This is a genomic window from Kitasatospora sp. NPDC048296, assembly GCF_043201815.1.
Taxonomy (GTDB): domain Bacteria; phylum Actinomycetota; class Actinomycetes; order Streptomycetales; family Streptomycetaceae; genus Kitasatospora.
Map to the genome: position 1 here is coordinate 189,839 of NZ_JBICZB010000005.1, position 45,585 is coordinate 235,423.

Here is a 45,585-nt window from a genome sequence, read left to right on the forward strand (position 1 = left end):
GGGGGGGGGTGGGGGCGGGGGGGGGGGGGGGTGTGGGGGGGGGGGGGGGGGGCGCCGCCGGCCGGGGGGGGGGGGGGGGGGGGCGCCCCCCCGGGGGGGGGGCCCCCCCCGCCCCCCCCCGGCTCGTCCTCCCAGGCGGTCCACACGTCGCCCAGCCGCAGGCCGAGGGCGAACCGGGCTTCCCAGCGGTCGCCCGTGACCTCCCATGGCGGCAGCGCGGTCCCGGACTCCTCCGGGGCGTGTTCGTCCCGAACGACGTCGCGGAAGATCCGCAGGTCCTGCCGGTGGTTGCGCATCAGCATGAACGCGGAGTGCGGGCTGAAGCGCCCCTGGGCTCGGTCGCGCTCGACGGTGAGCTTGAGCAGCCCCCAGCAGAGCATGGGGTTGTCCCAGGGGGTGAGGACGATGCCGCCGGGCCGGGTCTGCTCGATCCACGCCCAGGGCACGCGGCGGACGGAGCAGGTGGAGATGACCCGGTCGTACGGGTGACGGCGGGGCCAGCCCAGGGAGCCGTCTCCGCAGATGAGGTCCACGTCCAGGCCCGCCGCGTTCAGGGAGGCCCACGCCTGCTCGGAGGCCTCGGAGTCGATCTCGATCGAGGTGACGCGTTTGGGGCCGAGGTGGTGGGCGAGGAGGGCCGCGTTCCAGCCGGTGCCGGTGCCGATCTCCAGGACGTTCATGCCGGGCCGGGCGTCAAGGTCGCGGAGCATGCGGACGACGATCGAGGGGGCCGAAGCGGAGGAGGACGGCCAGGCATCGGCCGGGTCGGCCGATGCCTGGCCGTCGTTGACCTGGGTGACGATGGGCGCGTCCGCGTAGGCCGCCTCGAACCACCGCTGGTGGTCGGTCGAGAGGTCGTACGGTTCGTAGCCGCCCCGGTCGTCCTCCAGCCAGATCCGCTCGGGGAGGAAGCGATGGCGCGGGACCGCCTTGATCGCCTCTTGCCACTCGCGGGGGACCGGGCCGTCGAGCGCTTCGCCGACGGCCCGGAGCAGGCCGCGCACGGCGGCCTGCTCCGGTCGATGCACGGGTTCCGTCACTTCTCGTTCTCGCCCTTCTTGTGCTTCGGCTCGGGCGCCGGCCGCGCTCCGTCGGGGGACGGCTTGCTCGTGCCGGGGTCCTTCTTGCCGCCGTGCTTTCCGCCGCTGGGCTTGTCGCTTCCCCAACCCATAGGGTCCTCCTTGCTCGTCGTGTGGGGTGCTCGGGACGTGGTGCGGTTTCTGCCGCCTCTACCGGTCCGGCGGCCGAGGCGTGGGCGGCCTCGGCGGCTTCGGCCGGGGCGGTTTCGGTTCGGGCCTGGACATGGCGGTGCTCCTTTCGCGGTGTGGGAGAAGCGAGTTGGTGATCCCGCCCGCGCCGCCGGCCCGGCGGCGCGGGCGGGAGTTCAGTGGGCGCGGTTGATCAGCACCAGGGCTGCGACGACGACGTGCAGCCCGGCAGCGGCGGATACCCCGTAGGCAGCCCAGATACGAGCGGGATCAGGGATCGATGGCGGCGGTGCGTCGTCGGAGTCGTAACTCTCCTCCGGCGGTTGCCGGTTCACCGGGGGATCGGCGCGGGCGTCGCGAGGTCGGCGTGGACGACCTTCCCGAACGGGAGGAGCGTGACGCCCCAGCGGCCGTGAGTGAGACGGTGGACCATCGCCAGCCCCCGGCCGGACGTGGCGTCGCGCCCGGCCTGGATCATCACGGGCATCGACCGGGAACCGTCACCGACGAGGATGCGGACGATCCGGTCGGTCGGACGGCGGACGCCGACGAGCATGCGGGTTTGGCAGCCGGTCTTGAAGGAGTTGGTGGTCAACTCGCTGACGATCACGGCGGCGTCGTCCACCAAGTCGTCCAGCTCCCACTCGTGCAGCTTCGCCGCGACGAACCGGCGGGCAGCGGCCACCGATTCCGGTAGGTAGGGCAACAGCAGATCTGCTGCCGTCCATACCGGCGTCGAGTCGGTGTCGGGATTCGCGCGACTCTCCATTGAAGCGTGCTGCATGGGAACGTCCCGGACGTCGGCCTCGAACACGACCATCTCCTCTATATGAGGTATTGCCATGCACTCATGTACATGAGTGACGAATAGAAGAGTGCCCGACTCCTGTACATGAGTCAACCCGTCGCGAGAGGAACCTCGCGACGGGTTGAGGAAGTTGATCGTCAGTCAGTCATGTGCGGGGAAGCGATAGTCGAGAACGAACTGATCGGCGGCCATGACGGTGTCGCATACCTCCACCACGCGGCCATCCGTGGCGATGGCCTCGCGAACGAGATGGATCACTGGCGCACCCGGGCTCAGGGTGAGCGCTTTGGTCTCGGGCTTGGTTGCGAGCCTGGCCCGCACGGACTCGGTGAACTCGGCGAGGGAGTGGCCGTGCTCTTCGAGGCGGGCGTAGATGCCGCCGCCACCGGGGTTCTCGGCGAAGACCTCAGGGATGTCCTTGGCCACATCCCACGGCAGATATGACGTGGCCTCCTCGGTGGGTACCCCATCTCGGAAGTACCGGCGTTTGCGGGCCAGCACCTGGGTGCCGGCGGGAAGGCCCAAGCGATCGGCGATCTCAGGAGGCGCTGCGGTGGGGCCCACGAACAGCACGGTCACGGATGGGACGCCGCCGGAGGTCTCCGCCTCTGCGAGGTACGCGGCCTTGCCGGCTTTGCGGTGGGCGCGGCGGAACCGGTCCGCAGACTTCCGCTGTACCGGTGGGCGCGAGCGGACGAATGATCCTCGACCGTGGTGCGTCTCGATGAGCTGAGTCGTTCGGAGTTCGGCGATGGCCTTGCGAACCGTCCCGGATGCGACTCCGTACCGCTGCATGAGCTCGGCCTCGCTGGGCACGGTCGCACCGGGAGCGAGAGCGCCCGACTTGATCTGTGCGGCGATGTCAGCCGTGATCTGTAGGTACTTCGCTGTGGCCGACGAGGCCACCTCACCACTCGCCATAGTCCTTCAGGGCTCCTATCCTCCTGCACATGAGTAACAGGGCCGGGAAGTCCCAGTCAACGCCGCTCCACTCGGTGTCCGTCGCGGGGGTGGTGGTGCGCGATGACGGCAGGGTGCTGGCGATTCGCCGGGCTGACAACGGGACTTGGGAACCTCCGGGTGGCGTCCTGGAACTGGACGAACCCATCGAGGACGGCGTTCGCCGCGAGGTCTACGAGGAGACCGGGATCAAGGTCGGCGTGGAGCGGCTGACCGGCGTCTACAAGAACGTGAGCCGAGGGATCGTCGCCCTCGTCTTTCGCTGTCGACCGGAGAGCGGGGCGGAGCGGCTCTCGGACGAGTCGGTCGAAGTCGACTGGCTCACGCCGGCCGGGGTCTCCGACCGCATGGCCGAGGTCTATGCCGTACGCGTCCTGGACGCGCTTCGGGGCGACACGGCACCAAGTGTCCGGACCCACGATGGCCGACAGCTGCTGTGACAACACGGCGAAGGCCCCCATCGTGGTGGGATGGGGGCCTTCGTGGTACGTCGGGCTTGTGCTTAGACGGTGGCAGGCTGCGGGGTCTGTGCGGGCAACTGCTCGGGGGTCTCCGCAGCCTCGCGAGTGCGGAGGGCGAGGGGGATGCGCAGGGCGGCGATCCAGGTGAGCGTGGCGCCGAGCATGTGGAGGCCGACCATCAGCTCGGGGGCGTCCGTGAAGTACTGGATGAAGCCGAGGACGCCCTGCAGCAGCAGCACCGCGAGCAGTTCCTTGGTGCGGGACTTGGCCGCCTGCGGGGCCTTGATCGCGGCGAAAACGAAGATCATCGCGATGGTCAGGCCGACCGAGATGAACGCGAAGTCGGCGTGGAACTGGGCCAACCTGTCGTAGTCGATCGGGATGCGCGGGACGATCTTGTTGTCCTGCGGGGTGCCCGGGTGGTGCCCGGCGCCGGTGACCAGGGTGCCGGCCGCGACGAGCAGGCCGACGACGGTGACCAGGACGTAGGAGAGCTGGTGGATGGGGCGGGCCACCGACAACTTCGGCGCGCCGTCGCCCTCCTTCGACCGCTCCCACATCAGCAGGGCGACCCAGACCAGCGCCATCGCGGCGATCATGTGCAGCGCGACGGTGTACGGGTTGAGTCCGGTCAGCACGGTGATGCCGCCGAGCACGGCGTTGCTCATCACCAGCCAGAACTGCGCCCAGCCGAGCTTGGTCAGGCCGCGCCGCCAAGGCCGGTGGCAGCGGGCGGCCAGGATCGCCCAGCCGACGGCGGCGCTCAGCACGTAGGTGAGCATCCGGTTGGTGAACTCGATGACGCCGTGGAAGCCCATCTCGGGGGTGGGCGTGAGGCTGTCGCCGGTACAGCGGGGCCAAGTAGTACAGCCGAGGCCGGAGGCGGTGAGCCGGACGGCGCCGCCGGTGACGACGATCACCACGCTCATCACCAGCGCGGCGAACGCGGCGCGCCGGACCATCGCGGCGGAGGGCTGCCAGCGGTCGGCGAGCAGGGAGAAGGGGGTACGCACGGCATTAATCGTAGGCGGCCTTATGGGCGATCTTGGGGCGGGGCGCGGGGTGCGCGGCCGGAGCGCAAAGTGGACTGTTCGGGCAAGGCGGTCATTGGTCTTGATCAATCACCCGTCTGGTCGAAAGAGTGTGGATTGGTCCATATCTTTTCGGGCCGCTCCCACTCCTTCCGCAAACGGCGGCGGCGACCTGGCGCACACCGGCTCCGGCCAGGTCTTGCTGCTGGCGATCGGCGGTGCGGTGGTGCTCGCCGCCGGTGGCGGGATCGTGCTGGCCGCCCGGCGCAAGGCAGCCAAGAAGGCCTGAGGGATCGAGAATCACTACTGACTGAAGCGGCGCCCCCGGCGATTGAACCTGATCGCCGGGGGCGCCGTTCTGTCCGGAAGGTGACGAAGTTCATTCAAGTTCGCCGAATCCGCGTTCTGCGAGGTGGCGGCTGTGATGGGCTGGTCAAGCACATCCGGGAACGGACGGACAGACGAAATCCGGTCGTACGGCGGGGTGTGGTGAGGTGCGGGAGTGCCGATAGAGTCCCCCGGACACGTCGTGGCGGGCCTCCGCGAACCACCCACAACATGCCTGCTGCGCAAGACCGTTCGGAGGGGAACAGGGTAATGGCGCGACAGCAGCGGCACATTCGGATGGGCGCGGCGGCACTCGCCGGCACGGCGGCGGCCGGAATTCTCCTGCCGATGGCGCTGGCCACCAACGCCTCGGCGCACGTACCGACTTGGTCGGTGACCTGCGACAAGGTCGTAATCGACCTGATCAAATACAGCCCCAAGCCTGACGTGAAGAACACCGTCAGCCTCACCATCGGTGACGAGAAGGTCCTGGACGCCAAGGAGTTCCCCGACCAGTTCCACGGCAACTTCCCGGTGAAGGACCACGACGCCCCGCTCACGGCGCACCTGGTGGTCAAGACCACGGAGACCCCGGCCGAGAAGGGCTGGAGCATCGACGAGACCAAGACCATCGCGCCGTGCCACACGCCGACCCCTACTCCGACCCCGACTCCGACCCCCACCAAGACCCCCACCCCCACCCCCACCCCGACGCCGACCGACACCCCGTCGGCGACGCCCACCCCGAGCAAGACCCCGTCGGCCACCCCCACCCCGAGCAGGACCCCGGCCGCCCCGGCGCCCGCCACCAGCGCCCCGGCGCTCGCCCAGACCGGTAGCAGCGATGCCACGCCGATGATCGCGGCGGTCGGCGGCGGTGTGCTGCTGGTCGGCGGCGCGCTCGTGCTGCTCGCCCGCAAGCGCCGCGGCGGCAGCCAGGGCTGACGCATCGCCGGCTGAAAGTGCCAACGCCCCCCGGCCTCAAGTGACCGGGGGGCGTTGTGCGTTGGCTGGCGCGGGCTATTCCCAGCGGAAGAACCGGGCGGCCGCGGCCAGGCCGAGGACGGCCCAGCCGGCCAGGATGCCGAGGTCCGACCAGGGCACCCCGGCGCCGTGCTGCAGCACCGACCGCAGGCCGTCCGAGAGCGCCGAGATCGGCAGCAGCTCCAGCACCGACCGCACGGCCCCGGGGAACTTGCTGAGCGGCACGATCACCCCGCCCGCCAGTAGCAGCAGGATGAACACCAGGTTGGCGCCGGCCAGCGTGGCCTCGGCCTTCAGGGTGCCGGCCATCAGCAGGCCGAGCCCGGAGAAGGCGGCGGTGCCGAGGACCAGCAGCGCGGCGACGGCCAGTGGGTTGCCCTGCGGGGACCAGCCGAGCGCCAGCGCGATCACCGACAGCAGGGCGACCTGCAGCACCTCGGTGACCAGCACGCATCCGGTCTTGGCGGTGAGCAGCGTCCAGCGCGGCAGCGGGCTGGCGCCGAGCCGCTTGAGCACGCCGTAGCGACGCTCGAAGCCGGTGGCGATGGCCTGCCCGGTGAAGGCGGTGGACATCACGGCGAGCGCGAGCAGGCCGGGTGCCAGGAAGTCGACCCGCTTGCCGGGGCCCTCCACCGCGACGATGTCGACGGCGGAGAACAGCACCAGCAGCACGGTCGGGATGACCACGGTGAGCAGCAGCTGCTCGCCGTTGCGCAGCAGCATCCTGGTCTCGAAGACGGTCTGCGCGAGCAGCATCCGGCCGACGGGCGCGGCGCCGGGCTTGGGGGAGTAGTCCGTGGTCGTCACGAGCGGAGCTCCCGTCCGGTCAGGTCGAGGAAGACGTCTTCGAGGCTGCGGCGCTGCACGGACAGCCGCTCGGGCAGGACGCCGGAGGCCGCGCACCAGCCGGTGACGGTGGCGACCAGCGCCGGGTCCACCGGCGCCTCGACGCGGTAGCTGCCGGGGGCGGTCTCGACGGCGGTGGCGCCCGCGGGCAGCTCCTTGAGCAGCGGGTCGAGGTCGAGTCCGGGCGGGCCGTCGAAGCGCAGGGCGTTCTCGGCGCCGCCGCGGCACAGCTCCTCGGTGGTGCCGTCGGCGATCACCTTGCCGCGGTCGACGATGGCGACGCGGTCGGCGAGCTGCTCGGCCTCGTCCATGTGGTGGGTGGTGACCACCACGGTGACGCCGTCCCGGCGCAGGTCGCGGATCAGCTCCCAGGTGGCGCGGCGGGCCTGCGGGTCGAGGCCGGCGGTGGGCTCGTCCAGGAAGACCAGTTCGGGGCGGCCGACCACGGCCATCGCCAGGGCGAGCCGCTGCTGCTGGCCGCCGGAGAGCCGGCGGTAGGTGGTGCGGCCGCAGGAGCCGAGGCCGAGGCGCTCGACCAGGGCGTCCACGTCCAGCGGGTGGGCGTGCAGCTTGGCGGTGTGCCGCAGCATCTCGACGGCGCGGGCGCCCGCGTACACGCCGCCGGACTGCAGCATGACGCCGATCCGGGGGCGCAGCTGGGCGTTCTGGCCGACCGGGTCGAGGCCGAGGACGCGGACGGTGCCGGCGTCGGGGCGGCGGTAGCCCTCGCAGGTCTCGATGGTGGTGGTCTTGCCGGCGCCGTTGGGGCCGAGGACGGCGGTGATCGCGCCGGTCGCGATGGTGAGGTCGAGACCGTCCACGGCCGACTTGTCGCCGTAGCGCTTGACCAGCCCGGCGATCTGGACCGCGGGTTCGGAGTGCATACCGGCGAGTGTAAGAGGGGTTGACACGCAGGCCGGACACCACCCTTGGTGATCGCTTACGCAGGTCAGGTAAGCCTTACCTGCGTGATAGATGACACCAGTGAGGCCTGGATCACGGCTTGTCCCGGCGCGAGTAATTACGCAACACTGGTGTTGTGAAAAACATGCGCGAGCACGCCACGCAGCCGGAGGCCGAGTCGGCCCCCGACTGTGACGTGCCCGTGACGGCGGCCGAGGTGCTGCTGGAGGGCCATCGCGCCACCCGTGACCGGGTCGCCCGCTCGATCCTGGACCACGGCCCCTCCTCCGCCGCCGACCTGGCGAACCGGCTCGGCCTCACCGCCGCGGCCGTCCGCCGTCACCTCGACGGGCTGGCCGCCACCGGCCTGGTCGAGTCCCGCGAACAGCGGGTCTACGGCAGCCGGGGCCGCGGCCGTCCGGCCAAGGTCTTCGCCCTCACCGACGCCGGCCGGGACGCCTTCTACCAGGCCTACGACCAGCTCGCGGCCGACGCGCTGCGCTGGATCTCGGACGCGGTCGGCGGCGGCAAGGCGGGCGAGGAGGCGGTCGCCGCCTTCGCCCGCGCCCGGTTCGGCAAGCAGGGCGAGAAGTACCAGGAGACCCTGGCCCGGGCCGAGGCGCAGGAGCGCCCCGAGGCCCTTGCCCAGGCGCTGAGCGCGGACGGGTACGCTGCCACGGTGCGGCGTGTCCCTCCGGCCGTGGCCAAGGCCCCGGCGGGCGCCCAGCTCTGCCAGCACCACTGCCCGGTCGCGCACATCGCCGAGCAGTTCCCGCAGCTCTGCGAGGCGGAGACCGAGGTCTTCTCCCAGCTTCTGGGCACTCATGTGCAACGGCTGGCCACCATCGCCCACGGCGACGGGGTCTGCACCACCTATGTGCCGGCACCCGGTGCCGCATCGTCGCCTGCCCAGCCCCCGGCGGGCCGCGGCTCCGATGCAGCGCCGACTGCCGGTACGTCCACCGAAGATTCAGCGTCCGCGCGTTAGGAAGCTCGCATGACTGACACCGTTTCGCACCCCGAGCTCGAGGGCCTGGGCAATTACGAGTACGGCTGGGCCGACCCGGACACCGCCGGTGCCGCGGCGAAGCGCGGGCTCAGCGAGGACGTCGTCCGCGACATCTCCGCGAAGAAGAACGAGTCCGAGTGGATGCTGAACCTGCGTCTCAAGGGCCTGAAGCTCTTCGGTAAGAAGCCCATGCCGACCTGGGGCTCCGACCTCTCCGGCATCGACTTCGACAACATCAAGTACTTCGTCCGCTCCACCGAGAAGCAGGCCGAGTCCTGGGAGGACCTGCCCGCGGACATCAAGGCCACCTACGACAAGCTCGGCATCCCGGAGGCGGAGAAGCAGCGCCTGGTCGCCGGTGTCGCCGCCCAGTACGAGTCCGAGGTCGTCTACCACCAGATCCGCGAGGACCTGGAGGAGCAGGGCGTCATCTTCCTGGACACCGACACCGCGCTGCGCGAGCACCCGGAGCTGTTCAAGGAGTACTTCGGCACCGTCATCCCGGCCGGCGACAACAAGTTCGCCGCGCTGAACACGGCCGTGTGGTCCGGCGGCTCGTTCATCTACGTGCCGAAGGGCGTGCACGTCGACATCCCGCTGCAGGCCTACTTCCGGATCAACACCGAGAACATGGGCCAGTTCGAGCGGACGCTGATCATCGTCGACGAGGACGCCTACGTCCACTACGTCGAGGGCTGCACCGCGCCGATCTACTCCTCCGACTCGCTGCACTCGGCGGTCGTGGAGATCATCGTCAAGAAGGGCGGCCGCTGCCGCTACACGACCATCCAGAACTGGTCGAACAACGTCTACAACCTGGTCACCAAGCGCGCTGTGGCGTACGAGGGCGCGACCATGGAGTGGGTCGACGGCAACATCGGCTCCAAGGTCACCATGAAGTACCCGGCCGTCTACCTGATGGGTGAGCACGCCAAGGGCGAGACCCTGTCGATCGCCTTCGCGGGCGAGGGCCAGCACCAGGACGCCGGCGCCAAGATGGTCCACATGGCGCCGAACACCTCCTCGCACATCGTCTCCAAGTCGGTGGCGCGCGGCGGCGGCCGGACCTCCTACCGCGGTCTGATCGAGATCGGCGAGGGCTCGCACGGCGCCAAGTCCAACGTGCTGTGCGACGCGCTGCTGGTCGACACCATCTCCCGCTCGGACACCTACCCGTACGTGGACGTCCGCGAGGACGACGTGTCCATGGGCCACGAGGCGACCGTCTCCAAGGTCAGCGAGGACCAGCTGTTCTACCTGATGAGCCGCGGTCTGACCGAGACCGAGGCCATGGCGATGATCGTCCGCGGCTTCGTCGAGCCGATCGCGCGTGAGCTGCCGATGGAGTACGCGCTGGAGCTCAACCGGCTGATCGAGCTGCAGATGGAGGGCGCTGTCGGCTGACGTCCAGCCGCACGCGACCCCGTCCGACTTTTGAGGAAGAGAGCACAACGAACAGCCATGGCTGAGGTTCAGAACACCACCGGCTCCACCACCGCCGGTTCGATCGAGGTCGGTACCGCCGGCGCGGGCGCGCAGCTCGCCGGCCCCGGCACCGGCCGGACCGGGGTCCAGCAGCCGATCGACGCGCGCGTCGCGGTCAAGCCCTCGTACGACGTGAACGACTTCCCGGTGCCGCACGGCCGCGAGGAGGACTGGCGGTTCACCCCGCTGCACCGCCTCGGCGGGCTGCACGACGGGACCGCCGCCTCCGCAGAGCGCGGCGAGGACAAGGTCGAGTTCACGCTGCCGGACGGCGTCACCGCCGAGACCGTCGGCCGGGACGACGCCCGCCTGGGCAAGGCTGGCAAGCCGGTCGACCGGGTCGCCGCGCAGGCCTTCAGCGCCTTCGAGCAGGCGCTCGTCGTCACCGTCCCCAAGGACGCGGTGCTGACCGAGCCGGTCAAGATCGACGTGCGCGCCGAGGGCGGGGTGCGCTTCGCCCACGTGGTGATCGACGTCAAGCCGTTCGCCGAGGCCGTCGTGGTGCTCAACCACGCGGGCACCGGCACCCGGGCCGCCAACGTCGAGCTGCTGGTCGGCGACGGTGCCAAGCTCACCTTCGTCTCCGTCCAGGACTGGGACCGGGACACCGTGCACGTCGCGCAGCACAACGCGCTGGTCGGCCGGGACGCCTCGTTCAAGTCCGTCGTCGTCACCTTCGGCGGCGACGTGGTGCGCCTGCACCCGCGGGTCAACTACGCGGGCCCCGGCGGCGAGGCCGAGCTGTTCGGCCTGTACTTCGCCGACGCCGGCCAGCACCTGGAGCACCGCCTGGTCATCGACCACGACACGCCGCACTGCCGGTCGAACGTGGCGTACAAGGGCGCGCTGCAGGGCCAGGACGCCCACGCGGTCTGGGTCGGCGACGTGCTGATCCGCGCCGCCGCGCTCGGCACCGACACCTACGAGCTCAACCGGAACCTGGTGCTCACCGACGGTGCCCGGGTCGACTCGATCCCGAACCTGGAGATCGAGACCGGCGAGATCGTCGGCGCCGGCCACGCCTCGGCGACCGGCCGCTTCGACGACGAGCAGCTGTTCTACCTGATGGCGCGCGGCATCCCGGCCGACGAGGCCCGCCGCCTGGTGGTCCGCGGCTTCTTCGCCGAGCTGCTGCAGCAGATCGGCGTGGCCGAGGTGCAGGACCAGCTCATGGAGAAGATCGAGGCCGAGCTGGAAGCGGCGGTCTGACCACGATGACCTTCCTCCGTGCCTGTGCGCTGAGCGACCTCCAGGAGGACGTGCCCAAGCGCGTGGACCTCAACGGCGTGCCGGTCTCGGTCGTCCGCACCGACGAGGGGGTGTTCGCGATCAACGACACCTGCTCGCACGCGAACGTCTCGCTCTCCGAGGGCGAGGTCGAGGACTGCATGATCGAGTGCTGGCTGCACGGCTCCAGCTTCGACCTGCGCACCGGCAAGCCCTCCGGCCTGCCCGCCACCAAGCCGGTCGCTGTCTACCCCGTAAAGATCGAAGGGGACGATGTGCTCGTCTCCGTCAACCAGGAGTCCTGAGTACACATGGCAACCCTTGAAATCCGCGACCTGCACGTCTCCGTCGAGGCCGAGAACGGCCCGCGCGAGATCCTGAAGGGCGTCGACCTGACCGTGAAGCAGGGCGAGACCCACGCCATCATGGGTCCGAACGGCTCCGGCAAGTCCACCCTGGCCTACTCGCTGGCCGGCCACCCCAAGTACACCGTCACCGGCGGCTCGGTGCTGCTGGACGGCGAGGACGTCCTGGAGATGTCCGTCGACGAGCGTGCCAAGGCCGGCGTGTTCCTGGCCATGCAGTACCCGGTCGAGGTCCCCGGCGTCTCGGTCAGCAACTTCCTGCGCACCGCCGCCACCGCCGTGCGCGGCGAGGCCCCGAAGCTGCGGCTGTGGGTGAAGGAGGTCAAGGAGGCGATGGCCGCCCTCCAGATGGACCCGGCCTTCGCCGAGCGCAACGTCAACGAGGGCTTCTCCGGCGGTGAGAAGAAGCGCCACGAGATCCTCCAGCTGGAGCTGCTCAAGCCGAAGATCGCGATCCTCGACGAGACCGACTCCGGCCTGGACGTCGACGCGCTGCGGATCGTCTCCGAGGGCATCAACCGGGTCCGCTCGACCGGCGAGGTCGGCACCCTGCTGGTGACCCACTACACCCGCATCCTGCGGTACATCAAGCCCGACTACGTCCACGTCTTCGCGGGCGGCCGCATCGTCGAGTCCGGCGGCGCCGAGCTGGCCGACAAGCTGGAGAACGAGGGCTACGAGGCGTATGTGAAGGGCGGCGCATCCGAGTGACGCATCCGTTGACCGGTCTGCTCGACACCGACGCGATCCGCAAGGACTTCCCGGTCCTGCAGCGCGTGCTGCACGATGAGAAGCCGCTGGTCTACCTGGACAACGCGGCGACCTCGCAGAAGCCGCGCCAGGTGCTGGAGGCCCTGACCGCCTACTACGAGCGGCACAACGCCAACGTCCACCGCGGCGTGCACGTGCTCGCCGAGGAGGCCACGGCGCTGTACGAGGGCGCCCGCGACAAGGTCGCGGCGTTCATCAACGCGCCGAGCCGCAACGAGGTGATCTTCACCAAGAACGCCTCGGAGTCGCTCAACCTCGTGGCCAACATGCTCGGTTGGGCCGACGAGCCGTACAAGGTGGACGCCGACTCCGAGATCGTGATCACGGAGATGGAGCACCACTCCAACATCGTCCCGTGGCAGCTGCTCTCGCAGCGCACCGGTGCGAAGCTCAAGTGGTTCGGGCTGACCGACGAGGGCCGGCTCGACCTGTCGAACATCGACGAGCTGATCACCGAGAAGACCAAGGTGGTCTCCTTCACCCTGGTCTCCAACCTGCTGGGCACGATCAACCCGGTCGAGACGATCGTCCGCAAGGCCCAGTCGGTCGGCGCGCTGGTCGTCATCGACGCCTCGCAGGCCGCACCGCACATGGTGCTGGACGTGCAGGCGCTGGAGGCCGACTTCGTCGCCTTCACCGGCCACAAGATGCTGGCCCCGACCGGCATCGGCGTGCTGTGGGGCCGCCAGGAGCTGCTGGAGGACCTCCCGCCGTTCCTGGGCGGCGGCGAGATGATCGAGACCGTCACCATGGGCTCGTCCACCTACGCCCCGGCGCCGCACAAGTTCGAGGCCGGCACCCCGCCGATCGCCCAGGCGGTCGGGCTGGGCGCGGCCATCGACTACCTCCAGGGCATCGGCATGGAGAAGATCGCGGCGCACGAGCACGCGATCACCGAGTACGCGGTGGAGCGCCTGCTGGAGGTGCCGGACCTGCGGATCATCGGCCCGCGCACGGCCGTGGACCGCGGCGCCGCGATCTCCTTCACCCTCGGCGACATCCACCCGCACGACGTCGGCCAGGTGCTGGACGAGCAGGGCATCGCCGTGCGCGTCGGGCACCACTGCGCGCGGCCGGTCTGCCTGCGGTACGGAATTCCGGCGACCACGCGGGCGTCGTTCTACCTGTACTCGACGCCGGGCGAGGTCGACGCGCTGATCGACGGCCTGCACCACGTCCGGAACTTCTTCGGCTGACGGGACGCGCAGGACATGAAGCTCGACTCGATGTACCAGGACATCATCCTGGACCACTACCGCAATCCCCACGGCAAGGGGCTGCGGGACGGCGACGCCGAAGTGCACCACGTCAACCCGACGTGCGGCGACGAGATCACCCTGCGGGTGAAGCTCGACGGCGCGACGGTCGCCGACGTCTCGTACGAGTCCCAGGGCTGTTCGATCAGCCAGGCCAGCGCCTCGGTGCTGAACGACCTGGTGGTCGGCAAGACCGTCGGTGAGGCGCAGGCGGTCCAGGAGGCCTTCCTGGAGCTGATGCAGAGCAAGGGCCAGGGCGAGGGCGACGAGGAGGTGCTGGAGGACGCGGTCGCGTTCGCCGGCGTCTCCAAGTACCCGGCCCGGGTCAAGTGCGCCCTGCTCAGCTGGATGGCCTGGAAGGACGCCACCGCCCAGGCCCTCGCCCACCCCGCCAACGACTGACCCCGCGAAGGAGGACAGACCATGAGTGACGAGAACACCACCACCGACGCCCAGGCCTCCACTGCGGAGGAGCAGCCGAACGGCGTCATCGTCGGCACCACCGCCGGCACCGTGTCGGTCGAGGACCTGACCGAGGCCCTGATGGACGTCGTCGACCCCGAACTGGGCATCGACGTCGTCAACCTGGGCCTGATCTACGGCATCCACATCGACGAGTCCGACGTGGCCACCATCGACATGACGCTCACCTCGGCGGCCTGCCCGCTGACGGACGTCATCGAGGACCAGGCCAAGACCGCCACCGACGGCCTGGTGCAGGACCTGCGGATCAACTGGGTCTGGATGCCGCCGTGGGGCCCGGACAAGATCACCGACGACGGCCGCGAGCAGCTCCGCGCGCTCGGCTTCAACGTCTGAGATCTTTTCCGTACGTCTGTACTGAGATCTTTTCTGTACGAACGCCGCTGCCCGGGACGGGTTCTCCGTCCCGGGCAGCGGCGTACTCCGTTTCGTAGGAGACGTGGCGGAGGCGGCGGGGGAGGTTTCGGGTGGTCACCGGGGTGTGCCGAAGACCTGGGTCCAGTAGCCGTTCGTGTCGGCGATGCCGGTGTCCTTGTAGCCGCAGTTGAGGATGTTGCCCTTGTGGCCCGAGCTGTTCATCCAGCCGTCGAAGGTGGCCTTCGCACTGCCGTAGCCCTGGGCTATGTTCTCGGCGGAGGCGCTCCAGTTGTAGCCGGCTTTGGTGATGCGGTCAGAGGCGCTGGATCCGTCGGAGCCGGTGTGGGACAGGTTCCCGCTCTTCGCCATGTCGTTGCTGTGGGCCTCGGCCGCCTGGACGAGCTGGGAGTTCAAGCTGAGGGCCGGACAGCCCGCGGTGGCCCGTGCCTGGTTGACCAGGGTCAGCATGCTGCCCGTGTCTCCCTGGGTGGGGGCGAGGGCGGGTGCGACGGTCGCCGTGCCGGTAACCGCCGCGGAGATCGGTCCTCCGGTGAGCAGCAGCACGGGGACGGCGAAGACGGCCGACAGACGCCGCGCGGTGCGGATGTTGATATGCATCGTGGTCCCTTTCTCGGGCTTGCTCGGGCTTGCTCGGGACTGTGGAGGGCGCGGGCATGCCCCTCGTGCCGCCTCCCGTGGCGGGGGTGTGGGCGCTCTCGGCACCGTCTGCTCCACTGCGATGAGGCGTGCGCCCAGCGGATCCGTCCGCCCGTCCGCCCTCGTACTTGCGATCTTTCCGATGGGGGCGTGACGCAGCCGTGACGCCGACGGGGATCAACGGGCTGGGCCCGGCCGCCGAGCACGTGGCGTCTGCGGTCGACAGTGCAGAGCGGGCGGCGCAGCATGGAAAAAGGGGCGGATCTTGTACACGAAGAGACGGCGATGCGATGGCCAGCGACGATCGGCGCTCCCCGGCTCCCGGGCCAGGCGTGCGGCTCGCTCTGCTCGGCGGCTTCGACCTCTCGGTCGGTGACGCGTCGGTGGCCCTGTCCGCGGGGGCGGAGCGCTTACTCGCCTTCGTGGCGCTGTGTTGCAACGGGAAGGTGCCGCGCGCGCTGGTGGCCGGGACGCTCTGGCCGGACGCCGCGGAGCGCTGCGCGTACGCGAGCCTGCGCTCGGCGCTGTCCCGGCTCCCGGCGGCGGGCCGTGAGGCACTGGAGATCGGCCCGACCGAGCTGAGGCTGGCCGACGGCGTCGGCGTGGACATCCGCGAGGCGAGGACGCTGGCCCACCGGATCCTGGCGCCCGGTGCGGGCCCCGCCCGGGCGGGCCTCGGGCTGGCGGCCGTCGAGGACCTCTCGGCGGACCTGCTGCCGGGCTGGTACGAGGACTGGACGCTGCTGGAGGCCGACAACTGGCGGCGCCTGCGGGTCCACGCCCTTGAGGCCCTGGCCCGCGCCTTCGTCGGCGCCCGTCGTTTCCCCGAGGCGGTGGCCGCCGCCGGCGCCGCCGTCCACGCCGACCCGTTGCGCGAGAGCAGCCAGGCCTCGCTGATCCGGGCCCACCTCGCCGAGGGCAACCCCGGCGAGGCCCTGCAGGACGTCGAACGCTACGAGCAGCGCCTGCGGGCGGAGCTGGGGTTGCCGGCTCCGGCGCGGTTGCGGCAGCTGGTCGCCGGCGCGGGGTAGTCGGGCCGCGAGGGCAGTGGTGTCAGGACAACGGTGAAACGGCGCTGCCCGGGACTTCTTCGGAAGTCCCGGGCAGCGCCGTTTGTGCTCGGTCAGGCCGTCTTGGGCTTGCGGGCGACGGCGAGGGCCAGGGCCGCGCAGAGGAGGGCGGCGACGGCGGCGAAGCCGCTGACGGCGGGGAGGAGACCGTAGGACTTGACGAGGGCGCCGACGGCGACGATGGGGAGGGAGCTGCCGAGGTAGACGATGATCCAGAGGGCGCTCAGTTCGGAGCCCCGGCGTTCCGGGTTCATGGCGGCGACGGCGGTGGTGAACAACGACCGGAAGGCGACGCCCTGGCAGGCGCCGCCGAGGACGCTGCCGATGAACAGCAGGGCGGGGGTGCCGGTGTACCCGGCGGCGACGACCAGGGCGAGGCCGGTGGCCAGGCCGGTCATGCCGAGGGCGATCACCAGGCGGTCCGAGGTCGGCGGGACGATCAGCTGGGCGGCGGCCGAGGAGCCGAGCAGCAGGGCGGCCACGATCGCGCCGGTCAGGTGCGAGGGGGTGTGCAGCAGCTTGGCGGCGAAAGCCGGGGCCAGGCTGAGGTAGACGCCGAAGACCGCGTAGGAGATGAACCCGGCGGTGGCGGCGAGCAGGAACTCGCGGCGGCCGGTGCGCGGCAGCCGCAGGCGCTGCGGGCGCAGGTGGGCGGGGGTGGTGATGCGGGGCGGGGAGGCCGGCGGGCGGTTGCGGCCGGGCATCCGCGGGTGCACCAGGGCCAGCGGCACGCAGAGCGCGGCCAAGGCGATGGCGTGCAGGAGGAAGGGCGTCAGCAGCGGGTCCGAGCCGCCGGACAGCAGGGCGCCGACAATGGGGCCGAGCGCGACACCGCCCGCGGAGCAGGCCAGGGTGAGCTTGGCGGCCAGGGTCGGGTGGTCGGGCAGCAGGTCGCCGAGGGCGGCCCCGGCGGCGCCGGTGGACAGGCCGACGGCGATGCCCTGGACGGCGCGGCCGATCGCCAGCTGCCAGAAGCTGCCGGAGGTGGCGAACACGACGTCGCCGGCGGCGGCGAGCGCGACGGCCGGCAGGATGAGGGCGCGGCGGCCGAGGTGGTCGGACCAGTGGCCGACGATGGCCAGCACCGGGACCAGGGCGAACACGTAGATCGTGAAGAGGATCGTGGTGTCGAGCGGGCCGAGCCCGAGGCGCTGCTGCAGGAGCGGGTAGATCGGCGTCGCCAGGTTGGCGCCGATCAGCATCAGCAGCAGGGCGGCCGAGACCAGGCCGACGCGGATGCCGCGCATCGCGTTCCAGCGGCTGATCGCGGAGAGCTGGAGCTGGGCGCGCGGCGCGAGCTCCAGGGGGAGCAGGGCCTCCGACAGTCGGCGTCCGTCGAGCTGCGCGGTGCGCAGGCCGGAGCCGGCGGGGGAGAGGTCCGCCATGTGAGGGGTCTCCTGTGGCAGGGCGCCACCGGGGTCGGCGGGGTGTGCCGGCGCGCCCGTCCTGAGGCGCTGTGGTGGTGGCCGCGGTGCGGGGCTCCCTGGTGGAGCGGATGAGCTGAGAGATGAGGGCTTCGTTGCCCGACGGCCCGCGCGGGGTTGTGCGTGGTACCACTGCGAAGGATAAGGGGTGGGCGCACGGTTGCGGCGCGCGCCCCTACGCGCGCCCCTAGAGGCCGGGCATCGGGGGTGTCCGGCCTATACGCTGAGGTGGTAGACGGGTACGCGGGGCTGTTTGGGCTGACCGCTGGCTGAGGGAGAGCACACGACGATGGCCGGACGACGTCGGAAGAACGCAGGGGCTTCGGCGGGAGAGGGCGCGGCCGAGGCTGTCCTGCCCGCCGACATGGAGCTCCAGGACCTCTACGGGGCGTTCGCCGCGCACGGCCTGGACGACGAGGACCTGGACGACGCCGCCGTCCTGGTGCCGCCGGTGAAGCTCCCCGCCGAGCGGGAGCTGGCCGAGCACGCGAAGGCCGTGCCGATGTTCGGCCACGCGCTGGCGCTGGCCCGCTGGGCCGCCCCGCACCGGGCGGTGGACGAGTTCGGCGACCTGGTCGAGGAGGACCGGGCGCCCGCGACGCGGCTGCTGGGCCTGGCCCCGGCCGAGGGCGAGGTGCCCGAGGAGGCCGAGGTCGAGGCGCTGCGGGCCTGGTCGCTGGCCTGCGACCTGGACCTGGTGGAGCTGGGGACGACCGCCGCCGGGGAGCACGTCGCCGTGCCCGGGCCGGATCTGGAGCCCGCCGAGCAGGGGGACCCGGACACCGTCCTGGAGCTGTGGCTGACCGCCGCCGGGATCGTCCGGGAGCTGGCGGTGGAGGCGGATTCGCTGCCGGAGGAAGAGGGAGAGGGCGAGGCGGGGGAAGGCGCGGCGGAGGAGGACGAGGACGGACTGAACGAGGTCGAGGAGGCCCGGGACGCCGCCGCCGAGCTGCTCGACGAGGCGCTGCAGGTGCTGTACGAGACCACCGCCTTCGCCGAGCCCGGCAACGAGACGGTGCCGCTGGGCGTGCTGGCCGCGCTGCTGGTGGTGCCGGAGGGCGAGGAGCCGAGCGAGGAGCTGCTCGGCGACATCACCGATGTGATGGTCGCCCTGGACCCGATGCTGGGCGACCTCGCCGAGCTGGGCCTGCTGGACTACCGCCCGATCGACCCGGAGCTGTTCGACGAGGAGGAGGGCGAGGAGCCCGCCGTCGTCGGCGAGGCGCCGCTGGACGATGAGGAGTCGGCCCGCTTCGGGCTGGTCCGGCTCACCCCGCTGGGCCAGTACGGCATCCGGCAGTGGCTGCTGGAGGACGGCTACGACGCGCCGCTGGTCGGCGAGCTGGCCCAGGGGGACGCGGCGGAGCTGCTGCGCGGGGTGTGCGAGTCGGCCAACGTGCTGCCGGAGGAGGAGCTGAAGGTCTGGGTGGCGGGCCGGGAGCCGGTCGCGGCGGCCCGCGAGCTGCTGGCGGCGGCCCGCGGCGCCGACGGGTACGCGCCGCTGCGCCGGATGCTGTCCGTCTCGGCGCTCGACCTGCTGGGGCCGGGTGCCGAGCCCGCCGTCCGGGAGGTGCTGGACGACCCGGAGCTGGGCGGCGCGGCGCGGGCCTGGCTGGCCGCGCAGGGCGCCTCGGACGTGCCGGTGCCGGAGCGGGCGATGGCGCTGTGGACGGTGGTCGACACCTTCGCCGCCCAGCTGCTGGACACCGGCGGTGACACCGAGCTGCTGCGCGAGCTGATCACCGACCTGCCGGTGAACGGCGATCCGGCGGCGTGGTTCGGCGAGCTTTGGCGGGTCGACCACCCGTACACGGCGGACGTCCTGGAGGCGATCGGCGAGCTGCACCCGGACCGGGCGCTGGCCAAGGAGGCGCGCAAGGCGGCCTTCAAGGCGCGCTCCCGGAACTAGGGCTTTCCTCTCCTACGGGAGGTCCAGCGAGCCGTCCTCGGTGAAGGGGAAGAACGGGTTGTGGGCCAGCTCCCACAGGTGGCCGTCCGGGTCCTCGAAGTAACCGGAGTAGCCGCCCCAGCTGGTCGGGACCGGCGGCTTGACGACCACGGCGCCGGCCTCGACCGCCGTCCGCAGTGCGGCGTCGACCAGCGCGGGGGACTCCAGGTTCACCGCGAGGGTGACGCCGCGGAAGGAGGGCTCGCCGGTCGCGGGCACGCCCGCGTCGGCGGCCAGCTCCTCGCTGGGGAAGAGGCCGAGCACCGAGTCGGCGGTGCGGAACCAGACGATCTCCGGGCTGGAGGCGGTGGAGCGCTTCCAGCCGAGGTCCTCGTAGAAGCGGGCGCTGCGGTCGAGGTCGGAGACCCCGAGGGTGACGATGCTGATCCGGGCGGGGAAGCCGTGCTCCGGCGTGCTCTGTGCGGTCATGCGGCCAGCGTAGGGAGGGCGGCTGACAACCGGGCCCTGTGACACGGCCACCGGCCGTGCCCGGCTGCCGAGCTGATGACCCGGCAGCTCCGGGCACGTAAGGTGGCGTCAGCGGTGCGGGCGCGAGGGACTCGGGGGTGCGGCACAGGATGGCGCGGGAGAGCGGCGGAAGGCCCCAGGGGCGCAACGACGGAGGGCCTGGCCCGACCCGGCTGGGCGGGCAGGATCGTTTCGCCGACCAGGAGGAGTTCCCCCGCCGGACCCTGGCCGCGCTCGACTTCCCCGTGTACGGCGTGGCCGCCGGACCGGCCCGCCGCGGCGAGGCGCTGGCCGCCTTCGAGACCTGCGGCAGCGAGCTGCGCTGGGTCGAGGTGCAGTGCGGCGACTGGACCTCCGCGGCCGGACCGTACGTGACCGTGCGCACTTACCGGCCGGGCGCCGAGCGGGTCGAGCTGTTGCCCGAGCTGGAGGACGTGGTCGAGGACGAACGGGACCGCGTCTACGAGCAGTTGGGCATCGACGAGGGCGACGGCCCGGGCCGGGTGCGGGCGCTGCGCGAGTGGATCACCGTGGACGGCGAGCCCTGCGCGGTGGAGGTGCACGAGGACCGGCCGATGGCCCCGGGCGGAGCCCAGCCGGGTGGAGCGCAGTCGGCCGGGCCGGTCTGGGCCGGGCGGCTGCGGGTCGGCGGGCTGACCGTCACGGTGTGCGGGCGCGGGGTCGACCCCGGCGGCGTGGAGCTCGGCAGGATCGGCGACTTCGAGCGCTACCTGCGCGGGCGCAGCGACCTGCTGCGCGACCTCGCCTCCCGGCGGGCCCGGTGGGTGCCGGTCGAGGAACGCGAACTGCCGCCCGTGACCGGGCTGGAGGCGCACCGGGAGCTGATCGCGCAGGGCATCGCGGAGAGTGCCGCGATGGAGGCGCAGGTGCGGGTCGGGCGCACGCCGAGGCTGCCGCGCGCACTGCGCGGGGACGCCTGCGCGGTCCGCTGGGAGGCGGCGGTGCGCCAGCAGATGCGGCTCGCCACCGAGACCCGGGAGGAGGCCGTGGCGGCGGTGACCTCGATGGTCAACCACCTCAACCGGCTGTCCCAGCAGACGCATTGGCTGATCGGCACACCGGCGGGCGAGGCGGCCGTGGAGGAGGTCGTGCGGTACACGGTGTTCGCCAGCGAGGTGGCCAGCCTGTCGGCGCAGCGGGCCTGGGAGCAGCTGTGGCGGGAGCGGCCGGGCGGCGGGGCCGACGTCTGGGAGGAGCACCTGCTGGCCGAGCAGCTGTGGCTGTCGGCCTGGGAGCAGTGGCGGGCGGGGCGCCGGTGACGTCCTGACGGCCCGCCCGAACCGGCCGTCGGCGGGCTACTCGTCGACGGGCAGCCGCAGTTGCAGCATCGCCAGCAGTCGCTGTTGCGGCTGGGCGAGGTCGATGCCGGTCAACTGCTCGGCGCGGCGCACCCGGTAGCGCAGGGTGTTGGGGTGGATGTGCAGGGCGTCGGCGGCCACCCGGACCTCGCCGAGCGCGTCCAGCCAGGCGAGCACCGACTCGGCGAGCCGGGTGTTGTGCCGGCGGTCGTACTCGGTGAGCGCGGTCAGCCGGGGGTCGCGCAGGCCGGTGCGGTCCTGGAGCAGCGCCAGCATCTCGCTGACCAGCACCTCGGCCTGGACGTCGATCAGTGCCGCGACGTCGAGGTCCACCCCGCCGCGACCCATCGCGTCCAGGATCCGGTCCGCCTGGGCGCGGGAGTCGGGCACCTGGGTCAGGCCGTCGACGGTGGAGCCGATCGCGGCGCGCAGCGGGACGCCGAGGTGCTCCCGGGCGGCCGTGACCACCTCGGCCGCCCAGTCGCGCACGGTCGCCATCGGCAGGCCGGGCGGTAGTTCGGGCAGCAGCACGTAGACCCGGGACTCGATCGGGGCGAGCAGCGCGGTGCGGTGCCGGGCGGCGGTGTGCACCGAGATCAGGCCGGTGACGTCGGAGCGGTGCAGCGCCTCGGTGGTGTGGGCGCCGTACGCCAGCACGGTGGCCGGGCGGCGCAGGTCCAGGCCCAGGTGGGTGGCCAGCGACTGGGGGCCGGTGGAGCCCTCCAGCAGGCCGGTCAGCAGGGTCTGGGTGAGCCGGACGTCGGCGGACAACTCGCGGCGGCGGCGCACCAGTTGGGCGGCGGCCACCCGGGCGGCGCCGACCAGGGCCTGTTCCGCGAGCGGGGCCAGCGGCTGGGCGCCCTCCTGGACCCAGATGGTGCCGAGCGGCTGCGCCCCGGCCCGGATGCCGACCGCGAGCCGGCGGCGCAGGCCGAGCTCGGGGTGCGGCTCGACCGCGATCGGGGCGTCCGAGCTGCGCAGGTGCTGGAAGATGCCCCACTCGCGCAGCTTGGACAGGTACGGCTCCGGGCCCTGCCAGCCGAGGATGGACAGCCGGCGCAGGTCGTCGACCTCGTCGGAGTCGGAGGAGCGGGAGTAGGCGAGCACCCGGCTGGAGGTGTCCTCGATCGAGACGATGCCGTTGGTGAGGACGGCGACGGTCTGGGCGAGGGAGAAGAGGTCGCCCGCGTTGGGCTCGGGGGCGCCGGGCGCGTCCGGGGCGTCCGGGCCGGCGATGATCGCGCGGGCGAGCGAGTCGAGGTGCTCCCAGCGGGTCTCCCGGCGGACCGACAGCAGGGCGACGCCGGCGTCGGTGGCGGCCTCGCGCAGGGCGTCGGCCTGGCCGGGGCCGTCCAGCTTGACCGCGACGGCGGCGGCACCGGCCCGGCCGGCGGCGCGCAGGGCGGGGAGGGCGGCGCGGCCGCGGGCGCCGATCGCGAGGACGAGTTCGCCGGGGGCGGCGGTGGGCGGGTCCTCCGGGTCGAGGATCGCGACGTCGCGGACGGGGACGTCCAACCCCTGTGGGGCGGCCTGGAGTTCGACCAGCGGTTCGCCCAGGGACATCAGCAGCCGGCGGAGCGGGAGGCCGGGGGTGGTCACTCCGGGCCTCCTTCATCCGCTCGGACAACGGTGTGTGGTTGATTTTAGCCGGACGGACAGAGTTCTGGGCCGGTCGAAGTTGGTTACTTCTGAATAGTTGACTCTGACTATCCGAGAATGGATAGTCAGTACTGACCAAGTGATGAGGAACGTTCTCGTGGCGAAGCGACGCAAGGTCTCGAACCCGCTGGCCCTCGCGGTCCTGGCCGAACTCGGAGCCGAACCGATGCACCCGTACGAGATGGGTCGTCGGCTCAAGGAGCACGGCAAGGACCGCAACATCAAGTACAACCGCAGCTCGCTCTACATGGTCGTGGAGCAGCTGCGGAAGGCCGGGTTCGTCGCCGAGCAGGAGACCGTCCGCGACACCCAGCGACCGGAGCGCACCGTCTACGCCCTCACGCCCGAGGGCCAGGCGGAGCTCCTCGACTGGATGCGCGAGTGGATCGCCGAACCGCAGGAGGAGTACCCGGCCTTCGGGGTCGCGCTCTGCCTGCTCGTGGTGCTTGCGACCGAAGAGTCGGCCGACCTGCTCGGCCGTCGGCTGGAGGCGCTGGACGCGCGGATCGATGCCTCGCGCGCCATGCTGCGCAAGGCCGGCGACATGGACGTCCACCCGATGTTCGTCGTCGAGGAGGAGTACGCCCTCGCGCTGCTGGAGGCCGAGCGCCGCTACACGGAGAACCTCATCCGACAGATCGGGGAGCCGGAGTTCAACCGGACCCTGCAGGAGTTCATGAGGAGCCTGGAATGAGCACCACGCGTACGTCGAAGAAGAAGGCCCTGATCATCGGCGGCGGCATCGCCGGTCCGGTGATGGCGCTGGCGCTGCGTAGGGCCGGCATAGAGGCGGAGATCTACGAGGCCTACGAGACCTCCGCCGAGGGCATCGGCGGAACCTTCATGATCGCCCCCAACGGGCTCGGCGCCCTGGCCGTCGTCGGGCTGGAGGCGGAGGTCGGCCGGATCGGGCAGCCGGTCGGGCCGATGGTGATCGAGGACGGCAAGGGCGGGGCGCTGGCCGAGTTCGCCGGCCTCCCCGACCTGCCGCGCGGACGGCTGATGCGCCGCGCCGAGATGTACGAGGTGCTGCAGCGGCGGCTGCGCGAGACCGGCCTCGAAGTGCGCTACGGCAAACGGCTGGTGGGTGCCGAGGAGACCGCCGACGGCGTCACCGCGCACTTCGCCGACGGCACCAGCGCCACCGGTGACCTGCTGATCGGCACCGACGGCACCGGATCGACCGTCCGCACCCTGATCGACCCGGCCGCGCCCGCCGCCCGGTACACCGGCCTGTTCGGCGTCGGCGGCTACAGCCCGTACCGGCTGCCCGGCCGGGCCGGACGCGGCGAGACCGTGCACTTCGCCAACGGCGCCCGGGCCTTCTTCGGCTACTGGGGCCTGGCCGACGGCAGCGGCACCGCCTGGTTCAGCAACATCCCGCAGCCCGAGCAGCTGAGCCAGGAGCAGGCCCGCGCGGTCAGCCGGGAGGACTGGCTGCGCCGGTGCCGCGAGCTGCACGCCGACGACCTGCCCGCCCGCGAGGTGCTGCGGGTCGCCGACGCCGCGACGATCGAGACCTTCCCCCGGCTGGAGATCATGCCGTCCGTCCCGCACTGGTACCGCGGCCGGATGGTGCTGGTCGGCGACTCGGTGCACGCGCCGTCCAACAGCTCCGGACAGGGCGTCTCGCTGGCTGTCGAGAGCGCCGTCGAACTCGCCCGCTGCCTGCGCGACCTGCCCGACCACACCGCCGCCTTCGCCGCGTACGAGGCGATGCGCCGCCCCCGGGTGGAGAAGATCGCCGCCGACGCCGAGCGCACCAACAACCAGAAGGCCTCCGGGGCGGTGGGGCGGATGGTGTTCCGGCTGGTCGCGCCGATCATGATGCGGACCTTCATGAGCCCGGAGAAGATGCTCCGTCCGGTGCACGGCTACCGTGTCGACTGGGAGCGGCGGGTGGTGCCGGTGGCGCCGGTGAAGCGCGCGGGGCGGGCCGCCTGACGGGCGGTCGTGACCGTCGCGTGACCGGTTTCGTCGGGCCGGACAACGCCGTACGGGGGAATTTAGCCGCCCGGCCAATCATGTGGCCGGGCGGGCAGGAATAGCGTTCGTCCTGTGGCCGGCGTGCGACCCGCGCCGGCAATCCCCCCGCACTGAACGAAGGAGAGCGTGCGCCTCATGGACGCTGTGACCCAGGTCCCCGCGCCGGTGAACGAGCCGGTCCACAGCTACGCCCCCGGCAGCCCGGAACGGGCCCGTCTGGAGGCCAAGCTGAAGGAGCTGGGCGGCCAGGAGCCGGTCCAGCTGACCATGACGATCAACGGTGAGCGCCGGATGGGCGGCGGCACCGAGATCCACGTCGTCCAGCCGCACAACCACGCGGCTCGGCTCGGTACCCTGCGCAACGCCACCCAGGCCGACGCGCAGGACGCCATCGACGCTGCCCTGGCCGCGGCCCCGGCCTGGCAGGCGCTCTCCTTCGACTCCCGCGCCGCGATCTTCCTCAAGGCCGCCGACCTGCTGGCCGGCCCCTGGCGCGAGACCCTGGCCGCCGCCACCATGCTCGGCCAGTCCAAGACCGCCCAGCAGGCCGAGATCGACACCCCCTGCGAGCTGGTCGACTTCCTGCGCTTCAACGTGCACTTCGCCCGCCAGATCATGGCCGAGCAGCCGATCTCCTCGGACGGCGTGTGGAACCGCAGCGACCACCGCCCGCTGGAGGGCTTCGTCTACGCGATCACCCCGTTCAACTTCACCGCGATCGCCGGCAACCTGCCGACCGCGCCCGCGCTGATGGGCAACGTGGTGCTGTGGAAGCCGTCCCCGACCCAGCAGTTCTCCGCGCACCTGCTGATGCAGCTGCTGGAGGAGGCCGGCCTGCCCAAGGGCGTCATCAACATGGTGACCGGCGACGGCCTGGACGTCTCCGCCGTGGCGCTCAAGCACCCGGCGCTGGCCGGCATCCACTTCACCGGCTCCACCGCCACCTTCCAGCACCTGTGGCGTTCCGTGGGCGAGAACATCGCCGGCTACCGCACCTACCCGCGGATCGTCGGCGAGACCGGCGGCAAGGACTTCCTGGTCGCCCACCCGTCCGCCGACCCCAAGGTCCTGAAGACCGCGATGACCCGCGGCGCCTTCGAGTTCCAGGGCCAGAAGTGCTCGGCGCTGTCCCGCGCCTACGTCCCGGCCTCGCTGTGGGCCGGCCTGAAGGACGAGTTCGCCGCCGAGGTCGACGGCCTCACCATGGGCGACGTCACCGACCTGTCCAACTTCATGTCGGCGGTCATCGACGAGCGCGCCTTCGCCAAGAACAAGGCCGCCATCGACCGCGCCCAGGCGGACGCCTCCGTGGAGGTCCTCGCCGGCGGCACGTACGACGACTCGGTCGGCTACTTCGTCCGCCCGACCGTCCTGGTCTGCCAGGACCCGGCCTCGGAGTACTTCCGCGACGAATACTTCGGCCCGATCCTCGCCGTGTACGTCTACGAGGACGAGAAGTACGACGAGATGCTGGCGCAGATGGAGTCCGTGTCGGCCTACGGCCTGACCGGCGCGATCATCGCCCAGGACCGCGCGGCGGCCCAGGACGCGATGCACAAGCTGCGCTTCGCGGCCGGCAACTTCTACATCAACGACAAGCCGACCGGCGCCGTCGTCGGTCAGCAGCCCTTCGGTGGCGGCCGGGCCTCCGGCACCAACGACAAGGCCGGCGCCAAGCAGAACCTGGCGCGCTGGACCTCGACCCGCTCGGTCAAGGAGACCTTCGTCCCGCCGACCGACTACCGCTACCCGCACATGGGCTGACCAGCCCTGATGCCGACCGGTCCGCTGTAGAAGCCATCGGTCACCCGCGACGCCCGGTCCCGCAGCCGGGCGTCGCCCGCCGGGGCGGCGGCCTACCCCCGTACCGCCGCCCCGGCTCCTTTCTGCCACCCTTGGAAACACCAGCTCCAGGAGTCACGATGCTCCGTTCCGCCCTTCTCGCGGCCTCCCGGTCCCCGCAGGTCCGCACCGTGGTCGAGAAGTTCCCCCCGACCCACGCGATAGTCGAGCGCTTCGTCGCCGGCGAGGCCCTCGACGACGCCGTCACCGCCTGCGACGACCTGGTCGCCACCGGCCGCAAGGTCACCCTGGACCACCTCGGCGAGGACACCCAGGACGCCGCCCAGGCCGCCGGCACCGCCGAGGCCTACGAGCACCTGCTCAAGGCCCTCAAGGAGACCGGCCTCGCCGCCGGTGCCGAGGTGTCGGTCAAGCTGTCGGCCGTCGGCCAGTTCCTGCCGGTGGACGGCGAGAAGATCGCGCTGGAGAACGCCCGCCGCATCTGCGAGGCCGCCGCCGAGGCCGGCACCACGGTGACCCTCGACATGGAGGACCACACCACCACCGACTCCACCCTGGCCATCGCGCGCGAGCTGCGGGCGGACTTCCCCTGGCTGGGCGTCGTGCTCCAGGCCTACCTGCGCCGCACCGAGGCCGACTGCCGCGAGTTCTCCGGCCCGGGCTCGCGCGTGCGGCTGTGCAAGGGCGCCTACAAGGAGCCCGAGTCGGTCGCCTTCCAGGGCAAGCACGAGGTCGACCTCGCGTACGTCCGCGCGCTGAAGATCCTGATGGCGGGCGAGGGCTACCCGATGATCGCCTCGCACGACCCCAACATGATCAAGATCGCCGGCCAGCTGGCCCAGTGGAACAACCGCACCCGGGACTCCTTCGAGTACCAGATGCTGTACGGCATCCGCCCCGAGGAGCAGCTGCGCCTCGTCGGCGAGGGCAACACCATGCGCGTGTACCTGCCGTACGGCCAGGAGTGGTACGGCTACTTCATGCGCCGCCTCGCCGAGCGCCCGGCCAACCTCACCTTCTTCCTGCGCGCCATGGCCACCCGCAACTGACGCGCTCCGCATGCCGGAACGGCTCGTACCCCCTGTGTGGGAGGGGGTGCGGGCCGTTCTCGTTGACCCTCTTAGAGGAAGTCCTTGGTGTCCAGCTCGAATTCAAAGGGGGCTGGGACGGTGATCGGCTCGCCGAACGCGGCCAGGTGGACTTCCGTGTACTCCTCGCGATGCGGCTTGCTGAAGAGGCTGACCTGTGACTTCTCGCGGTCGATGAGGAGGTAGAGCGGGATTCCGGCCCGGGCGTAGCAATGCCGCTTGGTGATCCGGTCCTGGTCGGGCTTGCTCGACGTGACCTCGGCGACCATAGCCACACCGTCCGGCTCCATCCACGGCGGGGCGCCGCGGAAGATGCGAAGTTCTCGCGGTGCGAACGTCGCATCTGGGATGACGTGGTTCTTCGGGCAGAGGCCGCCACTTACGAGGCGGAGGCCCTTGCCGCCGGACACCTGCATATGGACCTTGGACTTCGCCTTGACCTGGTCGATCAGCAGGTCGATGTAGTCCTCGTGATCGCCATCCGGCGGTGGTGCCACGATGATCTCTCCCTCGATGAGCTCAGCCCGGAAGCCTTCGGGGGAGTGCAGGCTCAGGAAGCTCTCCAGCAGGATGTCGGCCTGCGATGGGGAGTCCGTGATCGGTTGCTCATGCGCCACAGCACTCATGATGCCCCTCCTTCAGATGGGCGTCACGCTATTCGTCGCCGGGCCGGGTTGTGCAGTGCACGGCGGACTTTCACTCGATGGTGTGAGTTTGAGGTCCGGCGTAGGATTCCGATGCTGGTCAACTGGGCTTTCGGTGGGAGGAGTTGGGATGCTGAAGGCGTTCGAGGGGCTGTCCACCGCGGTGGTGGCGGATGCGTGTGTGCGGGTCGGGGTGGGGCTGCGGGCGGCGCCGGTGGGGGTGGGCGGGGTGGTGCCGGGGGCCCGGGTGGCGGGGCGGGTGCTGCCGGTGCGGCACTACGGGAGCGTGGACGTGTTCCTGGAGGCGTACGGGGCGGCGCGGGACGGGGACGTGCTGGTGATCGACAACGGCGGGCGCACGGACGAGGCCTGCATCGGGGACCTCGCGGTGCTGGAGGCGCGGGCCGCCGGGGTGGCCGGGATCGTGGTGTGGGGGCTGCACCGGGACACGGCCGAGCTGGTGGTGATCGGACTGCCGGTGTTCAGCTACGGGGCGCTGCCGCTGGGGCCGGTGCGGCTGGACGAGCGGGAGCCGGAGGCGCTGGTGTCGGCGCGGGTCGGGTCGCACCTGGTGGGCGCCGACGACGTGGTGTTCGCGGACGCGGACGGGGTGGTGTTCGTGCGGGCCGACCGGGTCGAGGAGGTGCTGGAGACGGCCGTCGGGATCGCCCGGACCGAGCGGGCGCAGGCCGAGCGGATCGCGGCCGGGGACACGCTGCGCGAGCAGGCCAGGTTCGAGGAGTACCTGGAGCTCCGCGCGGCCCGTCCGGCGTACAGCTTCCGGAAGCACCTGCGCACGATCGGCGGGGCGATCGAGGAGTAGGTCGGGGGGTGAGTCCCTTACAGCGGCCGGTACATGACGTGCAGACCGACGTAGCCGTCGACCGGGTGGTGGAAGGCCTCGGGGACGGTGCCGACGATCTCGAAGCCGAGGGACCGGTAGAGCTTCACGGCGTGGTGGTTGTTGGCGACCACGGCGTTGAACTGCATGGCGCGGTAGCCGGCTCGGCGGGCCCAGTCGAGGGAGTACTCGACCAGGGCCCGCCCGATGCCGCGGCCGTGCTGGGCCGGGTCGACCATGTAGCTGGCGCTGGCCACGTGCGAGCCGTTGCCGGGGCGGTTGCGGTTCATGGTGGAGGTGCCGAGAACGCGTCCGTCCTCGTCCACCGCGACCACGGTGTGGTCGGGGGCGGAGTGCATCCACCACTCCTGGCCCAACTCCGAGGACATGTCCAGGGGGTAGGGGAAGGTCTCGCCGGCGGCGACGATGGCGTGGAAGAAGGGCCAGATGGCCGGCCAGTCCCCGGGGGTGGCTTCGCGAATGATCATCCGACCAGGATGATCGCCGACGGGCGGGCGGGGCAACGGGATTTCGGCGCCCGGCCCGCACGGTGCGAAGGTCAGCCGCCGAGGACGGCGTCCTCGACCTGGGTGGCGGCGAAGGCCTGGCCCTTGGCGTTGGGGTGCACCACGGCGTACTTGAGGGGGAGGACGCTGGTCAGTACGCCGTCCAGCCAGTGGTCGGCGTCGCAGACGCTGTGCCCGGTGGTGGCGGGGTAGAGGTCCACGAAGGTGTCGCCCTGGGCGGCGGCGTCCTGGGCGATGATCGCGTTGAGCGGTTCCAGGACGGCGGTACGGGCCCAGGCGAGGTCGCCGGTGGTGAAGGTGGCGAACTGCAGCAGGTCGCCGTACCTGCAGTGGCTGGCGTTCTCGGGGAAGAGGTGCGGGTAGCCGACGGCGAGGATCCTGGCGGACGGGGCCTTCATCCGCAGCGCGCCGAGCATGGTGGAGTAGTCGGTGCGCAGTTCGGCGAGCCGGCCGGGCAGCTGGGCGTCGTACTTGTCCTTGCAGGGCGTGCCCCGGCCGAGGGCGGCGGCGCCCAGTACGATGCAGTCCTTGAGGATCCCGCCGAAGCCGAGGTCGTTGCCGCCGACCCCGACGGTGATCACGTCGGTGTCCCGCTCGACGGCGTCCACCTGCGGCGGGACAGGCGGGTAGGGCGCGTTGGGGTCGGTGCCGAGCGGCGGGAGCGGGCGGCCGAGCGGGCTCTGCTTGTTCGCGTACACGTCGAGGCTGGTGGCGCCGCTGCAGCTGACGTTGCGCAGGCCGACCAGGGAGCCGAGGTCGCGGCGGATGAGCTCGGGGTAGGAGCCGGTGGTGCGGGCGCAGCCGTCGTTGGGCTCGGTCAGGTCGCCGGTGGCCTCGATCACGCCCGCGGTGTAGCTGTCGCCGAGGGCGGCCCACCGCAGCGCGCCGGCGCGGGTGGCGGGCTTGGCGGCGGCCTGGGCGGTGGTGGGGGTGATCAGACCGGCGGCGAGCGCGACGGCGGTGCCGGCAACGGCGAGGCGGGACGGGAAGTGTGGCACGGTCTCTCCTCAACGGGTGCAGGGGAGAGTGCGATTCACCCCCCTGAGGATCAATCGAGTCGATCCGTGGACGACTTGATGCCTCAGAGGGGTGAAATCGCGGGCGTGCCCGTGACGTTGCCGTCTAGAGCAGGGCGGCGGAGGGCTCGATCATCGCCCGGGCGGTCTTGCCGTCGACGTACTCGCCGAGCGCCGTCATCTCCCACTCGCCGGAGGGGCGGCGGACCAGCTTGCACATCACCACGCCGGTGTGCGCCTCGGAGTGGGTGAGGTCGAAGCGGACCAGCTCCTCCTCGGTCCGGACGTCCACCAGGCGGCAGTAGGCGTTCCGCACCTCGGTGAACTTCTGGCCGGAGAAGGAGTTGACCACGAAGACCAGCGCGTGGACCTCGGCCGGGAGGCCCTCCAGGTGGACGGTGATCGCCTCGTCGTCGCCGCCGTCACCGCCGACCAGGTTGTCGCCGGAGTGGGCGATCGCGCCGTTGAAGATGTTCAGCTTCATGAACCAGGCCGTCTCCAGCCGCTTGTGCTGGGCGTCGAAGGCCAGGCAGGAGGCGTCCAGGTCGATGTCGCGGCCGCGGGCGGCGGACTCCCAGCCGAGCGCCATCCGGACCGAGGAGAGGAAGGGGCGGCCGTTCTTCACCAGGGAGACGGAGCTGCCCTTGACCAGGTTGACCCGGCCCTTGTCCAGGGTGACCTTGGGCCGGTCGGCCGGGGGCGCGGCGGGCGGCGCGGGCGGGGCCGGGTGGAGCGGCGGGGCGGTGGCGAGGGCGATCCGCGGGTCGACCGGCGGGGCGGGGCTCACCGGCGGAGCCGGTGGCGCAGGGGGGACGGGCGGCAGCGGCGGGGCGGCCGGGTAGGTGATCTGGACGGTCGGCGCGCTCGGTGGGATCGGGGCCTGGGCGTGGGCGGCGGCCGGGGCGGGGGAGTCGTCCACGCTGACGCCGAAGTCGGTGGCGATGCCCGCCAGGCCGTCGGCGTAGCCCTGACCGACCGCGCGCACCTTCCAGGACCCGTTGCGCCGGTAGACCTCGACCACGATGAGCGCGGTCTCCAGGCCCAGTCGGGGCGGGGTGAAGGTGACCAGGACGGCCCCGGTGTCGGTGTCCCGGACGGTGGCGGTGGGCTCGATCCCGGCGAAGGTGGAGGACTGGTCGGCCGGGCTGGCGGTGACCACGATCTTGCTGATGTCGGCGGGGACGGCAGGGGTGTCCACGGTGATCGCGTCCGGCGCGCCGGCGGCGGCCGGGCGGAGGCTGACGCCGGGTCCGTGCGGGGCGTTGAAGAAGACGAAGTCGGCGTCCGAGCGGACCTTGCCGGTGTCGGTCAGCAGCAGGCCGGAGACGTCCAGCGCCTTGGGCGCGGTGACCTCGACGGTCACCCGCGCGGCGGTCAGCGGTGCGTTGCCGCCTTGGGTCAGGACGGTGGACAAGGACTCCTCCTCGGGTGCGGAACGACGGCCCGGGCCGGGGCCGGTGGGGCCGCAGGGCCGGGTGCTGCCCACAGTAACGAACGGGGGTGCGGGGATGAGCCCGGCCGAAGCGCTGAGCTGCCTGATCGTCGGAACATCGGATCAGTCGACGGGAGGGGGCCGACGGCGGGTCAGCGTGGTGGCTCAGTGGGGCGCGGGTGCCAACGGCTGGGTGGGCAGCGGCAGTAGCTGGCCGAAGCCGCCGAGCGCAGCGACCGCCCGGGGGTGTCCGATGCCGAAGGCGGCGGCGTTCCAGCTCTCCGCAGGGGGCGACTTGCGCACCGGGCCGAGCGGTTCGGCCGGCCGGGTGCCGCGTACGGCGAAGCTGTAGTGGCCGGGCTCGACGTCCGTCCCGGGCGGGGTGGTGAAGCGGTAGACCAGGCTGCCGCGCTCCTGCTGGACGGTCACCACGGCGCCCGGAAGATCGGTCCAGGCGGCACTGCTGCCGGGGGCCAACTCGCCCGGGGCGAGCCGGAATTCGGCCTGCAGGGCGGTGACCGGCTCGGCCACGGCGAGGTTCAGCGCGTGCCGGAGGCCGTCGCGCCCGAGCGGGGTGATCCGGCCGGTGCCGGTCAGGGCGCGGTCGGCCTCCACGTCGGCGGAGTCGGTGGAGGCGGCCGAGTTGGCCGACTTTGCGGAGTTGGCCGAGTTTGCCGAGTTGGCGGAGCCGACGGCACCAGGGGCGCCGTCGGTGCCTCCGGCGGCGCCGTTGTCGCCCGGGACCGCGGCGGCGGGCGGTGGCACCGGGCGGGCCGGTACGGGCGGGGCCGGCTGCTCCGCTGCGGGGTGGGCCGGGGCGACCGGCCGCAGGCCGCTGGGCTGCGGCGACGGCGCGCCGCCCGGCTGCCCGGTGCCGGACGGGTCGGCCTGCGGCTGCCCGCCCGCCGGTCCGTCGGAGGGGGTGGACGGCTGCGCCGAGGGCGAGGGGCCGGCGGCGATGCCGGTGCCGGGGGTGTCCGCCGAGGGCCGGGGCTCGTGTCCGGCCGAGGCCTGCCCACCGGTCGAGGGGGTGACCGGGATCGACGTGCCCGCCGGGAGTCCGGCCGGGGGCGCGGTGGCGGCGGCGTTCGCCGGGGCGGACGGGTGCGCCGAGGGGTGTCCGGTGGGCCGGGAGTCGTGCGGGTGACCGGATGGCGCGGGGGTGGCAGGGGTCCGCTCGGCGGCGGCCTCGGCCTGGTCGGTGGCGCTCGGGGTGGGCGGCGGGGTGCTGCCGACCCGGGCCACGCCGGCCCGCCGGCCGATGCCCTGCTGCTCGTTGAGGAGGAGGGTGGTGGCGATGCTGATGCCGACGACGGTGGACATCGCCATGGCGGCGCCGGAGAAGCGCAGGGTGGGCAGCCGGAACCGGCCGCCGAAGGGGCGCGGCCGACCGTGTCGACCGTGCCGTTCGGGCTCGTGCCGCACGTCCCGCGCGGTGTCCTCGCGCGCAGCCACCGGACCCCTCCCTCCCCGAAGTCGCCGTCGCGTCGGCCGTATTCTCCCACGCGCAGCCGCAGGGCCCGGTTCCGGCCGGTTCGCACCGGTTCCGCCGCGGGCCCGCGCCGGGAGGGGGAGAGCGTACCAGCGGGCGGCCGGACCGCGGACAATATCCATCCATTTTCCGGACATCCGTTCGATGAGCGGAAGTTGACGGTCCGTCTGGCCGTTCCGTCCGACCGTTCGGTAAGGGGTGTTCGGCCTGGACGGGGATTATTGCAACCCCCTTGCAACCCTTGCCCGTCCGGTCGCCGGTGGCGCAGGCTGGTGGTATCCCGCGCCGTTCCCGGAGAGACCGTCATGTCGCCCGACCCGCTGTCCGCAGCCTCCAGTGCCCCCCTCGCCGCCACCCCCACGGGCGACGATGGGGGCGGCTCCACCGCCGCTCCGGCGGCGGTGGAGGAGGTGCTGATGCTGCGGATCTCGCTGGGCGAGGAGGTGGTCGGCGAGGTGCGCACCAGGTTCCGCTTCGAAGCTTCGCACCCGTACGAGGTGGTGCTGACCTTCCATCTGGGGCGGCCGGACGAGGCGGACTGGGTGTTCTCGCGCGATCTGCTGCGTGACGGCCTGCGCTCGCTGAGTGGCCAGGGCGACGTCAAGCTGTGGCCGGCCTACTGTCCCTGTCACGGCTCGACGTTGCACCTGGCGCTCGAATCCCCGCACGGCAGCGCCCTGTTGGAGGCCTCCAAGCCCCGGGTGCAGGCCTGGCTGGACCGTACCTACGCGCTGGTCTCCGCCGAGGAGGAGCGCGACTGCGGGCCGACCGACGACCAGCTGGCCGCGCTGCTCGCGGGCGGCGGCTGAGCACCGGCGGTACTGCCCGTACTGCCCGTCCTGCCTACACCGGCCGGACCGCCTCCTGCGGATCCTGCGGAGCGCGGTGGCGGGACGGGCGCCGCGGCGCCCGGCAGCCGTACCGTGCCCGCCGCGAGCCCGGCCCGAAGCCGCCGGACCGCCGGGGCGGTGGAGGCGGGCAGCAGGTCGTACGGGTCCTCCGGCCCCTCGACGGTGACCAGCACCGAGTCGGCGAAACGGTACGGCCGGTGGGCCAGCAGCCCGCCCAGGTAGCGGCGCAGCCGGGACAGCTCGGCCCGGACCGTCACCGTCCGCCCCGCGTCGCCGAACAGCGCCTCGGCGAGCTGGGCCGCGGTGCTGCCCTCGCACGAGGTGGCCAGCAGGAGCAGCAGTTCGGCGTGGCGCGGGCTGACCGGGTGCGACCAGCTGTCGGCCGTGCCCCGGACGAACAGTTCGGCGCGGTCCGGGCGCCGCAGGTCGAGCCGGAGCCGGGCGCCCGCGGCCTGTTCGGCGCTCACCGTGCCGGAGCCGTCCGCCTCGGGCGGGCGGACCGGGCGCACCAGCCAGCCGTCCGCGAGCGGTTCCAGCACGCACTCGCCCAGACCGGGCACCCAGTGCACGGCCGCCGGGGCCCAGCCCTCGCTGGGCACGCGCAGCCGGCTGGGCGGCGGCAGTCCGGCCGCGGCGGCGGTCCAGCCGGCCGCGTCCACCACCAGGGCCGGGCCGCCGACCCGGGCGAGCAGCGGGGCGGCCAGGGTACGCAGCTGGTTCAGCGCCTCCAGCCGGTGGGCGCGCAGTTCGGCCTCGGCGAGCCGGGCGGCGGTGGCGGTGAGCTGGAGCAGGAACGGGCGGACGTTGTGCGCCGGGCCGCTGAGGTTGATCGCGCCGACCAGCCGTCCGGTGGCCGGGTCGTGCACGGGCGCGGCCACGCAGGTCCAGGCGTGGTGGCTGCGCAGGTAGTGCTCGCCGGAGTGGACGTGCATCGGGCGCTGGGCGCGCAGCGCGACGGCGATGCCGTTGGTGCCGACGCTCTCCTCGATCCAGCGGGCGCCGGTGACGAAGCCGATCCGGTCGGCGCTGCGGCGCAGCCCTCGTTCGCCGTCCTGCCAGAGCACGTGGCCCTCGGAGTCGGCGACGGCGAGGATCAGCGGGGCCGGGTCGGACGGTCCCAGCAGGGTCTCGCGCAGCGCCGGCAGGACGGTGTCCAGCCCGCTGGCCCGGCGGCGCCGCTCCAGTTCGGCGGGGCCGAGCAGGACGGTGGCGGCGCCGGCGTCGGGGTCGAGGCCGAGGCGGCGCAGCCGGGCCCAGGAGTCGCCGATCTCGGGGCGGGGTTCGAGCAGGCCGGTCCCGCCGGTCCCGCCGGTCCCGCCGGTCCCGCCGGTCTCGGGCACGGTGAGTTCGCGGGCGGCGGCGTCGGCGAGGGTGCGGTCGTGGACCTTGGCCAGCTCCGTCGCGGTCGGCGGGGTGCGGCGCTCTGGTCGTCGGGACTGCCGTCCGGTCTGCCGCACTCGCGTTGCTCCTCGCCGCCGTTCGAGGGCGCGCCGGGGTCGACGCGCTGACGAAAGCGTACGGGTGCGGTGGGCCTGTGGGCATGGGGTCCGCCAAGTCGCCGGACCGGTCGGTACGGAGACCGTCCTGAGGGGCCTCAGCGCTCGTGCTCTAGTGCTGGGCGCCGGGTTCGTGCTGGGCGGCCTCGACGGTGTGGTGCAGGTCCGCGGTGGCCTCCAGGGTGGCGCCGGTGGTCAGCGCCAGGCAGGTGGCCAGGGCCAGGGCGACGGCCCGCAGCAGGGTGCCGGGGGTGGCCGCGGGGCGGGGCTGGAGCAGCGCCGCGACCCGGCGGGGGACCGGGCCGGAGTGGGCGGCGGCGACCAGCCGGGGCCGGGCCGGCCAGGGCGAACGGTTCGCGGCGAGGGCGGCCCGGCCGACCGCGCGAGCGGTCACGGCGCGGTCGCCGACCCGGGCCGCTGCCACCTCGTCGGCCCAGCGCTCCAGGTGGTACCCGAGGGGCGCGCGCAGTGGGCGGAGCGCCGGGTGGAGGTCGGCGGCGTGCTCGGCGACGGCGAGGAAGACGTGGTGGCGGGCGGCCAGGTGGGCGCGCTCGTGGGCGAGCAGGGCCGAGCGCTCGGGCCCGCTGAGGGCGCGCAGCATGCCGGAGGTGACCACGATCCGGCCGGGCTCGCCCGCCCGGCCGGGGCGGCGCAGGCGGCCGGGCAGGGCGAAGGCGTCGGCGCGGTCGTCGTCCAGCACGGTGAGCGGGTGGTTCTCGGGCCGTGACAGCACGGCGGTGAGCGGGTTCTCGCCGGGCCGAAGCCATCGCGCGGCGCGCCCCCGGCGCATGGAGGCGCGCCGGGGGCGCATGTCCGGATGCTGGTCGGCGGCGTCGGCAGCGGCGTCGACGGGCGACGCGGTGAGGGGGGTGAGCGCGGGCAGGGCGGCCCGGGCGGTCCGCAGGTCCAGCCGGCGGCGGCGGGCGGTGCGCACGGCGAGCGCGGCGAGCGCGGCGAGTACGGGAGCGGCCGCGGCGGCCGCGAGCGGGGCGTCCGGGGCGGCGGCGGTGAGCCAGGGCAGCGAGAGGTGGCCGAGGGCGGCGACCGGGGGCAGCTGGAGCAGCCCGGCGGTGGCGAGCAGGCCGAGCGAGCACAGGGTGCCCCCGGCCAGGACGACGGCGGCGCCGGCCAGCAGCCAGGCGGCCGCCCGGGGCGCCAGCGACTCGGCGAGGCGGCGGGCCAGCGGGGCGGCGAGGAAGGGCAGGAGCAGCGGGGCCCAGACGGTGAGCATCACGGGGTGCCGGCCCCCGGTCCGCCCGACGCTCCGGGTGCGCCGTCGCCGAGCAGTTCGCGCAGCAGCTGCTCGTCCTCGGCGGAGAGGTCGGAGACGAAGCGGGCGAGCACGGTGGAGCGGTCGGCCTCGCGGCCCAGCTCGGTGTGCATCCGGCGGGCGGCCAGGCCCGCGGTGTCCTGGACGGTCGGGGTGTACGCGTAGGCGCGGCCGGCCCGGGTGCGCTCGACCGTCCCCTTGTCGTGCAGCCGGGCCAGGATCGTCGCGATGGTGGTGCGGGCGAGGTCCCCGCCGAGCGCCGTCTGGACGTCCTGCGGCGTCATCGGCTGCCGGGCCGACCAGAGGGCGGCCAGCACCTCGGCCTCCAGCTCCCCGGCGGGCCGGCGGGCGGACGGTACGTCGGACATGGCGGCGCTTCCTCCAGGATTCGTCTACAGTCGTGTAGACCGTCTACGTCACTGTAGACGGTCGGGGCGGGTTCCGCTGGGAACCGCCCTCCAACGTACGGGAGGTCCGCCAGCCTTGCTTCAGTTCCCCGCGGATGCGGCCGTTCACCTCGCGGTGAACCCGTTGGACGCGTCCTCGCTGCTCGCCGCCTTCGGCGCGCTCGGCATCGCCGTCGTGCTGTTCGCCGAGACCGGCCTGCTGGTCGGCTTCTTCCTGCCCGGCGACTCGCTGCTGTTCACCGCGGGTCTGCTCTGCGTGCCCGGTGCCACCAAGGGCCCGCAGCTGCACCTGTGGCAGGTGCTGCCCGCCGCCCTGGTCGGAGCCCTGGTCGGGGCCCAGGTCGGCTACGTGATCGGCCGGCGCGGCGGCCGGGCGCTGCTGCGCCGCACCAAGCGCAAGAGCCTGCTGGAGGGCGTCGAGCGGGCCGAGGAACTGCTGGGCAGGTACGGGCACGGCAAGGCGATCGTGCTGGCCCGGTTCATCCCGGTGGTCCGAACGGTGCTGAACCCGCTCTGCGGCGTGCTGGAGGTGCCGGTCCGCTCGTTCACCGTCTGGCAGGTGACCGGCGGTGCGCTCTGGACGGTCGGCGTGGTGCTGGCCGGGTACGGGCTCGGATCCTCGATTCCCAGCATCGACCGATATCTGCTGCCGATCATCGGTCTGGTAGTAGTTGTCTCCGTGCTCCCCATTGTTCTTGAACTGTTCCGCGCCCGTAAGGCGCGCCGTCACGGAGGTGACGTGTGATGTCCTCTCGGGCTCTGGCCGTCTACGACGGCAGTGGCATCGACGGCAGCCTGTACACCCGGGTCAACGGGTGGGTGCAGTCGGCGCCGCACTGGCTGAACGACGTGATCAAGGTCTGGTCGGCGATCGGCCTCGGACTGTTCGCGCTCTTCATGCTCCACGCCTGGTGGCGGGCGCGCGGCGCCGACTCCGTGCTGATGGCCAGGGTGCTGGCCTCGCCGGTGATCGTGGTCATCGCGTACGGCGTCAACTCCGTGCTCAAGGGCCAGGTCGAGGAGCTCCGGCCCTGCGACCAGATCCACGGCATCGTCTCGCTGGAGACCTGCCCGAGCGCGACCAGCGCTGACTGGTCCTTCCCGAGCAACCACTCGGTGATCGCCTTCGCCGCCGCGATCTCGCTCTGGTTCGTCAGCCGGCGGCTCGGCGTCGTCGCCACGGTCTTCGCGGCACTGATGGCCGCCTCGCGGGTCTGGGTCGGCGTGCACTACCCGCACGACGTGGCGGTCGGCGCGCTGGTCGGCATCGTGGTCGCGCTGGTGCTGGCGCCGCTGGCCGGGCGCTGCGGGCCGCTGGTGGACAGGATGCGCTCGGGCGCGCTGCGTCCGCTGCTGGGCCCCGGTGCGATGCCGGTGGTGGCCCGCGGGTACGCGTCGCACCGGGCGCGGTAGTACACGGCAGTACCGAGTCCGTAATCCGCTGTGCCTCTTGTCCGGTTTCGGACGGCGGGTGGAGCATGTGAGCCGGGCGTGGGGCCCCCTTCCAGGGGGCGCCCGCCCGGCTCAGTCGTGCTCGGGGCGCGAAGGCACCGGGCGTGCCAGCGGAGGGAGTGCCGAATGCCGTACCGACTCGACATCACGCAAGGGGACTGGCCGGGCGACCTGCTGCACAAGGGCGTCGAGGGGCTGCTCGCCGAGGCCATGGTGCTCACCCTGGCCACCGCCGGCCACGAACACGGGCCGCACGCCAACCTGGCGTTCTTCGCGTACGACGACGACCTCGTCCTGTACTTCGTCAGCGAGCGCTCCACCCGGCACAGCCACCACCTCGCCGAGGAGGCCCGGGCTGCCGCCACCGTCTTCCTGCCGCCGCCGGTCTTCGGCGAGCAGCTGCGCGGGCTGCAGCTGACCGGGAGCGCCGGCGAGGCCTGGGGGCGGCAGGCGGAGGCCGCGCTGGCGGCGTACCAGGGGCGCTACCCGTCCTTCGCGCAGGACGAGGAGGTCCGGCGGCAGTTCCTCACCGGGGGCGGGGCGGCGGCGCTGTACCGGTTCCAGGTGGAGGAGCTGACGGCGGTGGACGAGCCGAACTTCGGGCGGCGCAACTACCTGCGGGCGCGGGTGGCACGGGGGTAGTTCACCGCTGGGGGCGGGCGGCGTCGCGGGGGGTCCCGCCGACGCCGCCCGCCCGGCGGAACGGGACCCGGCGCGGGCGGCCGTTGCGGACCACCGCCACCCCGAGGCCGGCGACGGCGGCCATCAGGACGGCGTTGAGGGAGAGGGCGATGGCCAGGTCCCCGGCGAAGTCGATGCCGTCCGGGGTATGGGTGGCCGCAACGCCCCGGGGGTCGTAGCGGACCGTGACCCGGTCGCCGACCACGTGCGAGTGGAAGCCCCCGAACACCCTGCCGAGCGGGGAACCGGACTCGTCGACGAGCTCGTACTCCGAGCTCGGGTGCTTCCCGGTCGGCTGGTCGTACGCCGCTGTGATCCGGGCGTCGGTGGTCACCCCTGTGGCGTTCAGGATCATCGCGTCCCGGGCGGAGGCCACGGTCCCCAGCGCCATGAGCCACAGGACCGCGCCACAGGCCGCCAGCCAGCAGCCCACCGCCCCGAGCAGCCGGACCACGCCCGTGATCCAGGCGATCCCGACCGCCAGCCCGAGGAGCGAGGCCGCGCCGAAGCCCACGTAGGTGCTCACCAGCACCAGCCCGAACGTCCCGGCCGGCACCGCGGCCACCAGCGCGGCCGTCAGCGCGATCGTTCCGCGCCGGGTCCTCGTTCTCGCCATGGCTCCCCCGATCCTCGGTCGCTCCTCGGGGCGACGGGGTGGAAGCGTACGCCGAGCTCGTGACGCGCTACGGGCGGGGTGTCAGGTGGTCGCGCACAGGTAGCCGCCGAGCGCCACCGTGGCGAGGGCGACAGTGAGGACCACCCGGCCGCGGAAGACGTTCTTCGCTCTGTCGTCGTCGAACATGCCGAAGAATCCCGACATGACGAACAGGTAGGCGACGCCAGCCGTGATCGTCCGCGTGAGGTCGCTCAGGGCGAGCCGGAACAGCCCCAGCCACGCTGCCGACAGCACCCCTGCAGCCACGACGAACGGCCACCCGGTGAGGGCACGGAACCGATCCCGGGCCCGTCTCCAGCGTTCGGCAAGCCGTTGGCGGGTCGGGCTGGGGAGGCGGGGCGGGCGCGGTTTGCGGGCGGCCCAGAGCACGATGCCGTCGATCGCCGCGTTGAGGCCGAGGAAGCCCAGGAGCGCGACGGGGGAGTCCGCCTCTCCGGGCAGCTTGGGGGCCACCCGGCCAGCCGGGTCCACCCGTACGGTGATGATGTCCCCGGGCTTGAACCGCTCCGAGTTCGGCGTGAGGTCCCCGCCGGGAATGGCCGCGCCGTCGCTCGGGATGAGGGTGTACGACCTCGTCACCCCTCGGCCGGACTTCTCGATCTTCTCCTCCAGCACCACTGCGGTCACGTCCGTGCCCGAACGCAGGATCAGGTTGTGCCGGAGATCGGTCCCGGCCAGGTACGCGAGGAGGGCCGCGATGGCCATGATCGCGACCCAGCCGCCCTCATCCTTCCTGAACTCGCGGTTCCTGATGGCATCGGGCCGCACCGTGAACGCGGCGATCATGGCAATGGGGTAGAGGAACCCCAGGAGGACGGCGACGATCGTACTGACGTACACGTCCACGGCGATGATGCCGATGATGATCCCGGTCGAGACGGCGATGGTCCCCAGCGCATGGCCGAACCGGTGGCGCCCGTCGCGCGTGTCCTCGTCGGACTGGGTGATCGTCAACCGAACGCCTTCCGGATGTTGTCCCACTGCTCGGGCGGCAGGTCGTCCAGAGACTCGTCGCGGGGCGGGTAGAAGGAGATCCCGTTGACGGCGGCGGCGACCGCCGACAGCCATTCTTCCCAGTACTCGACCTGCTCGGTGGTGAAGACGGCCGCGACCACGTGGGGGCTCCACGGGTGCGGGATCAGGAACTCCGTCTGGCGCACGGTGGTGACGGTCGACTCGGGCACGTCGTAGACCGCTCCGGGCACCGGTGCCGGCACGTCACGGACAGCCACCGCCGTGCGCCCGAGGGGCAGTTCGAGCACGCCGACGTCGGCCTCCGGCCAGGCGGCGGCGAGTTGCTCGGCGACCCGCTGGGGGTAGCTGCCCGGAGGGCCGAGCTCCTCCGGCCGGATGAAGAGGGAGAAGGTGCCCAGGACAGGTGTGCCGTCCGATGCCTGGGCCAGGCAGACGGAGAAGTGGACGACACCCTCCCGTAGTTGGGACTGCAGGGCGGTTTCGGCAGCGATGGCGACGCTGAGTGTCTGCTCTGGGCGCGCGGCGGAGAAGCCGGCGCTCAGGCCGTCCACCATTCGTTCCATCCGGTCGCCGGGATCCGCGGCCAGGTCGATACCCGTGAAGCCCACGGGCAGGGAGAGCCAGAGCGAAGGGGGCTCAGTGGTCATTGCCTGCCAGCCAAGAAGCGGAAAGCGCGAAGGCGTTTCCGACGGCCAGGACGCCGCCGACGACCTTGGCGGGCTTGCTGCCGCCCCATGCGAGCCCGGTCCCACCGACGACGTTGCCGGCTCCGGTGGTGCCGTTCACGGAGTTGTTGAGCAGGTCGCTGGGGTTGTCCTCGGCGAGTGAGTAGGCCGTCGGCGCGGTCAGGGCCAGAGTGGCGGCGCTCTGCACCCCGTCGGTGAGGTTGTGGGCGGTTGCCACGGAGAGGCCCTTGCTCAAAGCCGGCTTCTCGATCAGGGCCTTGAAGATCGGGTTCGCCGGGTCCAGGCCCTTGATCGCAGCCGCCTCGAAACCCACCTTGGCGACACCGGCCTTGGCACCTGCGGAGACACCTGTCTTGAGGCCCACCTTCAGGGCCGTGCCCGCACCCTTGCCGACTGCTCCCACAAGGGGGAACGCGCCGAGAATGTCACCGGACAAGGTGAGCCAGTTGCCGAGGTTCGCCTTTGACGGCGGCATGAGCCCGCTCCAGCCGTACTGTGCGGCGTGCGCGCCCGCCGCGGCGAGGCTCAGGGCGACCGCGGCCAGAGCGAGGGGCGGGAAGAAGATCGCCGCGACGCCGACGACGCTCGCCGCGACCGTCAGGAGGTCGGCGCCGTGGTTCTTGAACCAGTTGCCGACTTCGTCCAGCCAGCCGGGCTCCGGTGGGGCCTTGCTGTCGGCGGCCTTGCGGATGGCGTCCGCCGCCTTGTGGGCGTCGCCGCTATGGGTGCTCTGCAGGGTGGCGCCCTGGCTCTGGAGGTGTTGCAGGTCCTCGGTGGCGCTGCGGACGGTGGCGGCCGCGTCGTCGAGGTGCTTCTTCGCCGTGTTGTAGCGGTTCGTGGCGGCGGAGAGGGAGGCGTCGTCGGGGAAGCTCTGCCCGGCCAGCTTGAGGTCCGGGTTGGCGGCGGCCGCCGTGTGCGCCTGGTCGGCCTCGGACTTGTGCTGCCGGGCGGCGACCGCCTGCCGTTCCAACTCGGCGGCCCTGGGCTGGTGTTCGGTGAGCGCCTTGTACCAGGTGTCGAGCGCGCCGTAGGCGGCGGTGATCGAGTCGGAGGCGTCTCCCAGGTATTCGGGGAGCTTGCCGAACTTCTCGGCGAACTTGTCGGCGGCCTTACCGGTCCACTGCCCCTCGTGGTTGGAGAGCTGCGACAACGTGGTGTGGATGGTCCCCAGGTGCCCCGCGACCCGGCGCAGGGTCGCGCTCAGGTTGGTCACGGCGGTCTGGTCGCCCGGCGCCGGGTTGAAGCCGAGGCCGTTCCAGGTCGGCGTCTGGTCTGCCATCAGGCGCTCTGCGGGGTGAGGGCGTTGATGATGCTCTGCTCGGTTCCGTCGTAGCCCTGTTGCACCTTCTCCAGGCCTTCGACCAGCACCTTGACGGACTCGCGGACCTTGCCGAGTCCGAACTCCCACTTCTCCTGGAAGTGCTTCCCGGCGTCCTCCAGGAAGTCGTACCCGAGCCCGCTGCGGCTCGCCCCCTTCAAAGCCTGCAATCCCTGGTCGAGTTCGTCGCCGCAGCCCTTGAGGTCCTGGCAGAGCTTGGCGAGGAACTCCGGACTGACCGTGAAGTCGGCCATCGCACACCCCCGTGTTGCTGATCGCTGTATCGCCGAGAGGCTAACGGGGGGTTCGTGTGCGGCTGTTCGGCCTTGACGGAACTCGTACGGGCTCCTGACGGGCTCCGTACGAGTTCGACGGCTGGCGAGCTCGGGTAGTTCGGGGCGTTGGCGGCTCCGGCCGAGCCGGAGGCGCCAACGAAGGCGGAAGCCTCAGCCCGTGGGTCCTTGGATTCCTCAGTCGGGCGGCAGAGGGGGTTCCCCTTGGCCGAGGAAGAGGTAGGCGTGGATCTTTCCCAGGTACTCGTACATTTCCTCGTCGGTCTCGAAGTCGAGCCAGGTGTTCTCGCAGAACTCGCCACAGGTCATGGTCTGTTCGGCGAGCATCCGTTCGAAGCTCCGCCGGAGGGCGTCGTACGAAGGGAAGCTGCGGATCGTCCGTCGGATTTGGAGCAGGTAGTACGGGCCGGCCATTTCGACGTTCAGATACCCCTGCATGAAGCTGGACAGGTCGTCCCACTGCCCGGTCTCCCCGGCCGGGCGGGAGCGGGAGTTCCTCGCTGTCGAGGAAGAGGTGTGCGTGGATTTTCGCCAGATGGGCATACGTGTCTCCGCATCACGGGGAGGCCACATGCGGGCTGCGGCCTTTCGCGTTGGTCCATTTGATGTCGGCCAGCCGTTCCGGCACTGCGTCAGTGAGGCCCTTGCTCATCCGCGTGCCACCACTCCGGGGCTGATCGGCCCGCGGATGGTGCTCGTCATGAGGTCGGCGCCGCGCGCTGCAGCCAGTCCGCCAGGCTGCCTCGGCTCATGCTCACCGAGATATCGATGTCGATCATTCCGGTGCTGTCAAGAGTGAAGCCGCCACCGTTCTCGAACAGGGAGACGATGGGCTCGTACGGGTCCGGCAGCTGGGGCGTGGCCCTGCCGGATTCCTGGAGGGCGGCGAAGTGCAAGGCTCCTACGCAGCTCTGCTGAACGGCCGTGCTTTGCAGGGCGCAGCTCTCCGAGACCTGTTCGACCAGGTCGGGGTCGGCGCGAACGGACGGGTCGATCAGGGCTGCCACGTCGAAGAAGGGCCACGTGTCCGAACCCAACTGGTGAGCCCACAGCGCCGAACGCCGGAGGAACTCCTTCATGAGCGATATGCGTAGCCGGGGGTCCGTCTCCGCAGGGTCCCAGTTGACGTTCGTCAGTCGGTCGGCTAGCGCGTGCGTACTGTTCATGGGTCTTTCCTCTGCGCGATGATCAAGGCTGCAGGGGTTCGCCGGGATGGCGACGCCCCTCGGGCGGGGGTGTCGGCCGGCGCCGCAGGGGATTTTCTCGCCGCTCAGTCTTGTCGGTCGACCGTGCGTTGCGGTCCGCCAGTGCGCGGAGTTCGGCCCAGCCTCTCTCATCGAGGGCATCGAGGGCGGCGTCGTCGAGTTCGACGACGGGGGTAGGCGACAGGTGGTCGTGCCAGTCGCGGCACGGCACCGTGATCGTGTCGAAGTCGACGAAGCCATTGGCGAACGAGAAGAGGCCGCCGCGTTCGTAAACCCGGACCAGAGGTTCAAAGGGGTCAGGTAGCGGGGGGGGGGGGGGGGGGGGGGGGGGGATGGGTGTTTGGGCGGGGACCCCACGGGTTGGGGGGGGGGGGCGTATAGCAGCAAAACCCCGCAACCCCCCGGGGGGCCCCCACACAC

At 72.0% G+C, this 45,585-nt stretch carries 50 protein-coding genes; 24 read left to right on the top strand and 26 right to left on the bottom strand.

Annotation, left to right across the window (positions count from 1 at the left end; all coding sequences use genetic code 11):
- The 4 genes from ACGF12_RS06165 to ACGF12_RS06180 form a co-directional block, all read right to left on the bottom strand.
- Positions 1 to 1,028 (bottom strand): methyltransferase domain-containing protein (locus ACGF12_RS06165; RefSeq protein ID WP_393026181.1); only part of this gene is annotated, 1,028 nt, incomplete at its 3' end.
- An 8-nt stretch (positions 1,029 to 1,036) separates the two neighbouring features.
- Entirely contained in the window at positions 1,037 to 1,171 is a 135-nt protein-coding gene (locus ACGF12_RS06170) for a hypothetical protein (protein WP_393026184.1), read from the bottom strand.
- 368 nt (positions 1,172 to 1,539) lie between these two features.
- On the bottom strand, positions 1,540 to 2,022 hold the full coding sequence (locus ACGF12_RS06175) for an ATP-binding protein (protein ID WP_393026187.1): 483 nt from the start codon (positions 2,020 to 2,022) through the stop codon (positions 1,540 to 1,542).
- Between the two features lie 135 nt (positions 2,023 to 2,157).
- On the bottom strand, positions 2,158 to 2,937 hold the full coding sequence (locus tag ACGF12_RS06180) for a GntR family transcriptional regulator (protein WP_393026190.1): 780 nt from the start codon (positions 2,935 to 2,937) through the stop codon (positions 2,158 to 2,160).
- Positions 2,938 to 2,954: 17 nt separating this feature from the next.
- Here ACGF12_RS06180 and ACGF12_RS06185 point away from each other — a divergent pair, with 17 nt between their 5' ends.
- Positions 2,955 to 3,416, top strand: coding sequence for an NUDIX hydrolase (locus ACGF12_RS06185; RefSeq protein ID WP_393026343.1), 462 nt, complete (start codon positions 2,955 to 2,957; stop codon positions 3,414 to 3,416).
- 62 nt (positions 3,417 to 3,478) lie between these two features.
- Here ACGF12_RS06185 and ACGF12_RS06190 read toward each other — a convergent pair whose 3' ends face one another.
- Positions 3,479 to 4,450: a heme A synthase gene (locus ACGF12_RS06190; protein ID WP_393026192.1), complete on the bottom strand. Its 972-nt coding sequence runs from the start codon at positions 4,448 to 4,450 to the stop codon at positions 3,479 to 3,481.
- 100 nt (positions 4,451 to 4,550) lie between these two features.
- On the opposite strand from ACGF12_RS06190, the gene ACGF12_RS06195 reads away from it, so the two are divergent.
- Complete coding sequence (locus ACGF12_RS06195; RefSeq protein ID WP_393026195.1) at positions 4,551 to 4,757, top strand: LPXTG cell wall anchor domain-containing protein; 207 nt, start codon at positions 4,551 to 4,553, stop codon at positions 4,755 to 4,757.
- Positions 4,758 to 5,065: 308 nt separating this feature from the next.
- Positions 5,066 to 5,740 carry an LAETG motif-containing sortase-dependent surface protein gene (locus tag ACGF12_RS06200; protein WP_393026198.1) on the top strand — a complete coding sequence of 225 codons (675 nt, stop codon included), beginning with the start codon at positions 5,066 to 5,068 and terminating at the stop codon, positions 5,738 to 5,740.
- Positions 5,741 to 5,815: 75 nt separating this feature from the next.
- On the opposite strand, the gene ACGF12_RS06205 is transcribed toward ACGF12_RS06200, so the two are convergent.
- A complete protein-coding gene (locus ACGF12_RS06205; RefSeq protein WP_393026345.1) occupies positions 5,816 to 6,535 on the bottom strand; it encodes an ABC transporter permease in 720 nt (239 codons plus the stop codon).
- A gap of 47 nt (positions 6,536 to 6,582) precedes the next feature.
- Positions 6,583 to 7,509, bottom strand: coding sequence for an ABC transporter ATP-binding protein (locus tag ACGF12_RS06210; RefSeq protein ID WP_393026201.1), 927 nt, complete (start codon positions 7,507 to 7,509; stop codon positions 6,583 to 6,585).
- 164 nt (positions 7,510 to 7,673) lie between these two features.
- Here ACGF12_RS06210 and ACGF12_RS06215 point away from each other — a divergent pair, with 164 nt between their 5' ends.
- Genes ACGF12_RS06215 through ACGF12_RS06250 form a run of 8 tightly spaced genes read left to right on the top strand, consistent with a single transcriptional unit; the run spans position 7,674 to position 14,460 of the window.
- Positions 7,674 to 8,516, top strand: a complete 843-nt coding sequence (locus ACGF12_RS06215; protein ID WP_393026204.1) for a helix-turn-helix transcriptional regulator — start codon at positions 7,674 to 7,676, stop codon at positions 8,514 to 8,516.
- A 9-nt stretch (positions 8,517 to 8,525) separates the two neighbouring features.
- Positions 8,526 to 9,941, top strand: a complete 1,416-nt coding sequence (sufB, locus tag ACGF12_RS06220) for a Fe-S cluster assembly protein SufB (RefSeq protein WP_393026207.1) — start codon at positions 8,526 to 8,528, stop codon at positions 9,939 to 9,941.
- A gap of 57 nt (positions 9,942 to 9,998) precedes the next feature.
- Positions 9,999 to 11,231, top strand: coding sequence for a Fe-S cluster assembly protein SufD (gene sufD, locus ACGF12_RS06225; RefSeq protein ID WP_393026210.1), 1,233 nt, complete (start codon positions 9,999 to 10,001; stop codon positions 11,229 to 11,231).
- 5 nt (positions 11,232 to 11,236) lie between these two features.
- Positions 11,237 to 11,554, top strand: coding sequence for a bifunctional 3-phenylpropionate/cinnamic acid dioxygenase ferredoxin subunit (locus ACGF12_RS06230; protein ID WP_063349526.1), 318 nt, complete (start codon positions 11,237 to 11,239; stop codon positions 11,552 to 11,554).
- Positions 11,555 to 11,560: 6 nt separating this feature from the next.
- Positions 11,561 to 12,325, top strand: a complete 765-nt coding sequence (sufC, locus tag ACGF12_RS06235; RefSeq protein ID WP_030290237.1) for a Fe-S cluster assembly ATPase SufC — start codon at positions 11,561 to 11,563, stop codon at positions 12,323 to 12,325.
- A complete protein-coding gene (locus ACGF12_RS06240) occupies positions 12,322 to 13,581 on the top strand; it encodes a cysteine desulfurase (protein ID WP_393026213.1) in 1,260 nt (419 codons plus the stop codon). The genes sufC and ACGF12_RS06240 overlap by 4 nt, the downstream gene beginning before the upstream one ends.
- A gap of 15 nt (positions 13,582 to 13,596) precedes the next feature.
- On the top strand, positions 13,597 to 14,043 hold the full coding sequence (gene sufU, locus ACGF12_RS06245) for a Fe-S cluster assembly sulfur transfer protein SufU (RefSeq protein ID WP_380610990.1): 447 nt from the start codon (positions 13,597 to 13,599) through the stop codon (positions 14,041 to 14,043).
- Positions 14,044 to 14,064: 21 nt separating this feature from the next.
- Positions 14,065 to 14,460, top strand: a complete 396-nt coding sequence (locus ACGF12_RS06250) for a metal-sulfur cluster assembly factor (RefSeq protein WP_380610991.1) — start codon at positions 14,065 to 14,067, stop codon at positions 14,458 to 14,460.
- A gap of 135 nt (positions 14,461 to 14,595) precedes the next feature.
- Here the strand turns inward: ACGF12_RS06250 and ACGF12_RS06255 are convergent, their stop codons facing one another.
- Positions 14,596 to 15,099, bottom strand: a complete 504-nt coding sequence (locus tag ACGF12_RS06255) for a CAP domain-containing protein (protein WP_393026217.1) — start codon at positions 15,097 to 15,099, stop codon at positions 14,596 to 14,598.
- 329 nt (positions 15,100 to 15,428) lie between these two features.
- Between ACGF12_RS06255 and ACGF12_RS06260 the strand changes: the two genes are divergently transcribed.
- Positions 15,429 to 16,169, top strand: coding sequence for a BTAD domain-containing putative transcriptional regulator (locus ACGF12_RS06260; RefSeq protein WP_393026220.1), 741 nt, complete (start codon positions 15,429 to 15,431; stop codon positions 16,167 to 16,169).
- Between the two features lie 92 nt (positions 16,170 to 16,261).
- On the opposite strand, the gene ACGF12_RS06265 is transcribed toward ACGF12_RS06260, so the two are convergent.
- The gene (locus ACGF12_RS06265; protein WP_393026223.1) at positions 16,262 to 17,593 is read right to left on the bottom strand and encodes an MFS transporter; all 1,332 of its coding nucleotides are present in this window, start codon (positions 17,591 to 17,593) and stop codon (positions 16,262 to 16,264) included.
- A gap of 328 nt (positions 17,594 to 17,921) precedes the next feature.
- On the opposite strand from ACGF12_RS06265, the gene ACGF12_RS06270 reads away from it, so the two are divergent.
- The gene (locus ACGF12_RS06270; protein ID WP_393026226.1) at positions 17,922 to 19,541 is read left to right on the top strand and encodes a hypothetical protein; all 1,620 of its coding nucleotides are present in this window, start codon (positions 17,922 to 17,924) and stop codon (positions 19,539 to 19,541) included.
- 12 nt (positions 19,542 to 19,553) lie between these two features.
- Here ACGF12_RS06270 and ACGF12_RS06275 read toward each other — a convergent pair whose 3' ends face one another.
- The gene (locus tag ACGF12_RS06275; RefSeq protein WP_387625216.1) at positions 19,554 to 20,009 is read right to left on the bottom strand and encodes a VOC family protein; all 456 of its coding nucleotides are present in this window, start codon (positions 20,007 to 20,009) and stop codon (positions 19,554 to 19,556) included.
- 149 nt (positions 20,010 to 20,158) lie between these two features.
- On the opposite strand from ACGF12_RS06275, the gene ACGF12_RS06280 reads away from it, so the two are divergent.
- The gene (locus ACGF12_RS06280; RefSeq protein ID WP_393026230.1) at positions 20,159 to 21,328 is read left to right on the top strand and encodes a hypothetical protein; all 1,170 of its coding nucleotides are present in this window, start codon (positions 20,159 to 20,161) and stop codon (positions 21,326 to 21,328) included.
- A 36-nt stretch (positions 21,329 to 21,364) separates the two neighbouring features.
- Here the strand turns inward: ACGF12_RS06280 and ACGF12_RS06285 are convergent, their stop codons facing one another.
- Positions 21,365 to 22,966: a PucR family transcriptional regulator gene (locus tag ACGF12_RS06285; protein WP_393026232.1), complete on the bottom strand. Its 1,602-nt coding sequence runs from the start codon at positions 22,964 to 22,966 to the stop codon at positions 21,365 to 21,367.
- A 157-nt stretch (positions 22,967 to 23,123) separates the two neighbouring features.
- Between ACGF12_RS06285 and ACGF12_RS06290 the strand changes: the two genes are divergently transcribed.
- The 4 genes from ACGF12_RS06290 (at position 23,124) to ACGF12_RS06305 (ending at position 27,864) form a co-directional block, all read left to right on the top strand.
- A complete protein-coding gene (locus ACGF12_RS06290) occupies positions 23,124 to 23,720 on the top strand; it encodes a PadR family transcriptional regulator (protein ID WP_393026235.1) in 597 nt (198 codons plus the stop codon).
- On the top strand, positions 23,717 to 24,970 hold the full coding sequence (locus ACGF12_RS06295; RefSeq protein WP_393026238.1) for an FAD-dependent oxidoreductase: 1,254 nt from the start codon (positions 23,717 to 23,719) through the stop codon (positions 24,968 to 24,970). The genes ACGF12_RS06290 and ACGF12_RS06295 overlap by 4 nt, the downstream gene beginning before the upstream one ends.
- Positions 24,971 to 25,147: 177 nt before the next feature.
- Positions 25,148 to 26,776, top strand: coding sequence for an L-glutamate gamma-semialdehyde dehydrogenase (gene pruA, locus ACGF12_RS06300; protein ID WP_393026240.1), 1,629 nt, complete (start codon positions 25,148 to 25,150; stop codon positions 26,774 to 26,776).
- 158 nt (positions 26,777 to 26,934) lie between these two features.
- On the top strand, positions 26,935 to 27,864 hold the full coding sequence (locus tag ACGF12_RS06305; protein WP_380611010.1) for a proline dehydrogenase family protein: 930 nt from the start codon (positions 26,935 to 26,937) through the stop codon (positions 27,862 to 27,864).
- A gap of 71 nt (positions 27,865 to 27,935) precedes the next feature.
- Here the strand turns inward: ACGF12_RS06305 and ACGF12_RS06310 are convergent, their stop codons facing one another.
- Positions 27,936 to 28,529 (bottom strand): Uma2 family endonuclease, encoded by a 594-nt coding sequence (locus tag ACGF12_RS06310; RefSeq protein ID WP_393026245.1) that lies wholly within the window; start codon positions 28,527 to 28,529, stop codon positions 27,936 to 27,938.
- 148 nt (positions 28,530 to 28,677) lie between these two features.
- Here ACGF12_RS06310 and ACGF12_RS06315 point away from each other — a divergent pair, with 148 nt between their 5' ends.
- Positions 28,678 to 29,370 (top strand): RraA family protein, encoded by a 693-nt coding sequence (locus ACGF12_RS06315; RefSeq protein WP_393026248.1) that lies wholly within the window; start codon positions 28,678 to 28,680, stop codon positions 29,368 to 29,370.
- A gap of 17 nt (positions 29,371 to 29,387) precedes the next feature.
- Here ACGF12_RS06315 and ACGF12_RS06320 read toward each other — a convergent pair whose 3' ends face one another.
- The 4 genes from ACGF12_RS06320 to ACGF12_RS06335 all read right to left on the bottom strand — a co-directional run bounded on the left by ACGF12_RS06320 (position 29,388) and on the right by ACGF12_RS06335 (position 33,818).
- Positions 29,388 to 29,876, bottom strand: a complete 489-nt coding sequence (locus ACGF12_RS06320) for a GNAT family N-acetyltransferase (protein WP_393026251.1) — start codon at positions 29,874 to 29,876, stop codon at positions 29,388 to 29,390.
- Positions 29,877 to 29,947: 71 nt separating this feature from the next.
- Positions 29,948 to 30,913 carry an SGNH/GDSL hydrolase family protein gene (locus ACGF12_RS06325; protein WP_393026254.1) on the bottom strand — a complete coding sequence of 322 codons (966 nt, stop codon included), beginning with the start codon at positions 30,911 to 30,913 and terminating at the stop codon, positions 29,948 to 29,950.
- A 124-nt stretch (positions 30,914 to 31,037) separates the two neighbouring features.
- Positions 31,038 to 32,333, bottom strand: a complete 1,296-nt coding sequence (locus ACGF12_RS06330) for a TerD family protein (protein WP_393026348.1) — start codon at positions 32,331 to 32,333, stop codon at positions 31,038 to 31,040.
- 195 nt (positions 32,334 to 32,528) lie between these two features.
- Entirely contained in the window at positions 32,529 to 33,818 is a 1,290-nt protein-coding gene (locus ACGF12_RS06335; RefSeq protein WP_393026257.1) for a hypothetical protein, read from the bottom strand.
- A gap of 342 nt (positions 33,819 to 34,160) precedes the next feature.
- Here ACGF12_RS06335 and ACGF12_RS06340 point away from each other — a divergent pair, with 342 nt between their 5' ends.
- Positions 34,161 to 34,664, top strand: a complete 504-nt coding sequence (locus tag ACGF12_RS06340; RefSeq protein WP_393026260.1) for an SsgA family sporulation/cell division regulator — start codon at positions 34,161 to 34,163, stop codon at positions 34,662 to 34,664.
- Here ACGF12_RS06340 and ACGF12_RS06345 read toward each other — a convergent pair.
- The 3 genes from ACGF12_RS06345 to ACGF12_RS06355 form a co-directional block, all read right to left on the bottom strand.
- Complete coding sequence (locus tag ACGF12_RS06345; protein WP_393026263.1) at positions 34,580 to 36,163, bottom strand: GAF domain-containing protein; 1,584 nt, start codon at positions 36,161 to 36,163, stop codon at positions 34,580 to 34,582. The genes ACGF12_RS06340 and ACGF12_RS06345 overlap by 85 nt on opposite strands.
- 151 nt (positions 36,164 to 36,314) lie before the next feature.
- Complete coding sequence (locus ACGF12_RS06350; protein WP_393026266.1) at positions 36,315 to 37,433, bottom strand: M56 family metallopeptidase; 1,119 nt, start codon at positions 37,431 to 37,433, stop codon at positions 36,315 to 36,317.
- Positions 37,433 to 37,840: a BlaI/MecI/CopY family transcriptional regulator gene (locus ACGF12_RS06355; protein WP_393026269.1), complete on the bottom strand. Its 408-nt coding sequence runs from the start codon at positions 37,838 to 37,840 to the stop codon at positions 37,433 to 37,435. Before ACGF12_RS06355 ends, ACGF12_RS06350 begins: the two co-directional genes overlap by 1 nt.
- Before the next feature lie 115 nt (positions 37,841 to 37,955).
- Here ACGF12_RS06355 and ACGF12_RS06360 point away from each other — a divergent pair, with 115 nt between their 5' ends.
- From ACGF12_RS06360 to ACGF12_RS06370, 3 genes are all read left to right on the top strand, one after another.
- Entirely contained in the window at positions 37,956 to 38,624 is a 669-nt protein-coding gene (locus ACGF12_RS06360) for a DedA family protein (protein WP_393026272.1), read from the top strand.
- Entirely contained in the window at positions 38,624 to 39,292 is a 669-nt protein-coding gene (locus ACGF12_RS06365; RefSeq protein WP_393026274.1) for a phosphatase PAP2 family protein, read from the top strand. Before ACGF12_RS06360 ends, ACGF12_RS06365 begins: the two co-directional genes overlap by 1 nt.
- 165 nt (positions 39,293 to 39,457) lie before the next feature.
- Positions 39,458 to 39,973 carry a pyridoxamine 5'-phosphate oxidase family protein gene (locus ACGF12_RS06370; RefSeq protein ID WP_387618348.1) on the top strand — a complete coding sequence of 172 codons (516 nt, stop codon included), beginning with the start codon at positions 39,458 to 39,460 and terminating at the stop codon, positions 39,971 to 39,973.
- 1 nt (position 39,974) lies between these two features.
- Here ACGF12_RS06370 and ACGF12_RS06375 read toward each other — a convergent pair whose 3' ends face one another.
- The 7 genes from ACGF12_RS06375 to ACGF12_RS06405 all read right to left on the bottom strand — a co-directional run bounded on the left by ACGF12_RS06375 (position 39,975) and on the right by ACGF12_RS06405 (position 45,126).
- Positions 39,975 to 40,628 (bottom strand): hypothetical protein, encoded by a 654-nt coding sequence (locus ACGF12_RS06375; RefSeq protein ID WP_393026278.1) that lies wholly within the window; start codon positions 40,626 to 40,628, stop codon positions 39,975 to 39,977.
- An 81-nt stretch (positions 40,629 to 40,709) separates the two neighbouring features.
- Positions 40,710 to 41,642 (bottom strand): hypothetical protein, encoded by a 933-nt coding sequence (locus ACGF12_RS06380; protein ID WP_393026281.1) that lies wholly within the window; start codon positions 41,640 to 41,642, stop codon positions 40,710 to 40,712.
- Positions 41,639 to 42,310, bottom strand: coding sequence for a hypothetical protein (locus ACGF12_RS06385; RefSeq protein ID WP_393026284.1), 672 nt, complete (start codon positions 42,308 to 42,310; stop codon positions 41,639 to 41,641). Before ACGF12_RS06385 ends, ACGF12_RS06380 begins: the two co-directional genes overlap by 4 nt.
- A complete protein-coding gene (locus ACGF12_RS06390; protein ID WP_393026287.1) occupies positions 42,300 to 43,628 on the bottom strand; it encodes a putative T7SS-secreted protein in 1,329 nt (442 codons plus the stop codon). The genes ACGF12_RS06385 and ACGF12_RS06390 overlap by 11 nt, the downstream gene beginning before the upstream one ends.
- A complete protein-coding gene (locus ACGF12_RS06395; protein WP_393026290.1) occupies positions 43,628 to 43,921 on the bottom strand; it encodes a hypothetical protein in 294 nt (97 codons plus the stop codon). The genes ACGF12_RS06390 and ACGF12_RS06395 overlap by 1 nt, the downstream gene beginning before the upstream one ends.
- A gap of 216 nt (positions 43,922 to 44,137) precedes the next feature.
- Positions 44,138 to 44,503, bottom strand: a complete 366-nt coding sequence (locus ACGF12_RS06400; RefSeq protein ID WP_393026293.1) for a hypothetical protein — start codon at positions 44,501 to 44,503, stop codon at positions 44,138 to 44,140.
- A 155-nt stretch (positions 44,504 to 44,658) separates the two neighbouring features.
- Positions 44,659 to 45,126, bottom strand: coding sequence for a hypothetical protein (locus ACGF12_RS06405; protein WP_393026296.1), 468 nt, complete (start codon positions 45,124 to 45,126; stop codon positions 44,659 to 44,661).
- Positions 45,127 to 45,172: 46 nt separating this feature from the next.
- Between ACGF12_RS06405 and ACGF12_RS06410 the strand changes: the two genes are divergently transcribed.
- The gene (locus ACGF12_RS06410) at positions 45,173 to 45,469 is read left to right on the top strand and encodes a hypothetical protein (RefSeq protein ID WP_393026298.1); all 297 of its coding nucleotides are present in this window, start codon (positions 45,173 to 45,175) and stop codon (positions 45,467 to 45,469) included.
- Positions 45,470 to 45,585 lie beyond the last annotated feature (116 nt).

Bases quoted from the DNA above. Each gene is read 5' to 3' on its own strand.
- ACGF12_RS06170 (WP_393026184.1), bottom strand. From the start codon at position 1,171: ATGGGTTGGGGAAGCGACAAGCCCAGCGGCGGAAAGCACGGCGGCAAG.
- ACGF12_RS06180 (WP_393026190.1), bottom strand. From the start codon at position 2,937: ATGGCGAGTGGTGAGGTGGCCTCGTCGGCCACAGCGAAGTACCTACAG.
- ACGF12_RS06200 (WP_393026198.1), top strand. From the start codon at position 5,066: ATGGCGCGACAGCAGCGGCACATTCGGATGGGCGCGGCGGCACTCGCC.
- ACGF12_RS06205 (WP_393026345.1), bottom strand. From the start codon at position 6,535: ATGCTGCTCGCGCAGACCGTCTTCGAGACCAGGATGCTGCTGCGCAAC.
- ACGF12_RS06210 (WP_393026201.1), bottom strand. From the start codon at position 7,509: ATGCACTCCGAACCCGCGGTCCAGATCGCCGGGCTGGTCAAGCGCTAC.
- ACGF12_RS06215 (WP_393026204.1), top strand. From the start codon at position 7,674: ATGCGCGAGCACGCCACGCAGCCGGAGGCCGAGTCGGCCCCCGACTGT.
- sufB (WP_393026207.1), top strand. From the start codon at position 8,526: ATGACTGACACCGTTTCGCACCCCGAGCTCGAGGGCCTGGGCAATTAC.
- sufD (WP_393026210.1), top strand. From the start codon at position 9,999: ATGGCTGAGGTTCAGAACACCACCGGCTCCACCACCGCCGGTTCGATC.
- ACGF12_RS06230 (WP_063349526.1), top strand. From the start codon at position 11,237: ATGACCTTCCTCCGTGCCTGTGCGCTGAGCGACCTCCAGGAGGACGTG.
- sufC (WP_030290237.1), top strand. From the start codon at position 11,561: ATGGCAACCCTTGAAATCCGCGACCTGCACGTCTCCGTCGAGGCCGAG.
- sufU (WP_380610990.1), top strand. From the start codon at position 13,597: ATGAAGCTCGACTCGATGTACCAGGACATCATCCTGGACCACTACCGC.
- ACGF12_RS06250 (WP_380610991.1), top strand. From the start codon at position 14,065: ATGAGTGACGAGAACACCACCACCGACGCCCAGGCCTCCACTGCGGAG.
- ACGF12_RS06255 (WP_393026217.1), bottom strand. From the start codon at position 15,099: ATGCATATCAACATCCGCACCGCGCGGCGTCTGTCGGCCGTCTTCGCC.
- ACGF12_RS06260 (WP_393026220.1), top strand. From the start codon at position 15,429: ATGGCCAGCGACGATCGGCGCTCCCCGGCTCCCGGGCCAGGCGTGCGG.
- ACGF12_RS06265 (WP_393026223.1), bottom strand. From the start codon at position 17,593: ATGGCGGACCTCTCCCCCGCCGGCTCCGGCCTGCGCACCGCGCAGCTC.
- ACGF12_RS06270 (WP_393026226.1), top strand. From the start codon at position 17,922: ATGGCCGGACGACGTCGGAAGAACGCAGGGGCTTCGGCGGGAGAGGGC.
- ACGF12_RS06275 (WP_387625216.1), bottom strand. From the start codon at position 20,009: ATGACCGCACAGAGCACGCCGGAGCACGGCTTCCCCGCCCGGATCAGC.
- ACGF12_RS06280 (WP_393026230.1), top strand. From the start codon at position 20,159: ATGGCGCGGGAGAGCGGCGGAAGGCCCCAGGGGCGCAACGACGGAGGG.
- ACGF12_RS06295 (WP_393026238.1), top strand. From the start codon at position 23,717: ATGAGCACCACGCGTACGTCGAAGAAGAAGGCCCTGATCATCGGCGGC.
- pruA (WP_393026240.1), top strand. From the start codon at position 25,148: ATGGACGCTGTGACCCAGGTCCCCGCGCCGGTGAACGAGCCGGTCCAC.
- ACGF12_RS06305 (WP_380611010.1), top strand. From the start codon at position 26,935: ATGCTCCGTTCCGCCCTTCTCGCGGCCTCCCGGTCCCCGCAGGTCCGC.
- ACGF12_RS06310 (WP_393026245.1), bottom strand. From the start codon at position 28,529: ATGAGTGCTGTGGCGCATGAGCAACCGATCACGGACTCCCCATCGCAG.
- ACGF12_RS06315 (WP_393026248.1), top strand. From the start codon at position 28,678: ATGCTGAAGGCGTTCGAGGGGCTGTCCACCGCGGTGGTGGCGGATGCG.
- ACGF12_RS06320 (WP_393026251.1), bottom strand. From the start codon at position 29,876: ATGATCATTCGCGAAGCCACCCCCGGGGACTGGCCGGCCATCTGGCCC.
- ACGF12_RS06340 (WP_393026260.1), top strand. From the start codon at position 34,161: ATGTCGCCCGACCCGCTGTCCGCAGCCTCCAGTGCCCCCCTCGCCGCC.
- ACGF12_RS06350 (WP_393026266.1), bottom strand. From the start codon at position 37,433: ATGCTCACCGTCTGGGCCCCGCTGCTCCTGCCCTTCCTCGCCGCCCCG.
- ACGF12_RS06355 (WP_393026269.1), bottom strand. From the start codon at position 37,840: ATGTCCGACGTACCGTCCGCCCGCCGGCCCGCCGGGGAGCTGGAGGCC.
- ACGF12_RS06365 (WP_393026274.1), top strand. From the start codon at position 38,624: ATGTCCTCTCGGGCTCTGGCCGTCTACGACGGCAGTGGCATCGACGGC.
- ACGF12_RS06370 (WP_387618348.1), top strand. From the start codon at position 39,458: ATGCCGTACCGACTCGACATCACGCAAGGGGACTGGCCGGGCGACCTG.
- ACGF12_RS06375 (WP_393026278.1), bottom strand. From the start codon at position 40,628: ATGGCGAGAACGAGGACCCGGCGCGGAACGATCGCGCTGACGGCCGCG.
- ACGF12_RS06385 (WP_393026284.1), bottom strand. From the start codon at position 42,310: ATGACCACTGAGCCCCCTTCGCTCTGGCTCTCCCTGCCCGTGGGCTTC.
- ACGF12_RS06390 (WP_393026287.1), bottom strand. From the start codon at position 43,628: ATGGCAGACCAGACGCCGACCTGGAACGGCCTCGGCTTCAACCCGGCG.
- ACGF12_RS06395 (WP_393026290.1), bottom strand. From the start codon at position 43,921: ATGGCCGACTTCACGGTCAGTCCGGAGTTCCTCGCCAAGCTCTGCCAG.
- ACGF12_RS06400 (WP_393026293.1), bottom strand. From the start codon at position 44,503: ATGCCCATCTGGCGAAAATCCACGCACACCTCTTCCTCGACAGCGAGG.
- ACGF12_RS06405 (WP_393026296.1), bottom strand. From the start codon at position 45,126: ATGAACAGTACGCACGCGCTAGCCGACCGACTGACGAACGTCAACTGG.
- ACGF12_RS06410 (WP_393026298.1), top strand. From the start codon at position 45,173: ATGGCGACGCCCCTCGGGCGGGGGTGTCGGCCGGCGCCGCAGGGGATT.